This window comes from Azohydromonas australica DSM 1124 (assembly GCF_000430725.1).
Lineage (GTDB): Bacteria > Pseudomonadota > Gammaproteobacteria > Burkholderiales > Burkholderiaceae_C > Azohydromonas > Azohydromonas australica.
Genome location: NZ_KE387215.1, coordinates 1 through 55237 on the forward strand (window position 1 = coordinate 1; position 55237 = coordinate 55237).

54 protein-coding genes, 1 tRNA gene and 1 pseudogene (1 of these 56 cut by a window edge) are annotated in these 55237 nt (G+C 67.9%); 30 read left to right on the forward strand and 26 right to left on the reverse strand.

The window, feature by feature from the left end:
- Both H537_RS54775 and H537_RS53925 read left to right on the forward strand, forming a co-directional pair.
- Positions 1-335: pseudogene (locus H537_RS54775) on the forward strand (IS701 family transposase); the annotation flags it as partial.
- A 7-nt stretch (positions 336-342) separates the two neighbouring features.
- On the forward strand, positions 343-915 hold the full coding sequence (locus H537_RS53925) for a hypothetical protein (protein WP_156902166.1): 573 nt from the start codon (positions 343-345) through the stop codon (positions 913-915).
- An 88-nt stretch (positions 916-1003) separates the two neighbouring features.
- Here H537_RS53925 and H537_RS0136105 read toward each other — a convergent pair whose 3' ends face one another.
- Genes H537_RS0136105 through aptA form a run of 6 tightly spaced genes read right to left on the reverse strand, consistent with a single transcriptional unit; the run spans position 1004 to position 8774 of the window.
- Positions 1004-2350: a glutamine synthetase family protein gene (locus tag H537_RS0136105; RefSeq protein ID WP_029001750.1), complete on the reverse strand. Its 1347-nt coding sequence runs from the start codon at positions 2348-2350 to the stop codon at positions 1004-1006.
- On the reverse strand, positions 2347-3852 hold the full coding sequence (locus H537_RS0136110) for an aldehyde dehydrogenase (protein ID WP_029001751.1): 1506 nt from the start codon (positions 3850-3852) through the stop codon (positions 2347-2349). The genes H537_RS0136105 and H537_RS0136110 overlap by 4 nt, the downstream gene beginning before the upstream one ends.
- Before the next feature lie 23 nt (positions 3853-3875).
- The gene (locus H537_RS0136115; protein ID WP_029001752.1) at positions 3876-5273 is read right to left on the reverse strand and encodes an aspartate aminotransferase family protein; all 1398 of its coding nucleotides are present in this window, start codon (positions 5271-5273) and stop codon (positions 3876-3878) included.
- 25 nt (positions 5274-5298) lie between these two features.
- The gene (locus tag H537_RS0136120; protein WP_029001753.1) at positions 5299-6666 is read right to left on the reverse strand and encodes a glutamine synthetase family protein; all 1368 of its coding nucleotides are present in this window, start codon (positions 6664-6666) and stop codon (positions 5299-5301) included.
- 3 nt (positions 6667-6669) lie between these two features.
- Entirely contained in the window at positions 6670-7449 is a 780-nt protein-coding gene (locus tag H537_RS0136125) for a gamma-glutamyl-gamma-aminobutyrate hydrolase family protein (RefSeq protein WP_043461719.1), read from the reverse strand.
- Entirely contained in the window at positions 7446-8774 is a 1329-nt protein-coding gene (gene aptA / locus H537_RS0136130) for an omega-aminotransferase AptA (protein WP_029001755.1), read from the reverse strand. The genes H537_RS0136125 and aptA overlap by 4 nt, the downstream gene beginning before the upstream one ends.
- 327 nt (positions 8775-9101) lie before the next feature.
- Between aptA and H537_RS0136135 the strand changes: the two genes are divergently transcribed.
- From H537_RS0136135 to H537_RS47660, 9 genes are all read left to right on the forward strand, one after another.
- Positions 9102-10133 (forward strand): AAA family ATPase, encoded by a 1032-nt coding sequence (locus tag H537_RS0136135; RefSeq protein WP_051244451.1) that lies wholly within the window; start codon positions 9102-9104, stop codon positions 10131-10133.
- Positions 10134-10139: 6 nt separating this feature from the next.
- Entirely contained in the window at positions 10140-10991 is an 852-nt protein-coding gene (locus H537_RS0136140) for a DUF58 domain-containing protein (RefSeq protein WP_029001757.1), read from the forward strand.
- Between the two features lie 208 nt (positions 10992-11199).
- Entirely contained in the window at positions 11200-12096 is an 897-nt protein-coding gene (locus tag H537_RS53930) for a hypothetical protein (RefSeq protein WP_029001758.1), read from the forward strand.
- Positions 12093-13112, forward strand: a complete 1020-nt coding sequence (locus H537_RS53935) for a vWA domain-containing protein (RefSeq protein WP_043461722.1) — start codon at positions 12093-12095, stop codon at positions 13110-13112. Before H537_RS53930 ends, H537_RS53935 begins: the two co-directional genes overlap by 4 nt.
- Positions 13085-13672: a hypothetical protein gene (locus H537_RS47655; RefSeq protein ID WP_064736114.1), complete on the forward strand. Its 588-nt coding sequence runs from the start codon at positions 13085-13087 to the stop codon at positions 13670-13672. The genes H537_RS53935 and H537_RS47655 overlap by 28 nt, the downstream gene beginning before the upstream one ends.
- Positions 13669-14664 (forward strand): vWA domain-containing protein, encoded by a 996-nt coding sequence (locus tag H537_RS0136160; protein ID WP_051244456.1) that lies wholly within the window; start codon positions 13669-13671, stop codon positions 14662-14664. Before H537_RS47655 ends, H537_RS0136160 begins: the two co-directional genes overlap by 4 nt.
- 489 nt (positions 14665-15153) lie before the next feature.
- Positions 15154-16470, forward strand: coding sequence for an isocitrate lyase (gene aceA / locus H537_RS0136165; RefSeq protein ID WP_043461725.1), 1317 nt, complete (start codon positions 15154-15156; stop codon positions 16468-16470).
- A gap of 243 nt (positions 16471-16713) precedes the next feature.
- On the forward strand, positions 16714-17622 hold the full coding sequence (locus H537_RS0136170) for an alpha/beta hydrolase (RefSeq protein WP_043461728.1): 909 nt from the start codon (positions 16714-16716) through the stop codon (positions 17620-17622).
- 210 nt (positions 17623-17832) lie between these two features.
- Positions 17833-18309 carry a GNAT family N-acetyltransferase gene (locus tag H537_RS47660; RefSeq protein ID WP_441293988.1) on the forward strand — a complete coding sequence of 159 codons (477 nt, stop codon included), beginning with the start codon at positions 17833-17835 and terminating at the stop codon, positions 18307-18309.
- Between the two features lie 84 nt (positions 18310-18393).
- Here H537_RS47660 and H537_RS47665 read toward each other — a convergent pair whose 3' ends face one another.
- Genes H537_RS47665 through ygfZ form a run of 3 tightly spaced genes read right to left on the reverse strand, consistent with a single transcriptional unit; the run spans position 18394 to position 20445 of the window.
- Positions 18394-19203 carry an NRDE family protein gene (locus H537_RS47665; RefSeq protein ID WP_051244458.1) on the reverse strand — a complete coding sequence of 270 codons (810 nt, stop codon included), beginning with the start codon at positions 19201-19203 and terminating at the stop codon, positions 18394-18396.
- Entirely contained in the window at positions 19194-19520 is a 327-nt protein-coding gene (locus H537_RS0136185; RefSeq protein ID WP_064736115.1) for a DUF4936 family protein, read from the reverse strand. The genes H537_RS47665 and H537_RS0136185 overlap by 10 nt, the downstream gene beginning before the upstream one ends.
- Positions 19510-20445, reverse strand: a complete 936-nt coding sequence (ygfZ, locus tag H537_RS0136190; protein WP_043461733.1) for a CAF17-like 4Fe-4S cluster assembly/insertion protein YgfZ — start codon at positions 20443-20445, stop codon at positions 19510-19512. Before ygfZ ends, H537_RS0136185 begins: the two co-directional genes overlap by 11 nt.
- A 49-nt stretch (positions 20446-20494) precedes the next feature.
- Between ygfZ and mltG the strand changes: the two genes are divergently transcribed.
- From mltG to H537_RS0136225, 7 genes are all read left to right on the forward strand, one after another.
- Positions 20495-21508 carry an endolytic transglycosylase MltG gene (gene mltG / locus H537_RS0136195; protein WP_029001764.1) on the forward strand — a complete coding sequence of 338 codons (1014 nt, stop codon included), beginning with the start codon at positions 20495-20497 and terminating at the stop codon, positions 21506-21508.
- A gap of 21 nt (positions 21509-21529) precedes the next feature.
- The gene (tmk, locus tag H537_RS0136200) at positions 21530-22141 is read left to right on the forward strand and encodes a dTMP kinase (protein WP_029001765.1); all 612 of its coding nucleotides are present in this window, start codon (positions 21530-21532) and stop codon (positions 22139-22141) included.
- Positions 22138-23154, forward strand: a complete 1017-nt coding sequence (locus H537_RS47670) for a DNA polymerase III delta subunit-related protein (protein ID WP_238446937.1) — start codon at positions 22138-22140, stop codon at positions 23152-23154. Before tmk ends, H537_RS47670 begins: the two co-directional genes overlap by 4 nt.
- Positions 23154-23525, forward strand: coding sequence for a PilZ domain-containing protein (locus tag H537_RS0136210; protein WP_029001766.1), 372 nt, complete (start codon positions 23154-23156; stop codon positions 23523-23525). The genes H537_RS47670 and H537_RS0136210 overlap by 1 nt, the downstream gene beginning before the upstream one ends.
- A 45-nt stretch (positions 23526-23570) precedes the next feature.
- Positions 23571-24356, forward strand: a complete 786-nt coding sequence (locus tag H537_RS0136215) for a TatD family hydrolase (RefSeq protein ID WP_029001767.1) — start codon at positions 23571-23573, stop codon at positions 24354-24356.
- Positions 24353-25075 (forward strand): ankyrin repeat domain-containing protein, encoded by a 723-nt coding sequence (locus H537_RS0136220; protein WP_238446938.1) that lies wholly within the window; start codon positions 24353-24355, stop codon positions 25073-25075. The genes H537_RS0136215 and H537_RS0136220 overlap by 4 nt, the downstream gene beginning before the upstream one ends.
- Positions 25076-25309: 234 nt before the next feature.
- Positions 25310-26329: a DUF72 domain-containing protein gene (locus H537_RS0136225; protein ID WP_029001769.1), complete on the forward strand. Its 1020-nt coding sequence runs from the start codon at positions 25310-25312 to the stop codon at positions 26327-26329.
- Positions 26330-26491: 162 nt separating this feature from the next.
- Here the strand turns inward: H537_RS0136225 and H537_RS0136230 are convergent.
- The 6 genes from H537_RS0136230 to cysS form a co-directional block, all read right to left on the reverse strand.
- Positions 26492-26584, reverse strand: a tRNA-Ser gene (locus tag H537_RS0136230).
- A 62-nt stretch (positions 26585-26646) separates the two neighbouring features.
- The gene (locus H537_RS0136235) at positions 26647-27921 is read right to left on the reverse strand and encodes an aspartate kinase (protein WP_029001770.1); all 1275 of its coding nucleotides are present in this window, start codon (positions 27919-27921) and stop codon (positions 26647-26649) included.
- A 60-nt stretch (positions 27922-27981) separates the two neighbouring features.
- Complete coding sequence (gene tilS, locus H537_RS0136240; protein WP_029001771.1) at positions 27982-29316, reverse strand: tRNA lysidine(34) synthetase TilS; 1335 nt, start codon at positions 29314-29316, stop codon at positions 27982-27984.
- Complete coding sequence (locus tag H537_RS0136245; RefSeq protein ID WP_029001772.1) at positions 29285-30256, reverse strand: acetyl-CoA carboxylase carboxyltransferase subunit alpha; 972 nt, start codon at positions 30254-30256, stop codon at positions 29285-29287. The genes tilS and H537_RS0136245 overlap by 32 nt, the downstream gene beginning before the upstream one ends.
- Before the next feature lie 24 nt (positions 30257-30280).
- Positions 30281-30931 (reverse strand): DNA-3-methyladenine glycosylase family protein, encoded by a 651-nt coding sequence (locus tag H537_RS0136250; RefSeq protein ID WP_029001773.1) that lies wholly within the window; start codon positions 30929-30931, stop codon positions 30281-30283.
- On the reverse strand, positions 30932-32311 hold the full coding sequence (gene cysS, locus H537_RS0136255; RefSeq protein ID WP_029001774.1) for a cysteine--tRNA ligase: 1380 nt from the start codon (positions 32309-32311) through the stop codon (positions 30932-30934).
- A 127-nt stretch (positions 32312-32438) separates the two neighbouring features.
- On the opposite strand from cysS, the gene H537_RS0136260 reads away from it, so the two are divergent.
- From H537_RS0136260 to H537_RS51890, 4 genes are read left to right on the forward strand one after another with little or no spacing between them, the layout of a single operon-like run.
- Entirely contained in the window at positions 32439-33008 is a 570-nt protein-coding gene (locus H537_RS0136260) for a peptidylprolyl isomerase (protein WP_029001775.1), read from the forward strand.
- Between the two features lie 2 nt (positions 33009-33010).
- Complete coding sequence (locus tag H537_RS0136265) at positions 33011-33511, forward strand: peptidylprolyl isomerase (protein ID WP_029001776.1); 501 nt, start codon at positions 33011-33013, stop codon at positions 33509-33511.
- Between the two features lie 29 nt (positions 33512-33540).
- On the forward strand, positions 33541-34302 hold the full coding sequence (locus H537_RS51885) for a UDP-2,3-diacylglucosamine diphosphatase (RefSeq protein ID WP_238446939.1): 762 nt from the start codon (positions 33541-33543) through the stop codon (positions 34300-34302).
- On the forward strand, positions 34229-35098 hold the full coding sequence (locus H537_RS51890) for a M90 family metallopeptidase (RefSeq protein WP_310733041.1): 870 nt from the start codon (positions 34229-34231) through the stop codon (positions 35096-35098). Before H537_RS51885 ends, H537_RS51890 begins: the two co-directional genes overlap by 74 nt.
- Positions 35099-35102: 4 nt before the next feature.
- Here the strand turns inward: H537_RS51890 and clpA are convergent, their stop codons facing one another.
- Both clpA and clpS read right to left on the reverse strand, forming a co-directional pair.
- On the reverse strand, positions 35103-37409 hold the full coding sequence (gene clpA, locus H537_RS0136280; protein WP_029001778.1) for an ATP-dependent Clp protease ATP-binding subunit ClpA: 2307 nt from the start codon (positions 37407-37409) through the stop codon (positions 35103-35105).
- Positions 37406-37756 (reverse strand): ATP-dependent Clp protease adapter ClpS, encoded by a 351-nt coding sequence (gene clpS, locus H537_RS0136285; protein WP_029001779.1) that lies wholly within the window; start codon positions 37754-37756, stop codon positions 37406-37408. Before clpS ends, clpA begins: the two co-directional genes overlap by 4 nt.
- A 193-nt stretch (positions 37757-37949) precedes the next feature.
- Here clpS and H537_RS0136290 point away from each other — a divergent pair, with 193 nt between their 5' ends.
- From H537_RS0136290 to H537_RS0136300, 3 genes are all read left to right on the forward strand, one after another.
- Positions 37950-38192 (forward strand): cold-shock protein, encoded by a 243-nt coding sequence (locus H537_RS0136290; RefSeq protein ID WP_029001780.1) that lies wholly within the window; start codon positions 37950-37952, stop codon positions 38190-38192.
- A gap of 174 nt (positions 38193-38366) precedes the next feature.
- Positions 38367-39122 carry a leucyl/phenylalanyl-tRNA--protein transferase gene (gene aat, locus H537_RS0136295; RefSeq protein ID WP_029001781.1) on the forward strand — a complete coding sequence of 252 codons (756 nt, stop codon included), beginning with the start codon at positions 38367-38369 and terminating at the stop codon, positions 39120-39122.
- An 11-nt stretch (positions 39123-39133) separates the two neighbouring features.
- Positions 39134-39874 carry an arginyltransferase gene (locus H537_RS0136300; RefSeq protein ID WP_029001782.1) on the forward strand — a complete coding sequence of 247 codons (741 nt, stop codon included), beginning with the start codon at positions 39134-39136 and terminating at the stop codon, positions 39872-39874.
- Positions 39875-40419: 545 nt separating this feature from the next.
- Here H537_RS0136300 and H537_RS0136305 read toward each other — a convergent pair.
- From H537_RS0136305 to H537_RS0136345, 9 genes are all read right to left on the reverse strand, one after another.
- Positions 40420-41313 carry a DMT family transporter gene (locus tag H537_RS0136305; protein WP_029001783.1) on the reverse strand — a complete coding sequence of 298 codons (894 nt, stop codon included), beginning with the start codon at positions 41311-41313 and terminating at the stop codon, positions 40420-40422.
- Positions 41314-41503: 190 nt separating this feature from the next.
- Positions 41504-42118 (reverse strand): LysE family translocator, encoded by a 615-nt coding sequence (locus tag H537_RS0136310; RefSeq protein ID WP_029001784.1) that lies wholly within the window; start codon positions 42116-42118, stop codon positions 41504-41506.
- 76 nt (positions 42119-42194) lie between these two features.
- Positions 42195-42653, reverse strand: a complete 459-nt coding sequence (locus H537_RS0136315) for a MaoC family dehydratase (protein ID WP_029001785.1) — start codon at positions 42651-42653, stop codon at positions 42195-42197.
- Positions 42653-44200, reverse strand: a complete 1548-nt coding sequence (locus H537_RS0136320; protein WP_029001786.1) for a 3-hydroxyacyl-CoA dehydrogenase — start codon at positions 44198-44200, stop codon at positions 42653-42655. Before H537_RS0136320 ends, H537_RS0136315 begins: the two co-directional genes overlap by 1 nt.
- Positions 44197-44976 carry an enoyl-CoA hydratase-related protein gene (locus H537_RS0136325; RefSeq protein WP_029001787.1) on the reverse strand — a complete coding sequence of 260 codons (780 nt, stop codon included), beginning with the start codon at positions 44974-44976 and terminating at the stop codon, positions 44197-44199. The genes H537_RS0136320 and H537_RS0136325 overlap by 4 nt, the downstream gene beginning before the upstream one ends.
- Positions 44977-44992: 16 nt before the next feature.
- Complete coding sequence (gene boxA / locus H537_RS0136330; protein WP_029001788.1) at positions 44993-46231, reverse strand: benzoyl-CoA 2,3-epoxidase subunit BoxA; 1239 nt, start codon at positions 46229-46231, stop codon at positions 44993-44995.
- A gap of 280 nt (positions 46232-46511) precedes the next feature.
- A complete protein-coding gene (gene boxB, locus H537_RS0136335; protein WP_029001789.1) occupies positions 46512-47951 on the reverse strand; it encodes a benzoyl-CoA 2,3-epoxidase subunit BoxB in 1440 nt (479 codons plus the stop codon).
- A gap of 32 nt (positions 47952-47983) precedes the next feature.
- Complete coding sequence (gene boxC, locus H537_RS0136340) at positions 47984-49651, reverse strand: 2,3-epoxybenzoyl-CoA dihydrolase (RefSeq protein WP_029001790.1); 1668 nt, start codon at positions 49649-49651, stop codon at positions 47984-47986.
- A gap of 160 nt (positions 49652-49811) precedes the next feature.
- Positions 49812-50729 carry a helix-turn-helix transcriptional regulator gene (locus H537_RS0136345; protein WP_029001791.1) on the reverse strand — a complete coding sequence of 306 codons (918 nt, stop codon included), beginning with the start codon at positions 50727-50729 and terminating at the stop codon, positions 49812-49814.
- A 151-nt stretch (positions 50730-50880) separates the two neighbouring features.
- On the opposite strand from H537_RS0136345, the gene H537_RS0136350 reads away from it, so the two are divergent.
- The 5 genes from H537_RS0136350 to H537_RS0136370 all read left to right on the forward strand — a co-directional run.
- Positions 50881-51375 (forward strand): 4-hydroxylaminobenzoate lyase, encoded by a 495-nt coding sequence (locus H537_RS0136350; protein WP_029001792.1) that lies wholly within the window; start codon positions 50881-50883, stop codon positions 51373-51375.
- 80 nt (positions 51376-51455) lie between these two features.
- Positions 51456-53024, forward strand: a complete 1569-nt coding sequence (locus H537_RS0136355) for a benzoate-CoA ligase family protein (RefSeq protein ID WP_029001793.1) — start codon at positions 51456-51458, stop codon at positions 53022-53024.
- The gene (locus H537_RS0136360; protein WP_238446940.1) at positions 53021-53839 is read left to right on the forward strand and encodes an alpha/beta fold hydrolase; all 819 of its coding nucleotides are present in this window, start codon (positions 53021-53023) and stop codon (positions 53837-53839) included. The genes H537_RS0136355 and H537_RS0136360 overlap by 4 nt, the downstream gene beginning before the upstream one ends.
- A complete protein-coding gene (locus H537_RS0136365; protein WP_029001795.1) occupies positions 53836-55002 on the forward strand; it encodes an ABC transporter substrate-binding protein in 1167 nt (388 codons plus the stop codon). The genes H537_RS0136360 and H537_RS0136365 overlap by 4 nt, the downstream gene beginning before the upstream one ends.
- A gap of 79 nt (positions 55003-55081) precedes the next feature.
- On the forward strand, positions 55082-55237 hold the 5' portion of the coding sequence (locus tag H537_RS0136370) for a branched-chain amino acid ABC transporter permease (RefSeq protein ID WP_029001796.1). It continues 726 nt past the right edge of the window; the window shows 156 of its 882 coding nt (coding positions 1-156); the start codon lies at positions 55082-55084; its stop codon lies beyond the right edge, outside the window.

Below are 55237 nucleotides of genomic sequence, written 5' to 3' on the forward strand. Positions count from 1 at the left end.
GTGTGCCGGTGTCCACCCACCGCATCGATTGGATCGTGACCAACGATCTATCTCAGGATTCCACGGATGCAACACAAGAAGCGTGCGGCATGCGTTGGAAGATTGAGCAGTTTCATCGCGAATTCAAGCAGCTCACTGGAGCGGAAAAATGCCAGTGCCGGCGCGGCCGGATGCAGCGCAACCATATTGCTTGTGCCGTGCTGGTTTGGGATTGCTTGGCAGCTCAGGCGCGACAGGTCGGGAAAACACTCTATCAGCTCAAACGCGAGATGCTGTCCAACTATCTAAGAGCCGAGCTGCGCAGCCCGGCGGTGCGGATGGTGCTCGTTGCGTAAGTCCTAAGTGATTTTTAGAAAAAATTACCCGAAATTAGATTTTGGTGGTGTTAATGGATTCTTTGTTGAGTCAGTGGTGGCGACAATCGAAGTAAAGTCAGTGTTGGACTCGGTCGCAATGCATCAGGCGGTGTCTGCTGCAGCTAATCTAAAGAGGCTTGAACCAAGTCATGCAAGGTTCGCAACTTTCGGCTGGTTCCCGCCAAAGCCGCTTTCATATGTTATTGCATATTCTGGGCCCGCTAAAATGGCAACTGTCAGGGAATGGGAAAAGAAAGCAAGACGTGAATTGAATCTGGATCGCGACGAATGGATGCCGAATCATCGTTTGGAGACTGCTGGGCACTGCTTGGATGGCGTCGCCGTTCTTGGTATGGGGGCACATTTTCTTTGTAATAGTCCACTGTTCCCTTCGTCCATTGACGAGCGTGCTCGTTCCTTTTCTTGGGAAGGGGGGCGGGGTGCGCTGTTATTCCTCTTTCTCGCATTGCAAAATGCATGCATGAATATTGAAGGTGCTGATCTTAATTCTAAACCTTACTTGCCCGGTCATGGGTTCAATGGCACGTTTTTTGACTAAGTTAGAGAATTCGAAATTAAGAGAATGCCAAGGTGATCCACTGACGCTTTTGGTTCGGTCACTCAATCCATAGCTCATGGTTTCCTACTCAAAACGCATCCACATACCTTTCCAGTTCCCAAGCGCTGACGTGCCGCGTGTATTCGGCCCATTCCAGCCGCTTGAGCCGCACGAATTCCCGCACCAGTGCGGGAGAGAGGGCGTTGACCAGCACCTCGTCGGCTTCCAGCGCGTCCAGCGCCTGTGCCAGGCTGTGCGGCAGCGAGCGCAGGCCCAGCTCGGACAGTGCTTGCGGCGGGGCTTCCAGCAGGTCCACGTCCACGTCCGGACCCGGGTCGAGCTCGTGCTCGATGCCGTCCAGCCCCGCCGCCACCATCCCGGCTAGCATCAAGTAGGGGTTGGCACTGGCGTCCGGCAGCCGCCACTCGAAGCGGCCGTGCAGATCGCGGACCAGCGCCGTGCGGTTGTCCGGGCCGTGCGCGATGAACTTGGGCGCGTAGCCGGGGCCGGACAGGGTGGGGCGCAGCCGCTTGTAGGAGTTCACCGTCGGCGCGGCCAGCGCACACAGCGCCGCGCTGTGCGCCAGCACCCCCGCCACGAAATGCCGCCCCAGCGCCGACAGCGGCCGGCCGCGGTCCACCGCGCCATCGGGCAGGTGCGGCGTGAACAGGCTGCGCGCATCCACGCCTTCGCCTTCCCACAGCGACACGTGCACGTGCATGTCGCTGCCCGCCTGGTCCGCGAAGGGTTTGGGCATCAGCGAGAACAGCATCCCGTGCTGCTGCGCGATGGCGTGCGCCGCCTGCTTGAACAGCATGAACTGGTCCGCGCACGACACCGCGTCGGTGTGGCCGAAGTTCACCTCGTACTGGCCCGGCGCCTCGGCGTGCTCCAGCTGCATCACGTCCAGCCCGCAGCGCTCCAGCGCCTCGCGCAGCTCGTGAAGGTAGCCGGCCTGGCGCGGCAGGGTCTTCAGGTCGTAGGCGGGCTTGTCCAGCCGCTCGTGCGCGTCGGCCGGCACGATGCTCTCGCCCTCGCGGCGCAGCAGGAAAAACTCCGGCTCCAGCCCCACCCGCAGCGTCCAGCCCTGCGCCTCCAGCGGCGACAGCGCGCGGCGCAGCACCTGGCGCGGGTCGGCATCGAAGGGTTCGCCGGCCACGAAGCCGTCGGCCACGATGCGCGCCACGCCCGGCAGCCACGGCAACGGCACCAGCGAGGTGGCCTGCCCACGCGCGTGGTAGCGGGCCCGCTCGCCCGTGCGCGGCAGCGCGCTGCCCCAGATGGCCGGCCCGGCAAAGCCCGCGCCGTCGGTCAGCACGTCGTCCAGGTGCGCCAGCGGTACGAACTTGCCGCGCGCCGCCCCGTGCAGGTCAGTGAACTGCACCAGCAGCGTGTGGATGCCTTGCTTCTTCAGCCGCTCGCGCAAATCTTTCATGTGCTTGCTCCGTCAATGCGCAACCAGGTGGTCTTGAGCTCGGTGTACTTGTCGAAGGCGTGCAGGGATTTGTCCCGCCCGTTGCCGCTCTGCTTGAAGCCGCCGAAGGGCACGGTGATGTCGTCCTCGTCGTACTGGTTGACGTGCACCGTGCCCGCCCGCAGCGCCCGCGCCACGCGGTGCGCGCGGCTCAGGTGGTCGCTCCAGACGCTGGCCTGCAGCCCGTACGGCGTGGCGTTGGCCATGCGCACGGCCTCGGCTTCGTCGCTGAAGCGCAGCACGGCCTGTACCGGCCCGAAGATTTCCTCCTGGGCAATGCGCATGCGGGGGTCTACACCGTCGAAAAGCGTGGGCTCGACGTAGTACCCGCCGCTGTCCAGTCGCGCCTGCCGCCCGCCCGCCAGCAGCCGCGCGCCCTCGGACTGGCCGGCCTCGATGTAGCCCAGCACCGTGCGCAGCTGGATGTCGTCCACGATCGCGCCCATGGCCGTGCCCGGCAGCAGCGGATCACCCGGCGCGTGGCGCGGCAGCTGAGCTGCCAGCGCTTCGACGAAGCGGTCGGCGATGTCCGCGTGCACCAGCACGCGCGAGGGCGCATTGCAGCTCTCGCCCTGGTTGAAATACATGCTGCCCGCCGCGGTGGCGGCGGCGCGCTGCAGGTCGGCGCAGTCCGGAAACACGATGAAGGCCGACTTGCCGCCCAGCTCGTTGAACACCCGCTTGAGGTTGCTGCGCCCGGCGTACTCGAGCATGCGCCGCCCGGTGCGGGTGGATCCGGTGAAGCCGATGGCGTCCACGTCCATGTGCAGCGCCAGCGCCTCGCCGGCCTCGGCGCCGTGGCCCGGCACCACGTTGAACACGCCCGGCGGCAGCCCCGCCTCCAGCGCCAGCTCCGCCAGCCGCAGCGCGGTGAAGGGCGATTTCTCGCTGGGTTTGAGCACCAGCGAGTTGCCCATGGCCAGCGCCGGCGCGATCTTCCAGGCCGCCATGATCATCGGGTAGTTCCACGGCACGATCGCCCCGACCACGCCGACGGGCTCGCGCGTGATCAGCGCCAGCGCCGTCTCCGCCGTCGGCGCGATCTCGTCGTAGCGCTTGTCCAGCGCCTCGGCGTACCAGGCGATGCAGCGCGCCGTGGCCGGCACGTCCACCGTCAGCGCATGGCCGATGGGCTTGCCCATGTCCAGCGTCTCCAGCAGCGCCAGCTCCTCGCGCGCGCCGAGGACAGCCTCGGCGAAGCGCTGCAGCACCTTCTTGCGCGCCGCGGGCGGCTGCTTCGCCCAGCGCCGGTCCTCGAAGGCGGCGCGGGCGCTGCGCACGGCAGCGTCGACGTCGGCCTCGCGGCCACGTGCCACCGCGCCCAGCAGCCGGCCGTCCACGGGCGAGTATTTGTCATAAGACACGCTGTCGACTGCTTCGACGCGGCGGCCGTCGATGAAGCAGCGGCCGTCCGGGCGCACCTCGGCGGCGCGGGCATGCCAGTCGATGGCAGGGCGGTTCATGGGGGCTCCTTGGGGCAGGGCGTTCAGAGCCAGCCGTTGCGCTGGGCATCGGCCAGGGTCAGGTCGAGGCAGTGCCGGATTAGCGCCGCCATCTCGTCGAGCTGCGCGCGGGTGATGACCAGCGGCGGGGCGACGATCATGCGTTCGCCCACGGCGCGCATGATCAGCCCGTTGCCGAAGCAGTGGCCGCGGCAGACCATCGCGATGTCGAGCTCCGGCGCGAAGGGCTCGTTGGTGCCCTTGTCGCGCACCAGCGTCAACGCGCCCATCAGCCCGCAGGTCTGCACCTCGCCCACCAGCGGGTGCTCGGCGATCTGGCCGTAGAGCTCGGCCATGTAGGGGCCGGTCTCCTCGCGCACGCGCTCCACCAGCTTCAGCTCGCGGATCAGGTTCAGGTTGGCCACGCCCACGGCGCAGGCCACCGGGTGGCCGGAGTAGGTGTAGCCGTGGGTGAACTCGCCGCCTTTCTCGATCAGCGCCTCCGCCACCCGCTGGCCCACCATCACGCCGCCCAGCGGCACGTAGCCGCTGGTCACGCCCTTGGCGAAGGTGATGAGATCCGGCTTGGTGCCGAAGCGCTCGCAGCCGAACCACTGGCCGGTGCGCCCGAAACCGCAGATGACCTCGTCGCTGACCAGCAGGATTCCGTAGCGGTCGCAGATGCGCTGGATCTCCGGCCAATAGCTGTCCGGCGGCACGATCACGCCGCCCGCGCCCTGCACCGGCTCGCCGATGAACGCGGCCACGTTCTCGGCGCCGATCTCCAGGATCTTGTCTTCCAGCCACCGGGCCGCCTGCAGCCCGAAGTCCTCGCGCGAGAGGCCCAGGCGCCGTCCGTGCTCCCACCAGTGCGGCTGCTCGATGTGCACGATGCCCGGAATGGGCAGCCCGCCCTGTTCGTGCATGCCCCGCATGCCGCCCAGCGACGCGCCGGCCATGGTCGAGCCGTGGTAGCCGTTCCAGCGGCTGATGATCACCTGCCGCTGCGGCTGGCCCATCAGCGCCCAGTAGCGCCGCACCATGCGCACCACCGTGTCGTTGCTCTCCGAGCCCGAGCCGGCGAAGAAGAAGTGCTGGAACTGCGGCGGCGCGAGCTGCGCCAGCAGCTCCGCCAGCTCGATGGCCGGCGGCGTGCTGGTCTGGAAGAAGCTGTTGTAGAAGGGCAGCTCCTGCAGTTGGCGCGTGGCGGCGTCGATCAGCGGCTGCTGCCCGTAGCCCACGTTCACGCACCACAGGCCCGACATCGCGTCGAGGATGCGCTGGCCCTCGCTGTCCCAGAGGTAGATGCCCTCGCCGCGGGTGACGATGCGCGCGCCGCGCGCCGCCAGCGCCTTGAAGTCGGTGAAGGGGTGCAGGAAATGCGCCGCGTCGGCGGCCTGCCAGTCGCGGGTGCTGCGTCCGCGGTAGAGGTGGTCGGTCATGGCTCCTCCTTGTGCGTGTGTTGTCTCAGACGTGCAGCAGCAGGTGCTCGCGCTCCCAGGGCGAGATCACCTTCATGAACTCGGCGAACTCGGTTTCCTTGACCTCGGTGTAGACGGTGACGAACTCCTCGCCCAGCACCTCGGCCAGCGCCTCTTCCGCACGCAGCTTCTCCAGCGCCTCGCCCAGGCTGCGCGGCAGCGCGTAGTCGCCCAGGTACGCATCGCCCTTGCACTCGGGCGTGGGCTCGATGCGGTTCTTGATGCCCAGCCAGCCGCAGGCCAGCGTGGCCGCCAATGCCACATACGGGTTGGCGTCGGCGCCCACGACGCGGTTTTCCACCCGCCGCGCCGCCGGCGGCGCCACCGGCGAGCGGATGCCCACGGTGCGGTTGTCGGTTCCCCACTGGATGTTGATCGGCGCGGCCGTGAAGCGCGCCAGGCGCCGGTAGCTGTTGACGTAGGGCGCGAACAGCGCCATGGCCGCGGGCACGTACTTCTGCAGCCCGCCGATGTACCAGTAGAACTCGCGGCTGGGGCTGCCGTCGGCGTTGCTGAAGATGTTGAGCCCTGTGTCCTTGCGCAGCACGCTCTGGTGGATGTGCATGGCGCTGCCGGGCTCGCCGGCGATGGGTTTGGCCATGAAGGTGGCGAACATGTCGTGCCGCATGGCCGCCTCGCGCACCGTGCGCTTGAAGAAGAAGACTTCGTCCGCCAGCCCCAGCGGGTGGGCGTGGAAGAAGTTGATCTCCATCTGCCCGGCGCCGATCTCGTGGATCAGCGTGTCCACGTTCAGCTCCATCTTCTCGCAGTAGTCGTAGACGTCCTCGAACAGCGGGTCGAACTCGTTGACCGCATCGATGGAGTAGGCCTGGCGCGAGGTCTCGGCGCGTCCGCTGCGCCCGATGGGCGGCTTCAGCGGCATGTCGGGGTCGGTGTTGCGCGCCACCAGGTAGAACTCCAGCTCCGGCGCCACCACCGGCTCCAGCCCTGCGGCGGCGTACAGGTCGCACACCCGGCGCAGCACCGAGCGGGGGGCGAAGGGCACCAGCCGCCCGTCGCGGTCGAAGCAGTCGTGAATGACCTGGGCGGTGGGGTCGGTGGCCCAGGGAACGATGCGCACCGTGGCCGGGTCGGGGCGCAGGTGCATGTCTCGGTCGGTGGGGGTGATGACGTCGTAGTAGGGGCCTTCTTCCGGGAACTCGCCCGTCACCCCCATCGCCACCACGATTTCCGGGAGCCGCATCCCGCGGTCCTCGGTGAACTTCTGGCGCGGCAGGATCTTGCCTCTGGCCACGCCGGTGAGGTCAGGCACCAGGCACTCGATCTCCGTGACGCGGTGCTGGTCCAGCCAGTGTTCCAGGTCGCTGTACGTGAAGTCCTTGCGTTCCGCCATAGGCTATTCCTCCTGTCGGTTGTGGCGGCGAGCCGCCCGTTCGCTGCATGCCAGCCCGAAGGCCCGCAGCAGCCGCATCGATACCGGGTTGTCCTGGGCACGCCATTCCGGATGCCACTGCACGCCCAGCGCGAAATCCATGCCATGCACGGAAAAGGCCTCGACCAGCCCGTCCGGTGCGCGCGCCTCCACGCGCAGCCCCGGGGCGAGCCGGTTCACCGCCTGCCCGTGCACCGAGTTGACGCGGAAGGCCGCGTCCCGCACTACCGTCTCCAGCAGCCCGCCGGGTTCCACGCGCACCTCGTGCGCCGGCGCGTACTGCGACTCCGCCGTCTCACCCTGGCCGCGGTGGTCCGCGTAGCCGGGCAGGGCGTGCACCGCCTGGTGCAGGCTCCCGCCCAGCGCCACGTTGAGCTCCTGCGCGCCGCGGCAGATCGCCAGCAGCGGCAGCCGGCGCTCGACGAGGCGGGGAATGAAGGGCAGCGTCCACGCGTCGCGCGCCGGGTCCAGCGGCAGCGTGGCGTCGTGCACCGCCTCGCCGAAGTGGCTGGGATGCACGTTGGACGGCGAGCCCGTGAGCAGCACGCCGTCGGCCAGGTCCAGCAGCGGATCCAGCTCCTGCACCGAGGCGTCGGGCACCACCAGCGGCAGCGCGCCGGCCAGCCGCACGGCCGCCACGTACTTGGCGCCAGCGACGTGGAAGGGGTGCTGTCCCAGCACCCGGTTGCAGGCCGGCACCAGCACCACCGGCAGCGGCCGCGTCGTGGCTAACGCAGTGCTCATGCCGCGCGGCGCAGCGCGCCGGAGAGCACGTCCACGATGCGGTCGATGTGGCTCTTCTCGATGATCAGCGGCGGCGACAGCGCGATGGTGTCGCCCGTGGTGCGGATCAGGACGCCTTGCTCCCAGCAGTCCAGGAACACGTTGAAGGCGCGCTTGGCCGGCGCGTCGGGCAGGGGCGCCAGCTCCACGCCGCCCACCAGGCCGATGTTGCGCACGTCCACCACGTGCGGCAGGCCCTTGAGGGAGTGCAGCGCCTGGCCGAAGTAGTCGTGCAGCTCGCCGGCGCGCGTGAGCAGCTGTTCTTCCTCGTAGGTCTGCAGCGTGGCCAGCGCCGCCGCGCAGGCCAGCGGGTGCGCCGAATACGTGTAGCCGTGCGGGAACTCGATCAGCTGCTCCGGCCCGTGCATGAAGGCGTCGTGGATGGAGCGCCGGGCGAACACCGCGCCCATGGGTACGCAGCCGTTGGTCAGGCCCTTGGCCACGGTCATGAGGTCGGGCGTGACGCCGAAGGTCTGCGCCCCGAAAGGCTGCCCGGTGCGCCCGAAGCCGGTGATGACCTCGTCGAAGATCAGCAGGATGCCGTGGCGGTCGCAGATCTCGCGCAGCCGCTGCAGGTAGCCCACGGGCGGCAGCAGCACGCCGGTGGAGCCGGCCACGGGCTCGACGATCACCGCGGCGATGGTGCTGGGGTCGTGCAGCGCGCACAGCCGCTCCAGGTCGTCCGCCAGCTCCGCACCGTGCGCCGGCTGGCCGAAGCTGTAGGCGTTGCGCGCGGGGTCGTGGGTGTGGCGCAGGTGGTCCACGCCGGTGAGCAGGGTGCCGAACAGCTTGCGGTTGCCGACGATGCCGCCCACCGAGATGCCGCCGAAGTTCACGCCGTGGTAGCCGCGCTCGCGTCCGATCAGCCGGGTGCGGCTGCCCTCGCCGCGCACGCGGTGGTAGGCCAGCGCCATCTTCAGCGCCGTTTCCACCGACTCGGAGCCTGAGTTGGTGAAGAACACCCGGTCCAGCCCCGGCGGCGTCAGCTTCACCAGTTCCTCGGCCAGCTCGAAGGCCTGCGGATGGCCCATCTGGAACGGCGGCGCGTAGTCCAGCACCGAGGCCTGCTGCGCGATGGCCTGCACGATGCGCGGGCGCGCATGGCCGGCGTTGACGCACCACAGGCCCGCCACGCCATCGAGCACCTGCCGTCCTTCGGGCGTCCAGTAGTGCATGCCTTCGGCACGGGCCAGCAGCCGTGGCGCCTGCTTGAACTGCCGGTTGGCCGTGAACGGCATCCAGTGGGCGTCGAGGGAAGGGCTGTGGTCGGTGCGATCGGTGGTCATGTGGCTTTCAACACAAGCGCGGCCCTGCAGCCGCAGGCCGCTCCAGTCTAGTCCCGGGCAAGGGGGGCTGCCGGCGGGCGCCGTGCGGGCCTGGCGCGGGCGTGGGCAGCCCCCTGGCCGGGCTGGTGCACGGGTGCAGGCGCAGCGGTCTTGTCATCGGGACAAACCCATGGTGACCACCGGTCCTGGCGCCGTTCTTGTGCCTTCTCAACCAAGCGGTCGTTGCCGCCGACCCTTTGCCGGAGCGGGTCATGCATCGCCCGCGCGGCGGTTGCACGGGCATCCTCCAAGCCGCGAACACGTCCAGGGATGTGCAGGAGGAATCGCATGGCGGTGGACCCGGGCTGGCTGGCGGCGCAGCGAGAGCAGGCGCTGGCGATGGAGCGGGAGATTGCGCGCGTGGTGGTGGGGCAGGCGCGCGCGATCCGGCTGGTGAACATTGCCGTCTTCGCCCGCGGCCACGTGCTGCTTCAGGGCGACGTGGGCGTGGGCAAGACCACGCTGCTGCGCGCCTTCGCGCGCGTGGTGGGCGGCGCCTTCGCGCGGGTGGAAGGCACCATCGACCTGATGCCCGCGGACCTGCTGTACCACACGCACATCACGGCCGAGGGCCGGCCGGCGGTGGACGCGGGGCCGCTGATCGCCCACGGCCCGGAGCTGGCGGTGTTCTTCTTCAACGAGATCAACCGGGCTCGGCCGCAGGTGCACTCGCTGCTGCTGCGCGCCATGGCCGAGCGCAGCGTCTCGGCCTTCAACCGCGAGATCGCATTGCCGCACCTGCTGGTGTTCGCCGACCGCAACCGTGTGGAGCGGGAGGAGACCTTCGAGCTGGCGGTGGCGGCGCGCGACCGCTTCCTGATGGAAGTGACGCTCGACACCCCCGCCAGCGCGGCCGAGCGCGAGGCGCTGGTGTTCGAGCCGCGCTTTCACGACACCGACGCGCTGGTGGACACGCTGCCCGCAGGGCTGGTGTCGCACCGCGAGCTGGGTGCGTTGTCCGCCGCCCTTCAGAACTACATACAAGCGTCCCCCGCGCTGCGCCGCTACGCGCTGGCGTTGTGGCGCGCCACCGAGCGGCCGGCGGAAAGCGGGGTGCGGCTGGCGCAGGCGGACGCGCCGGACCTGTCGCAGCTGGTGCTGGCCGGTGCCAGTCCGCGCGGCATGAGCATGCTGCTGCGCGCCGCGCGCGTGGCGGCCTGGCTGGACGGGCGCGACCACCTGGTGCCCGAGGACCTGCAGGCCGTGTTCCACGAGGTGCTGGCGCACCGGCTGGTGCTGCAGCCGGTGTACGAGCTGCGCCGCGCGGCGCTGGTGCCGGCGCTGACCGCCGCCATCCTGCAGGCGGTGCCCGCGCCCTGAGCCGCCATGGACGCCACGCCGGCCGAGTTCTTCTACCGGCTGCCCGCGCCGGCGTCGGGCCTGCGTCCGGGCGCGCATCGCGGGCAGGGCGGCGATGGCGGGCTGGAGTTCCGCGGCCATGCCGACTGGCTGCGCGCGCCGGATGCGCGCCGGCTGGACCTGCGCGCCACGCTGCGCGATCCCTTCCAGCGCTGGCAGGTGCGCCTGCACAGCCCGCCGCGGGCGCAGACGGTGTGGCTGGTCGCCGACGTCTCGGGCTCCATGGCCTTCGGCGCGCCGCGGCCCAAGCTGGCGCTGCTGGCGGACTTCGCGTCGAGCCTGGCCTGGTCCGCCTGGCGCACGGGCGATCCCTTCGGCTGCGTGGCCTGCGACGACCGCGTGCGCGAGGACCTGCTGTGGCCGCCCGCGCACCAGGCCGGTCGGGCGCTGGAACTCGGAGCGCGGCTGCACGCGCTGCAGCCGGTGGGCCATGGCAGCCGGGCGCTGGCGCAGGCGGCGGCCGTGACGGGACGGGGGCGGGCGCTGCTGTTCCTGGCTTCGGATTTCCACGTGCCGCTGGAGGAGCTGCGGGGCTGGCTGTCGGCCTTCGCCGCGCACTGGGTGGTGCCGGTGGTGCTGTGGGACCAGCGGGAATTCGAGCCCGGCGGCCGGGCTGGCCTGTTGCCGCTGGTGGATGCGGAAAGCGGCGAACGCCGCCTGCTGTGGTGGCGGCCCGCCCTGCGCGCGCGCTGGGCCCAGGCGGCACACGAGCGGCGCGAGGCCTTGAAGGCCGTCTTCGCGCAGGCGCGGCTGCGGCCGCTGTTCATCGAGGAACGCTTCGATGCGGATGCGGTCACGCGGTACTTCGTGCAGGGGTAGGAAGCGCCTGGTAGGGCTTGCAGGCCGAAGCCCAGGTGCCTTCATTCATAAGCAGGAGCACGGCTGCGGGCCGCGCCGATGGAGTGCCTCGACCCTCACCCCAGCCCCTCTCCCGCAGAGCCGGCAAGGGGAGGCTGATGCCGCGGTAAGCGAGAGCCGGATGGTTCGCCGGCAGGAAAGCCACCCGCTTCGGGAACCGGTGGCGTTGATGGTTTCCGTGTTTCTCGTGTCCACGCTGGCGCTGATGGCCGGCCCCGCCAGCGCCCAAGCCGTACAGCTGCGCGAGCTGGAACCCCGCCGCTTCGGCTACCAGATCGGCGACCTCGTGGAGCGGCGCGCCGAGGTGGACCTGCCCACCGGCCTGCGTCTGGACAGGGAGTCGCTGCCCACCCCGCGCCCTGGCGCCTCGATGGAGCTGCGCGAGGCGCGCTGGGAGCCGTCCCCGTGGTGGCGGCCCGGCGGCAGCGCCACGCTCCTGCTGCGCTACCAGGTGCTGCGCTCGCCCGGCACGCCGCAGCTGCTGGACCTGCCGCCGGTGGCGCTGCGCTTCGTCGGCGGCGCCCGCCCGCAGGAGGTGCGGCTGGACGGATTGCCCATCTTGGTGAGCCCGCTGGTTCCCGAGCCGCCGCCGGAGCGCCGGGGCCTGGGCGCCCTGCAGCCCGACCTGCCGCCGCCGCTCATCGACACCCACGCGCTGCGCTCCCGGCTCGTGGTGGAGGCACTGATCGCCGTGCTGGCCGGCGCGGTGCTGCTGGGAAGCGTGCTGGGCTGGCCGTGGCGGCGGCGTCCGAAACCCTTCGACGTCGCCTGGCGGCAGATGCGCCGGCTGCCCGAGCCGGCCAGCGCGGTGCACTGGCGCCAGGCGATGACGGCGCTGCACCAGGCGCTGGACCTGAGCGCCGGCGAGGCGCTGTTCGCGCCGGGGCTGGATGCCTTCCTGGCACGCCGGCCGGCCTTTGCGCCGCTGCGTCCGGAGCTGGAGCGCTTCTTCGAGCTGTCGCGCCGCACCTTCTTCGCGCCGGGTGGCGAGGCCATCCCGGAGCTGGGCTGGCTCAAGGCGCTGTGCCGGTTGGCCCGGCAGCTGGAACGGGAGAGTGGGCGATGACGTTGGCCCAGCCGCTGTGGTTGCTGCTGCTGCCGCTGGCGCTGCTGCCCTGGCGCCGCGGCGCCGAAGTGCCGGTGCTGCACGGCGCGCTGGCGCTGTTGCCGCCCGATCCGGCCGGCCGGCTGCTGTCGCTGCTGCTGCGCGCGCTCGGCTCCCTGGCGATTGCCGCGCTGGTGCTGGCGCTGGCCGGGCCGCGGCTGGCCGAGCGCGTGGTGCAGCGCGTGGGCCGCGGTGCCGAGATCGTGCTGCTGCTGGACCGCAGCGGGAGCATGGACCAGAGCTTCGGCAGCGCGCGCAACGGCGGGGGCGAGGCGGCGCGGGGCGGTGGGCTGGCGGCCCAGGCGCGGGGCCGCGCCAAGAGCGGCGTCGCGCGCGAGGTGCTGTCGGGCTTCGTGGCCCAGCGACCGAACGACCGCTTCGCGCTGGTGGCCTTCAGCTCCGCGCCCATGCCGGTGCTGGACTTCACGCAGCGCACGGAGGCGGTGCTGGCCGCCATCGCCGCCGGTGCGGTCGGGCGCGGGCTGGGAGAAACGGACATCGGGCGCGGCGTGCTGGCGGCGCTGGACCACTTCGATCAGCGGCCCTTTGCCGGCGCGCGCATCGTGATGCTGGTGTCCGACGGCGGCGACCACCTGGAGCCGGCCATGCGCGAGCGCATCACGCAGCGCATGCGGCGCGACCGCGTATCGCTCTACTGGCTGTACCTGCGCTCGGCCGGCAGCCCGGGCCTGTTGCCGCCGCCGGGCAGCGACCCCGAGGCGGCGTCCAACGTGCCGGAGGTGTTCCTGCACCGTTATTTCGGCACGCTGGGCCCGCAGTACCACGCTTACGAGATCGAGGACCCGGCGGCGTTGCAGCGCGCGGTGGCGGACGTGGGCCGCCTGGCCGACTTGCCCAGCGCCTTCGAGGAGCGGCTGCCGCCGCGACCGCTGGACGGTGCCTGCCTGGCCGTGGCGCTGGGGAGCTGCCTGTTGCTGTGGGGGGCGCAATGCGTACAGCGCACACGTTGGGCCTGAGCCGCCGCGCGGGGCGGCATGTCCTGGGGGTGCTGCTCGTGGCGGCACTGGGGGCGCTGGCGTGGGACGGGCTGGCGCTCAGGCGTTCACAAGGCTGGAACACGGTGATCGCGCAGCGGCAGGCCCTGGCCGTGGCCGGCGCGCAGGCGGCCAGCGCCCCGCAGGCGCTGCCGGCCGAGCTGCGCTTCGCCGTCGCGAGCGAACAGGCGACCGCCGGCAACGACGCGGCGGCACTGGATGCCTGGCGCGCGCTGCAGTCCGGCACGCCGCTCGGCCGCGCCGCGCGTTTCAATGCCGCCAACGCGCTGCTGCGCGAGGCCGGGCGGCTGCGCGCGGGGGAACAGCCCGGGCAAGCCATCGCGCTGGTCGAGCTGGCCAAGGAGAACTACCGCGAGCTGCTGCGCCAGGACCCGGGCCACTGGGCCGCCCGCTACAACCTGGAGCGCGCCCAGCGCCTGCAGCCCGACGGCGACGAGGCCGAAACCGCGCCCGCCGCAGCACCGCGGGACGCGGAGCGCGCTCCGACCACGGCGCGCGGCGTGGCGCAGGGGCTGCCGTGAGCGGGGGCCGGTTTGCCGTCCTGGCGGCGCTGCGCCGAGTCCTGGCCGGGTCGCGGGGGCGCCGGGCGCTGCTGCCAGCCGCCATCGGGCTGCTGGCGCTGGCGCTGGCCGATCCGCAGCTGCCGCTGGTGCGCGCGCAGGTGGAATCGGTGGTGGTGCTGGACATCACGCAGAGCATGGACGTGGCGGACGTGCAGTTGCAGGGCCGCAGCGTCTCGCGGCTGGCGTTGGCACGAGACGCGCTGCACGAGACGCTGGAGCGGCTGCCCTGTGGCTCGCGCATCGGGCTGGGCGTGTTCACCGAGCACCGCAGCGTGCTGCTGCTGGCGCCGCTGGAGGTGTGCGCGAACCTGCAGGAGCTGCGCGGCGCGCTGGCGCGCATCGACGGCCGCATGGCGTGGAGCGGCAACAGCGAGGTGGCCAAGGGACTCAACAGCGCGCTGCGCCTGGTGCGCGCGCTGCCCGACGTGCCTTCCCTAGTCTTCGTCACCGACGGCCACGAGGCGCCGCCGCTGAACCCGCGCTACCGCCCGCCCATGGACGGTACCGACCGCGCCTCGGGCTGGTTAGTGGGCGTGGGCGGGCTGGCGCCAGTGCCCATCCCGCGCAGCGATCCCGAGGGCCGGCCGCTGGGCTTCTGGGGCGCGCGCGAGGTGCTGCAGGTCGAGCTCTACAGCCAGGGCCGCGGGGGGAGCGTGCAAGGCGAGCGCATGGTGGAGGACCCCGCCGGCCCCGCGCCGCCCGACCTGGGCGCCACGCCGGGGCGCGAGCACCTGTCCGCCCTGCGCGAGCCCTACCTACAGCGTCTGGCCCAGGAGACCGGCCTGCGCTATGCCCGGCTGCAGCCGGGCACGCCACTGTTGGGGCTGCTGCGGGACCCCGCGCTGGCGCAGCCGCGGCGCCAGCCGGTGCCGTTGCGCCCGCTACTGGTCGTGTTCGCGCTGGCGCTATTGGCGCTGCGGCATGCGGGCCGGCAGCGGCTGGGGAGCTGATTCCGCTTCATCTGCAGCACTGAGAAGTGCCCGCTCGGGTTGAGCCTGTCGAAGCCCCTGGCACGGCGGGTCGGCAGGTCCTTCAGCCAGCTCAGGACGAACGGTGCGCTTTCATGGGCGACTTGAAGGTCAATGAGCCGGATCGGACGCCCGGTCTGCGTTCAGTTCGGTCAGTCCCTGCGCAACCACCTGGTTGAGTGCGCTCCGGGTTGCTGGGGATGCGGGCCGCAGCGGTCTGTGCTTGAGGTCTTCTTCGCACGGTGAAAAATGGCGTTTCGCATCGTGAGATCCTGATTTTTCGCGGCGCAGCAATTTTTCTCATTACGGAAAACAACATTCCGCATTGCGAGAGTGTTTTTGCAAGTGCTTGATTCCTATGAAGAAAAAAATCTGTCTTATATAAGACATAAGTCTTCTGTCCGGGGCCTTGCGCCTTTAGGCTTTAGCCATCGATTCCCCACTTGCATCTCACCCCTGAAGGAGTACCTGATGAGCCAACTGACCCGCGAACAGCAGATCGCCGCCCTGGAGAAGGACTGGGCTGAGAACCCCCGTTGGAAGCTCGTGAAGCGTGGCTACAGCGCCGCCGACGTGGTGCGTCTGCGCGGCAGCCTGCAGCCCGAGTACACGCTGGCCCAGCGCGGTGCCGAGAAGCTGTGGGAGAAGGTCAACGGCGGCGCCAAGAAGGGCTACGTGAACGCTTTCGGCGCGATCACCGCCGGCCAGGCGATGCAGCAGGCCAAGGCTGGCCTGGAAGCCGTGTACCTGTCGGGCTGGCAAGTCGCCGCCGACGGCAACACCTCCGAGACGATGTACCCGGACCAGTCGCTGTACGCCTACGACTCGGTGCCGACGATGGTTCGCCGCATCAACAACACCTTCAAGCGTGCCGACGAGATCCAGTGGTCGCGTGGCATCAACCCCGGCGACGAAGGTTTCGTGGACTACTTCCTGCCCATCGTGGCGGACGCTGAAGCCGGCTTCGGCGGCGTGCTCAACGCCTTCGAGCTGATGAAGAACATGATTGCCGCTGGCGCCGCCGGCGTGCACTTCGAAGACCAGCTGGCCGCCGTGAAGAAGTGCGGCCACATGGGCGGCAAGGTGCTGGTGCCGACCCGCGAAGCCGTCGAGAAGCTGATCGCCGCTCGCTTCGCCGCCGACGTGATGGGCGTGCCCACCATCGTGCTGGCCCGTACCGACGCCGAAGCCGCCAACCTGCTGACCAGCGATTGCGACGACAACGACAAGCCCTTCGTCACCGGCGAGCGCACGCAGGAAGGCTTCTACCGCGTCAAGAACGGCCTGGAGCAGGCCATCAGCCGCGGCGTGGCCTACGCGCCCTACGCCGACCTGGTGTGGTGCGAGACCGGCGTGCCCGACATCGGCTTCGCCCGCGAGTTCGCGCAGGCCGTGCACGCCGCCTGCCCGGGCAAGCTGCTGAGCTACAACTGCTCGCCTTCCTTCAACTGGAGGAAGAACCTGGACGACAAGCAGATCGCCGCGTTCCAGGAAGAGCTGTCCGCGCTGGGCTACAAGTACCAGTTCATCACGCTGGCTGGTATCCACATCAACTGGTACAACACCTTCCAGTTCGCCCATGCCTATGCCCGCGGCGAAGGCATGAAGCACTACGTCAACATGGTGCAGGAGCCCGAGTTCCAGGCGCGCGAGCAGGGCTACACCTTCGTGTCGCACCAGCAGGAAGTCGGCGCCGGCTACTTCGACGACGTGACGACCGTGATCCAGGGCGGCTCCTCCAGCGTCAAGGCGCTGACCGGTTCCACCGAGGAAGAGCAGTTCCACTGATCAACCAGATCCACTGAGCCTGTGCGTGGGGTGCGGGCCGCCGGCGAATCCAAGCCGGCTCTTCAGTGAGACATGCGGCGGCAACCCTGCCGCATGCAGCCCGACGGCTCAAACGGCCGTCGGGCTTTTTGCTTTTGGGGCTGCCGGAGCTGCTGATCGGGCAGGGCAGGGCGCGCGGGCATACTCGCCGCCCGTTGCCACCCGGACCGTCGTCGCTTGAGCACCCAATTCCTGACCCCGCAGATGGCCGGCCTGCTCTCGCGCATGTCGCGCGCGAAGACCCCGCCGCTGCACACCATGACCCCGGCCGACGCGCGCGCGGCCTACACGCTGCGCGCCGAGGTGCTGGACCTGCCGCGCGCCCCGATGGCGCGGGTGGAGGATTTCACCATTCCCGCCGCCGACGGCACGGCGCTGCCCGCGCGCCTGTACGCGCCCTCGCACGAGCGGCTGCCGCTGCTGCTCTACCTGCACGGGGGCGGCTTCGTCATCGGCAACCTGGAGACGCACGACAGCCTGTGCCGCCAGCTCGCCCTGCGCAGTGGCGGCGCAGTGGTGGCGCTGGACTACCGGCTCGCGCCCGAGCACCGCTTCCCGGCCGCGGTGGACGACGCCTGGGCCGCGCTGCACTGGCTGGCCGGGCAGGCACACACGCTGGGCCTGGATGCCTCGCGGCTCGCCGTGGGCGGCGACAGCGCGGGCGGCACGCTCGCGGCGGCCACGGCGCTGCATGCGCGCGACGTGGGGCAGCCGCTGGCGCTGCAGCTGCTGATCACGCCCGGCACCACGGCGCATGCCGATACGGCCAGCCACAAGCTCTTCGCCAACGGCTTCGTGCTCGACGCGGCAGCCATCGCCTGGTTCTTCGACCACTACATCGACGTGCACCACCGCCGCGACTGGCGCTTCGCACCGCTGGAGGCGGAGGTGGACGGCGTGGCGCCGGCCTGCCTGATCCTGGCGGAGTGCGACCCGCTGGTGGACGAGGGCGTGACCTACGCCGACAAGCTGCGCCTGGCCGGCGTGCCCGTGGAGCTGGAACTCTACCGGGGCCTTACCCACGACTTCATCAAGATGGGCCGGGCCATCCCCCAGGCGGCCCAGGCGCAGCAGGTGGCTGCCGAGGCGCTGCGGCAGGCTTGGGGAGGGTGATGCAAGAGCGCGGCCGTCGCCAATAACAACGTACATGGCTTTTTGGGATCACCTCAAGCAACGTACAGGCTGTTTGGTATGGACCATGGCGTCCGTTTTGGCTCTATGGCTGCGTGGCGGTTGGAGCAACGCTGTCCGTGAATATCCGTGGCAGGGCATCGACGGGATGCCATGCTCGGAGAATGCTTTTAGATGCTTGGTGCAACGTACATGATTATGAACTACACCAAATTTTCCCCCTGCGACACCCGTATCGAAATCAATAGCTGGCAGGTCCTGGAGGAGCCTGCCCAGATCGTCCGCCATGCCGTGTTCGTGGAGGAGCAGCGCATCCCGGCCGAGCTGGAGCGTGATTCGGCGGATGCAGATTGCATTCATGCAGTCGCTTTCGACGCCGACGGCCAGGCCGTGGGCACCGGGCGCCTGCTGCCGCTGCCCGACAGCGTGATGAAGCTCGGCCGCCTGGCGGTGCTGCGCTCCTGGCGCGGCCGGCGCGTGGGTCAGGCGCTGCTGCAGGCCTTGCTCGATGCGGCGCGCGGGCAGGGCGCACGCGAGGTGATGCTGCATGCACAGCAGTCCGCGGCGAGCTTCTATCGAGAGGCCGGTTTCGAGCCCCGCGGCGAGGAGTTCATGGAGGCGGGCATTCCGCACCTGGAGATGGTGCTGGCGTTGAAAAGCGGGGATTGAGATCGGCTGCTGTCCGGAGAAGCAGCGGTCTGTGGCGTTGACATCTCATCCCGGCGCCTTCGCCGGGCAGCGGACGCAAGCTTCCTACAGCAGTGCCTGTACCGTTCCCGCCACCCGTACTGCCGGCTCGGCCGGCCAGCGCGGCAACTCGACCCGGGTACGGAAAGGCGCCGGCCCGTGCGTCAGCTCCACCGCCACAAGGCGCCGGCTCTCGCGCTCGCGCACCAGCACCGTCGAGCAGCGCGTGGCGTAGTGCGGCATGGCGATGAAGACGGAGGAGAGATAACGCTCCACCTCCAGCGGCACGCCCGTGCTGGGCAGCGCCGCATCGGGCGCCGGCGTGCGGTCGGACAGCGCCAGCAGCAGGGCGTCGATCAACGGGTCCACGTCGTCGTGGCGCTGCAGCGCCTGCGCCAGGTCGTGCTTGAGTTGCACGGTCTTGGGCCAGGGCGTGTCCAGCGCAGCATTGGACAGGCCGTGCACACCGGGCCGCAGTGCGTGCGGGGCGGGGTGGTCAGTGCCGGTCCAGAAGAACTCGCCGCGCACGAGATCGGCCGCGAGCAGGTTGAAGGGGTTGTGCCGGGCGGCGCCCAGTGCGTCGCAGAAGCCCGCGGCGTCGGCGTCGCCCAGCAGCCACTGCGGGACGATCTCGCCGCGCGAAGGCGCGTCCGGCAGCACGGCGCCGGGCCGGCGCACGTTGGTGAGCATCGCCAGACGGCCGGCGTCGGTGAAACCGCACCAGGTGCCACCAGCGCGCAGGTCCCGGCCGGCCACGATGCCTTCCGGCCACCGGTGCAGCGCGGCCGCGGGGCGGTCCAGGAACTCGTCGCGGTTGGCGGCCAGCACGAGGTCGAAGCGGGGATGCACGTCCCACGCCAGGGCAATCAGGCACATGGCTCGAACACTTCCACGTGGCGTGGCCCCGCCACCAGCAGCGCCAGCGCCGTCGCAGCGGCATGGGCGATGTGGGCCTCCAGCGCCGCATCGATGCCGCCGGGGCGGGCGTAGGTTTCCATCAGCGTGCGCTGCCCGTCCACGTCCTGACTTTGCGGCCGCTGCAGCAGCGCGCAAAGCAGGTCCGGGTGCGTGCGCTGCAACTCGGCCTGGAAGGCCCGCACCGCCAGCGCGCACGCGCCCAGGTCGGGCAGGGCCACGCGGTAGTACACGAAGAGCTGGCGCCCGTCAAGAGCGCCGGGCTGGTCAGGCGACATCCAGGGGCACGTCGTAGGGCAGCGGCGTGTGCCGCAGCACCGGACCGTCCGGGCTGCGCAGGTGCAGCGAGGGCGCCTGCAGCGCCGCGATCTTCAGCTCCACCAGCGTTGCGGTGCGGCCCTGCAGCGTGGCAGCATCGACCACCATGCCCGACGGCTGCGTCGGGTCGTCGCCGGCGGCGAACACTTCCTGGCCCGGCGCCGCGTCGGCGGCATCGCTGTCGAACAGGAAGGCTCGGCGCTTGGTCGTACCGCGGTACTGGCTGCGCGCCACCACCTCCTGGCCCGGGTAGCAGCCCTTCTTGAAGTTGACGCCGCCCACGAGCTCCAGGTTGATCATCTGCGGCACGAACTGCTCGGTGGTGGCGGCGGCCACGCGCGGCAGCGCGCTGCGCACTTCCAGCCAACGCCAGGCCTCTTCGGACAGCGCGGGCAGCGCCGGCGGCTGGGCGGACGCCACCAGCCAGCGCGGCACGCCGTCCACGTCGGGCAGGCGCACCACGTCGGCGTCCTGCACCCGGGCGCGCTGCCAGGGCTGCTGGGGCGCGGCCTCGCCGAGCCAAGCTGCGGCGCTGGGGCCGGCCAAGCCGTAGAGGCGCAGGTCGGTGGCCTCGGTGAGCTTGCACTTGGCGCGCAGCACGAACATCGAGAGCCGCTTGACACTGGCCGGGAGCACGTCGGCGCTGCAGGCCAGCAGCACCTCGTCCGGCGCCGGGCGCCACACGATGAAGCTCGCCAGGAGGCGGCCCTTGGCGGTGCAGTAGCCGGCCAGGCGGGCGGTGGTGGCGTTGAGGGAACTCACGTCCTGCGTGAGCTGGCCGTGCAGGAAGGACGCGGCATCCTCGCCGCTCGCGCGCACCAGGCCCCAGTGCGTCAAAGGCGCGGCACCGTCGAAGGTACCTGCCTGAATGAGGGTGTCGGTCATGCGGCCATTATGATCAGCGGCTTTGCCCCGAGCGGTTGTTGGTGTGGTGATGAAGCGGATCTTGCTGGCGCTCGTGCTGCTGGTGGCCACGGCAACGCTGGCCGCGGGCGGCATCGTGTGGTGGTGGCTGCAGCGGCCGCTGCCGCTGGCGGCGCCATCGGTGGAGCTGTCCATCGAGCCCGGCACCGCGCCGCGCGCGGTGGCGCAGGCCTGGGTGCAGGCGGGGGTGCAGACCTCGCCGGAGTTCCTCTACCAGTGGTTCCGCTGGTCGGGCCAGGCGCGGCAGATCCGCGCCGGCAGCTACGAGATCGAGCGCGGCGCCACGCCGCGGCAGTTGCTGGACAAGATGGTGCGCGGCGACGAGGTGCTGGAGAGCGTGCGCTTCATCGAGGGCTGGACTTTCAGGCAGCTGCGCGCCGAGCTGGCTCGGGCCACGGCGCTCAAGCCCGCCACGGCCACGCTCAGCGACGAAGCGCTCATGGCCGCGCTGGGCGCGCCGGGCGTGGCGCCGGAAGGGCGCTTCTTTCCCGACACCTACGCCTACAGCCGCGGCGTAAGCGACCTCACGGTGCTCAAGCGCGCACATGCCGCCATGCAGCGCCGTCTGGCGCAGACCTGGGCCGAACGCCCGGCCGACACGCCGCTGCGCAGCATGGACGATCTACTGGTGCTGGCCTCCATCGTCGAGAAGGAAACAGGCCAAGCCGCAGACCGTCCCAAAGTGGCTGCGGTGTTCCTCAACCGGCTGCGCGTGGGCATGCCGCTGCAGACCGATCCGACCGTGATCTACGGCCTGGGCGAGCGCTTCGACGGCAACCTGCGCAAGCGCGACCTGCAGACCGACACGCCCTTCAACACCTACACCCGCGCCGGGCTGCCGCCCACGCCGATCGCCATGCCGGGGCTGGAATCCCTGCGCGCATCCGTGAAGCCGGCACCCACCAAGGCGCTGTACTTCGTCTCGCGCGGCGACGGCAGCAGCGTCTTTAGCGACAACCTCGCGGACCACAACCGGGCCGTCAACCAGTACCAGCGCGCGCCCCGATCGTCGGGTACGCCCTGATCCACCGTTTCCCCATCACACGTGAACCACGGCTTCATCACCTTCGAAGGCATAGACGGCGCGGGCAAGAGCTCGCACATCGAGGCGCTGGCCCAGTGGCTGCGCGCGCGCGGGCGCGAGGTGCTGCTCACGCGCGAGCCCGGCGGTACGGCGCTGGCAGAGCGGCTGCGCGAGCTGCTGCTGCACGAGGCCATGGACGCGCTCACGGAAAGCCTGCTGGTGTTCGCCGCGAGGCGCGACCACCTGCGCCAGTGCATCGAGCCGGCCCTGGCGCGCGGCGCCACGGTGCTGTGCGACCGGTTCACGGACGCCACCTTTGCCTACCAGGGCGGCGGGCGCGGCTTCGACCTCGACGTGCTGGGCCGGCTGGAAGGCTGGGTGCAGGAGGGCCGGCAGCCGGACCTGACGCTGTGGTTCGACCTGCCGCCGCAGATCGCGGCGCAGCGCCGGGCCGCGGCGCGCGCGGCGGACCGCTTCGAGCGCGAGGACGAGGTCTTCTTCACCCGCGTGCGCGAGGGCTACGCAGCGCGCGCCGCGGCAGCGCCGGGGCGTTTCATCCGCATCGATGCCGAGCAGCCGCGCGAGGCGGTGTGGGCGCAGATCGAGCGCTCGCTGTTGGAGCGCAGCTGGTGAGCGCGCCGCTGCCCTGGCTGGAGGCACCGCTGCAGCAGGCGCTGCACCAGCGCGCGCATGCGCTGCTGATCCACGGCCCGGCGGGCGTGGGCCAGTACGAGTTCGGCTTTGGGCTCTCGCGCGCGCTGCTGTGCGAGGCAACGGGCGAGGGCGCGATTCGGCCCTGCGGGCGCTGCACGGCCTGCCACCTGATGGACACGCACGGGCATCCGGATTTCCGGCTGCTGCTGCCCGAGGCGTTGCGGGAGCCGCTGGGCTGGGCGGAGGAGGAATCGCGCAAGAAGGATGCGAAGCCCAGCAAGTGGATCCGCATCGAGGAGGTGCGCCAGGCCATCGACTGGACGCACCAGAGCGTCTCGCGCGGCGTGGCAAAGGTGCTGCTGATCCACCCGGCCACGGCGATGCAGGAAGCCAGCGCCAACGCGCTGCTCAAGACGCTGGAGGAGCCCTCGGCGCAGGTGCGGCTGCTGCTGACCGCCACCGACCCCGAGCTGCTGCTGCCCACCATCCGCAGCCGCTGCCAGCGCCTGGGCCTGGCACTGCCGCCGCGCGAGCAGGCGCTGGAATGGCTGAAGGAGCGCGGCCTGGCCCAGCCGCAGGTGCTGCTGGACGCCGCGGGCGGCCGGCCGCTGGAGGCGGTGGCCTTGGCGGGCGAGGGCGTCGACGCCGCCGCCTGGGCCGCGCTGCCGCAGCGGTTACGCCAGGGCGACGCGACCGCCGTGGCGTCGTGGGGCCTGCCGCGGTTGCTGGAGACGCTGCTGAAGCTGTGCCACGACCTGATGGCCCAGGCCGCGGGCGGCGCGCCGCGCTATTTCCCGGCCGAAACCTTGCCGCCAGGTGCAGCGCTGGCCGAGCTGGCGAGCTGGTCGCGCGAGCTGACGCAGCTCTCGCGCCACGACGAGCATCCGTGGAACGCGTCGCTGCTGGCGGAGTCGCTGGTGGCCCAGGCCGCGGCGCTGTGGCCGGCGCGCGCCGGTTCCAGCCGCGCCCGCGTCACTACACTGGGCCGTTGATGAACGCCACTTCTTCCTCCGACCTGGATGCGGCCCCGGCGACGCGGGTGCAGCTCGTGTTCAACGACAAGGCCGCCCTCTACGCGGCCTATATCCCGCTGTTCACCGAGGGCGGCCTCTTCATTGCCACGTCGCGGGAGCATGGCCTGGGCGATGTCTTCGAGCTGGAGCTGACGCTGCCCGGCGAAGCCGAGTGCCGTGTGGTGGCAGGCAAAGTGGCGTGGATCACGCCGGCCCATGCCGCCGGCGGGCGGGCGCAGGGCGTGGGCGTTGCCCTGGCGGGCGACGCCGAGTCACGCACGCTGCGTGCCCGGATCGAGGAGATCCTGGGCAGCGCGCTGGCCTCGGCCCGGCCGACGCAGGTTTTCTGATTTTTCCTTTCCGCGCCCGGCCGCGGACTTCAACTGCCGACTGCGATGTACGTCGATTCCCATTGCCATCTGAGCTTTCCTGAGCTGCACGCGCGGCTGGACGAGATCCGCGCCGCCATGGCCGCCGCGGACGTGGACCGCGCCCTGTGCATCTGCACCACGCTGGAGGAGTTCGAGTCCGTCCATGCGCTGGCCATGGCCCATGACAACTTCTGGGCCAGCGTGGGCGTGCACCCGGACAACGAGGACGTGATGGAGCCCACGGTGGGCACGCTGTGCGAGTGGGCGTCGCGCCCGCGCGTGGTGGGCATCGGCGAGACCGGGCTCGATTACTACCGGCTCAACGGCCGCAGCGTGGCCGACATGGAGTGGCAGCGTGAGCGCTTCCGGGTGCACATCCGCGCCGCACGAGGCACGGCCAAACCGCTGATCATCCACACCCGCAGCTCCAGCGAGGACACGCTGGCGATCCTGCGCGAGGAGGGCGGCGAGCAAGCAGGCGGCGTCTTCCATTGCTTCACCGAAACCGAGGCCGTGGCCCGGGCGGCCCTGGACCTGGGCTTTCACATTTCCTTCTCCGGCATCCTCACGTTCAAGAACGCGGCGGACCTGCGCGACGTCGCGAAGTTCGTGCCCATGGACCGGCTGCTGATCGAGACCGACAGCCCGTACCTGGCGCCGGTGCCGTACCGCGGCAAGGTCAACCAGCCGGCCTACGTGCCGCACGTCGCGGCGCAGCTGGCCGAGCTCAAGGGCTGCAGCGCGGAGGACATCGGCCGCGCCACGAGCGCCAATTTCGAGCGGCTGTTCAAGGTAGCGGAGGCGGCATGAGCGGGATGCTTGACGGCTTGAAAGCGCAATCCGCAGGCGTGCAGGCGGGCCGGCGGCGGCTGGTCGGCGGCCTGGGCCTGGCGGCCGCCGCCTGGATGCTGGCGAGCCCGGCCTGGGCCGGCAGCTACGAGGATTTCTTCAAGGCGGTCGAGCGCGACGACGGGCGCAGCGTCCTGTCGTTGCTGCAGCGCGGCTTCGACCCGAACGCCCGCGACGAGCGCGGCCAGCCGGCCTTGACACGGGCTTTCAAGGAGGACGCGCTGAAAGCTGCGGAGGCGCTGTGGACGCACCCGCAGCTGGACCTGGAAGCCGTCAACGCCGCCAACGAGACGCCGCTGATGATGGCGGCGCTGCGCGGCCACGTGGTCTGGATGCAGCGGCTGATCGAGCGCGGCGCGCGCGTGCACCGGGAGGGTTGGGCGCCGGTGCATTACGCGGCGTCGAGCGCGGAGCTGGAGCCGATGGAGCTGATGCTGCGCGCCGGCGCGCCCGTGGATGCCGTCAGTCCCAATGGGAGCACGCCGTTGATGATGGCCGCCGGCTACGGCGCCATCGACGGTGCGCGGCTGCTGCTGCGCCGCGGTGCCGATGCCACGCTGCGCAACCAGCGCGGGATGACGGCCGCGGATTTCGCGCGCTCGATGGGGCGCGACGGCTTGGCGGCAGAAATCGAAGCCGCGGCGGCGCGACGCCGGACGGCGGTGGCGCCGGCGCAGTGAGATGCCAGTGGCGGTATCGGAATTGAAATGGGATCTCGGCGCTGAGGGCTGGTGCCAGCCATTCAGTGCCGCCGTAGCCTGCGAGCAGGGTGCTCGCCAGGCACGCATGAAATCGCCTCAATGCGTATTATGTTAAATGAGATTGATGTCGAGATTGCGGGAACGCGGCGTTGGTTGTCAGCGGGCTTCTTTCCTGCCCTGGGTTTGTGTTCCTTTCGCATTCCGAGCTGAGCCATGAACGACGCGGCCTCCTCGCTCCAGTCCCTGCTCTTCGACGAACCGCTGCCACCCGCTGTGGCCTCGGTGCAACCAGCGCCGCCCGATCCAGAATGGCTGGAGCTTGCGCAGCAGTTGCGCGAGCGCTGGGATGGCCGGCTGCACCTGGGCACCTCCTCTTGGAACTTCAGCGGCTGGTCGGGACTGGTGTGGGCACAGGCCTATCCGGAAGCCCGGCTGTCGCGCGAAGGTCTGCTCGCCTATGCGGCGCATCCGCTGCTGCGCACGGTGAGCCTGGACCGGGCCTTCTACCGCCCGCTGGATGCGGCCGGCTACGCCGGTCTGGCGGCACAGGTGCCGGAGGAGTTCCGCTTCGTGGTCAAGGCAGCGTCGCTGGTGAGCGATGCCGTGCAGCGCGACACCGGCGGACGTGCCGAGCGCAGCAACCCGCTGTTCCTGGACCCCGGCATGGCGCTGGAGCAGTGCCTGCGGCCGGCCGTCGAAGGTCTCAAGGACAAGCTGGGCGTGCTGGTGTTCCAGCTTTCTCCATTGCCCCCCGCGTGGCTGCACGACCCGGTCCGGCTGGAGTCGCAACTGGAACGCTTGTGGCAGGCGCTGTTGCCCGAGCTGCCCGCTGGCAGCCGCTTGGCGCTGGAGCTGCGCGATCCGGAGTTGCTGCAGCCGTGGATGGCGGCGCATCTCAAGGCCTTTGGAGTGCGCTATTGCCTGGGTCTGCACGACCGCATGCCACCCATCGAGCGGCAGTTGCCGATGCTGCGCGCCACCTGGCCCGGCGACGTGGTCTGCCGCTGGAATCTGCAGGCTGGCCAGAGCTACGCCGGTGCCAAGGACGCCTGGGCGCCCTTCGACAAGCTGGTGGCGCCGGACCTGCCCACGCGCCAGGGTCTGGTGCGTGTGGTTGCTGGCACACTGGCGGCGGGGCACCAGGCCTTCGTGACGATCAACAACAAGGCCGAGGGCAGTGCACCCTGCTCCGTTCTGGCGCTGGCGCGGGAGCTGGCGGCGGCTCCAGGCTGATCAGGTCTCGGCGCCCTGCTCCACGTTTCACATCCGCGGCTCCAAGCCCAAAGCTCCTGCGGCTCTCTCAGCGGCCATCAATTCGGCCTTCGCTGGTGATCGGTCAGACCCAAAAGCAAAAAGACCGAAGGTCCTTGCGGAACCTTCGGTCTTTTGCGTGTTTGGCGGAGTCGGAGGGATTCGAACCCTCGATGCAGGTTTTGCCCGCATACTCCCTTAGCAGGGGAGCACCTTCGGCCTCTCGGTCACGACTCCAGTGCAGAAGCTGCTATTCTAGCCAGGTTTTTTCGAACTTCCAAGCACTTTGCGAAGTTTTTTTAAACGCCGGCTTTTTCCTGGTCCAGCTCGAAGGCGCGATGCAGCGCGCGCACGGCGAGCTCCATGTATTTCTCGTCGATCACCACGCTGGTCTTGATCTCGCTGGTGGTGATCATCTGGATGTTGATGCCCTCGTCGCTCAGCGAGCGGAACATCTTGCTGGCCACGCCGGCGTGGCTGCGCATGCCGATGCCGACGATGCTGACCTTGCAGATCTTGGTGTCGCCGAGGATCTCCTTGGCGCCCAGCGCGGGCAGCACCTGGCTTTGCAGCAGGTCCACCGTGCGCTGGTAGTCGTTGCGGTGCACGGTGAAGGAGAAGTCGGTCTTCCCGTCGTGCGACACGTTCTGGATGATCACGTCGACGTCGATGTTGGCCTCGGCCACGGCGCCCAGGATCTGGTAGGCGATGCCGGGCTTGTCGGGCACGCCCATGACGGTGATCTTGGCCTCGTCGCGGTTGAACGCGATGCCGGAGACAACGGCTTGTTCCATCTTTTCGTCTTCCTCGAAGGTGATCAGGGTGCCGGAGCGGGCTTCCTCTTCGATATCAATATCCCAGGGCGTGAAGCTGGAGAGCACGCGCAGCGGCACGCGGTACTTGCCCGCGAACTCCACCGAGCGGATCTGCAGCACCTTGGAGCCCAGGCTCGCCATTTCCAGCATCTCTTCGAAGCTGACAGTGCTCAGGCGCCGCGCTTCGGCCACGACGCGGGGGTCGGTGGTGTAGACGCCATCGACGTCGGTGTAGATCAGGCACTCGTCGGCCTTCATCGCCGCCGCCACCGCCACCGCGGAGGTGTCAGAGCCGCCGCGGCCCAGCGTGGTGATGTGGCCTTCGGCGTCGATGCCCTGGAAGCCGGTGATGATCACCACCTTGCCCGCGGCCAGGTCGGCGCGCACACGGGCGTCGTCGATGCTCTCGATGCGGGCCTTGGTGTAGGCCGAATCGGTCTGCACCGGAACCTGCCAGCCGGTGTAGCTGATGGCTTCCATGCCTTCGGCCTGCAGCGCGATGGCCAGCAGGCCCACCGACACCTGCTCGCCGGTGGCAGCAATCATGTCGAGCTCACGCAGCAGCGCGGAACTCGTCTGCTTGGGCGACAGTTCCTTGGCCAGCCCCAGCAGCCGATTGGTTTCACCGCTCATCGCGGAGGGAACGACCACCATCTGGTGGCCCGCGCGTGCCCACTTGGCCACGCGCTTGGCGACGTTGCGGATGCGCTCCGTGGAGCCCATCGACGTACCGCCGTACTTGTGAACGATCAATGCCATGGTGTTTGAAACAGGCCCGGTGTTTGCCGCGAGGCACCAGCGGCCCGCGAACCCGCGATTCTAGCCGGCTGCATCAGGCACCCATTCGAGGCCCAGCTGCGGCTCGCCAGGAGCTGCCCACAGCCGCGCATCGACTCCCAGGCCGGGCACAAACAGGAGTGACTCGTCCAGCCACAGCAGCGGACCGCCGCGGTGCCACGCTGGCACGCCCAGGGTCTGGTACTGCTTCTTGAGACTGCGCGGAACGCCTCCCGGCTTGAGCTGGAACTGCTCGCCGCCGCTGCGCGCGCGCGCGATGCATGCCCGCAGCCGCGCCGGCGCTACGCCGCCCTCTTCCACGCTGCGCACTTCCAGCCAGCCACCCCAGGCATCCAGGCGCTGCCGACCTGGGCCGTCGATGAAAATCATCTGCTCCTCGTGCACTGCCATCGCCGTCACGCCCTTCCCGGCCGGCTCGCAGCGCAGCCGGCCCCGGTAGCGGTGCAGCACCTGCTCACCGGCTGGCCAGCAGGCGGGCGCATCGCTTACGTACAGCTCACTCAGCAGGCGCTGCAGCAACGTTTCGCCGGGACCGCGGCCACAGTGCTGCAGCAGCCAGTGGCGCAGCAGGTTCGCTTGGCGGGCCTGGGGCAGCACGGCCAGTGCCGGCAGGCGCAGCTCATGTCCTTCGGCCACGGCGCGCAGGTCGATCTCCGCCAGCGCCTGCAGGCATTCGCGCGCCTGTTGTGCTTGCCGGGTAGCCGCTCCCAGTGCCTGCTCAGCCTGTGGAAACGCAGCCGTCAACGCCGGCATCACCCGATGCCGAAGGCGATTGCGGGCATAACCGTGGTCTTCGTTGCTGGGGTCCTGGATGTGCGTCAGCCTGTGCGCCTGCACGTAGGCATCGATGGCTTCCGAGGGCTGCTCCAGCCAAGGGCGCGCCCACGAAAGGCCGTCACGCACTGCTTGCCGTGGCATCGAAGCCAGCCCGGCCGCGCCGCCACCACGCAGGGCCTGCAGCAAGAACGTTTCGGCTTGGTCACGCCGGTGGTGGGCCAACAGGACGAGCGCTGCACCGCCCTCTCGCGCCATGCGGCTCAGTGCGGCATAGCGCTCTCTCCGGGCCCAGGCCTCGACGCTTTCACCACGCCCGGGGCAACCTTCGAGCCGGCACCATCGCAGCGCCACGGGGAGGCCTTGCCGCGCCCAGTCGGCGCACTGGCGCTCCAGGTGTTCCACCCAGGCGTCGGCTTCGGGAAGCAGCCCGTGGTGCACATGCAGCGCGAGCACGTGCAGGCCCAGTGCCTGGGCGGCACGGGCCGTGGCATGGAGCAGCGCGGTGGAATCTCGGCCGCCGCTGGTGGCAACGGCGACGCAGGGAACGTCAGCGCTCGGTGGTGTCGCTGAAGCGGCCATAGGACTGCAGCCGCTCGTAGCGGCGTTGCAGCAGCTCGCGCGGCTTGAGGTCCACCACTTGGCGCAGCGCGTCGTTGAGCGCGCGCTTGAGCGTGGCGGCCATGTGCCGCATGTCGCGATGCGCGCCACCCACGGGCTCGCTCACGATCTTGTCGATCAAGCCCAGCGCCTTGAGGCGGTGCGCCGTGATGCCCAGCGCTTCCGCCGCATCGGAAGCGCGCTCGGCGGTCTTCCACAGGATGGACGCACAGCCCTCGGGCGAGATCACGGAGTAGACGGAGAACTGCAGCATCAGCACCTGGTCTGCCACGCTGATGGCCAGCGCGCCGCCGGACCCACCCTCGCCGATGATGGTGGTGATGATGGGCACCTCCAGTTGTGCCATCTCGAAGATGTTGCGGCCAATGGCCTCGGACTGTCCTCGCTCCTCGGCACCGATGCCCGGATACGCGCCCGGCGTGTCCACGAAGGTGAAGACCGGCAGCCCGAACTTCTCGGCCAGCTTCATCAGCCGCAGCGCCTTGCGGTAGCCCTCGGGCCGGCTCATGCCGAAGTTGCGCGCTGCGCGTTCCTTGGTATCACGCCCCTTCTGGTGGCCCAGCACCATGCAGGCCTGGCCGTTGAAACGGGCCAGACCGCCCACGATGGACTGGTCGTCCGCGTAATGGCGGTCGCCGTGCAGCTCCTGGAAGTCGCTGAAGATCTCGTTGGTGTAGTCCAGCGTGTAGGGGCGCTGCGGGTGGCGGGCAATCTGCGTCACCTGCCACGGCGTGAGGTTGGCGTAGATGTCCTTGGTCAGCTGCAGGCTCTTCTTCTGCAGCCGCTCGATTTCTTCGGAGATGTCCACCGCGGACTCGGTCTGCACGTAGCGCAGCTCTTCGATCTTGCCTTCCAACTCGGCGACGGACTGTTCGAAGTCGAGGAAGTGTTTCTTGCTCATGAAAGGATTCCTTGCCGGGACGGCTCAGTATTCGACAGGCACCGGATCGAGGCTGCGCCAGAGATACCAGGTGGCCACCGAGCGGTACGGCGCCCAGGCGTCACCGACCTCACGCGCCTCTGCGCGTGATACCGGCTCGCCGCTGAAATAGTTGAGGCTGATGCCCCGCAACAGGCCCACGTCGTCCAACGGCAGCACGTTGGGACGCATCAAATGAAAGATGAGGAACATCTCGGCCGTCCAGCGACCGATGCCGCGCACGGCAACGAGCTCCTCGATGATGGCCTCATCGTCCATCTGCTGCCATTGACGTACATGAACCGTACCGTCAGTGAAGTGCGTCGCCAGGTCACGCAGGTATTCCACCTTGCGCGCGGACAGCCCCGCCTCTCGCATGGCCGTGACTTCGAGGCCCAGCACGGCCGCAGGCTGCAACCGGGTGGAGCGCCCACCGGAAAGCGCGATGAAGCGCTCCCACACCGACTGCGCCGCGCGAACCGAGATCTGCTGCCCCACGATGGAGCGCGCCAGCGTGGTGAAGGCGTCACCGCGGCATTGCAGCCGCGCCTCGCCGAACTGCGGGATGAGCTTGCGCATCACCCGGTCGCGCTTGGCCAGGTGTTTGCATGCCTCGTCCCAATAGGCGGGCGTCACGGCAGCGGCCGGGCGCGCCATTCAGGCCTTCACCCAGGTCGTACCTTGCGCCGAATCCTGCAGCACGATGCCACGCTCGGCCAGGTCGCGGCGGATGGCGTCGGCCGCCGCGAAATCGCGCGATTTCTTGGCCGCGGCACGCTGCTCGATCAGCCGTTCGATGTCGACCTCGTCGAGGGTGCCCCCCCCCTGCAGGAATGCGCGCGGCGATTGCTGCAGCAGGCCCAGAACCGCACCCAATGCCTTGAGCAGCGCAGCCGCATCCACCGAGCGGCTGCGGTTGACCTCGGCAGCCAGTTCGAACAGCACAGCCACGGCACCGGGGGTGTTGAAATCCTCGTCCATCGCCGCGCGGAAGGCTGCAGCCTGCGGCTGCGTCCAATCGATCGACTCCAGTGCCGGAACGGCTTCCAGGCTAGCCAGGGCCGTGTAGAGACGGCGCAGCGCGTGGCGGGCGTCCTCAAGGTTGGCGTCGCTGAAATTGAACGGACTGCGGTAGTGGGTGCGCAACATGAAGAAGCGCACCGTCTCGCCGTCGAAGCTCTTCAGGACATCGCGGATGGTGAAGAAGTTGCCGAGCGACTTCGACATCTTCTCGTTGTCCACGTTGAGGAAGCCGTTGTGCATCCACACGTTGACGAAGGTCTGGCCCGTAGCGCCCTCGCTCTGCGCGATCTCGTTCTCGTGGTGCGGGAACTGCAGGTCCATGCCGCCGCCGTGAATGTCGAAGTGCTCGCCCAGCAGCGCGCAGCTCATGGCCGAGCACTCGATATGCCAGCCTGGACGGCCCGGCCCGAACGGACTGGCGTACTTGGCATCGGCCGGCTCCTCCGGCTTGGCGGATTTCCACAGCACGAAGTCGAGCGGGTCTTCCTTGCCTTCCAGTACCGCCACGCGTTCGCCGGCGCGCAGTTCGTCGAGTGACTTGCCGGAAAGCTTGCCGTAGCCGGGGAACTTTCGAACCGCGAAGTTGACGTCTCCTCCGGCTGCTCGGTAAGCCAAGCCCTTGTCCTCCAGGCGCTGGATCATTTCCAGCATCTGCGGCACGTACTCGGTGGCGCGCGGCTCGTGCGTCGGCGGCTCGATGCCGATGGACGCGATGTCCTGGTGCATGGCAGCAATCATCTCGTCGGTAAGCTGCCTTATCGGGATGTTGCGTTCCAGAGCGCGGCGGATGATCTTGTCGTCGATGTCGGTGATGTTGCGTACGTAAGTCACCTTGTAGCCACTGGCCCGCAGCCAGCGACTCACGACGTCGAAGGCCATCATCATGCGCGCGTGCCCGACGTGGCATAGGTCGTAGATGGTCATGCCGCATACATACATGCGCACATGCGAAGGCTCTATAGGCGTGAAAGGCTCAACCTGACGGCTGAGCGTGTTGTAGATGCGAAGGGTCATCGACGGGAAGGCGACAGCTGGCGCCGGGAACGTCCCCAAACGCGACCCGCCCGGCAGGCGCCGGCCGGGAAACGGGCGCCGGGGGCTTCAGTAGAATCGGATCAGTATAGCCAAGGACGCCCAACCCATGATCCGACTGACTGCCCTCGCCTCCTTTGGCGCTGCGTTTGCTCTGTGCATGACCGCACCTGCCGCACTGGCACAAAAGGTCAAGCTGCAGACTTCAATGGGCGATGTGGTCATTGAGTTGGCGACCGACAAGGCGCCCAAGACCGCGGCCAACTTCCTACAGTACGTGCGTGCAGGACAGTACGACGGTACGGTGTTTCATCGTGTCATTGAGGATTTCATGATTCAGGGCGGTGGCATGCTGCCCGATCTGACCGAGAAGCCGACCCGTGCAGCCATCCCCTTGGAAAGTCGCAATGGCCTGTCCAATGTGCGCGGCAGCGTCGCCATGGCGCGCACCATGGTGCCTGACTCGGCCACAGCCCAGTTCTTCATCAATGTCAAGGACAACACCTTCCTGGACCAGCCCAACGCTCGCGACGGCAACGGTTACGCCGTCTTCGGCAAAGTAGTTTCAGGCATGGAAGTTGTTGACAAGATCCGGCAAGTGCCCACCGGCAACAAGGGCCCTCACCAGAACGTGCCGCTGCAGCCAGTGGTGATCAACAAAGCAACCGTAGAGAAGTAAACATGACCAAGACCGTTGAAATGACCACCAGTGCTGGCGCTGTCCGCATCGAGCTGGATGACGCCAAGGCGCCCGCCACGGTGGAGAACTTTCTGAATTACGTGCGTGCCGGGCACTATGACGGCACGGTGTTTCACCGAGTCATTCAGGGTTTCATGATCCAAGGGGGCGGTTTCGAGCCCGGCATGAAGCAGAAATCCACGGGGGCACCGATCAACAACGAAAGTGCCAACGGCCTGCGCAACGAGAAGTACACCATTGCCATGGCCCGTACCATGGCGCCGCATTCGGCCACAGCCCAGTTCTTCATCAACACCAAAAATAACGGCTTCCTAGACAAGGACCGTTCTCAGGACGGCTGGGGTTACGCTGTTTTTGGCAAGGTCGTTGCCGGTACCGACGTGGTTGATGCCATTGAACGTGTGGCTACCGGTAACCGTGGCGGGCACGGCGACGTGCCCGTGCAGGACGTTGTCATTGAACGCGTGGTCGAGGTCGCCTGAGTACTCCAAAGATCACGGCGGCAGTGCCAGTGCTGCCGCCACTTCAAGCCATTTCAGCACCTTCGAGCTGGAAGTGCATTGATTTCATCAGCGATTTGCATCTGGATGCCTCGCATCCGCGTACCTTTGACGCATGGAAGCATTTCCTAGCGGAAACGGCCGGACAAGCAGTATTCATCCTTGGCGATTTGTTCGAAGCCTGGATTGGCGACGACGCATGTCGGCAAGAGGCTTTCGAAGCTGACGTCATCAATGCACTACATCAGGCAGCGCAATACCGCTGGATTGGCTTCATGCCGGGCAATCGGGATTTCCTTGTTGGCTCCAACCTGCTGCAAAACATGGGCGTCCACCCAGTTGCTGATCCGGCCGTACTTGAGGCACACGGGCAGCGCATTCTGTTGACGCATGGTGACCTGCTGTGTCTTGAGGATGTCAGCTACCAACGTTTTCGCCTTCAGGTACGCGATCCAAACTGGCAGCGTTTATTCTTGGCCAGACCATTGGCAGAGCGTCGCGAACTGGCCCGCAACATGCGAGACGCCAGCCGTCAGCATCAAAACGACATGGCTGCCTGGGCAGACGTTGATCCGGAAGCCGCGCTGGATTGGCTTACCCAAGCGAAGTGCAATACCCTGGTACACGGGCATACCCATCGTCCTGGCAGTCAAGCGATTGCCTCTGGCTATGAACGACATGTCCTGACGGATTGGGAACTTGACGGCTCAGGCCCCGCCCGAGCAGAAGCATTGCGTCTCACGCAAGAAGGATTCGCGAGAATCAAGCTTTGATATGTTTAACCGGCTGCGGCAAGCCTTTGAGCAGCGACGCGAAGCCCGTGCATTGCAGCGAAGGGCTATTCCTGACGCCATATGGCAGTTAACGTTACGGCGTTTTCCATTCCTGCGTTTCCGCCCCGACGCTGACCTGATAGCGTTGCGGCGGATGTGCAGCCTGTTTCTCGACAGCAAGGAGTTTCATGGTGTCGACGGATTTGAGTTGCGCAATGATATTGTCGTTGCGGTCGCTGCCCAAGCTTGTTTGCCGGTCTTAAAGCTAGGCCTGTCGCCAAGCTACGACTCATTTGTGGGCATCGTTATGCACGCAAACACGGTTGTTGCCCCACGTGAAATCGTGGATGCATTTGGCGTCGTGCATACCTACGAAGAAACCTTGGCTGGCGAAGCCGTGGGTGGAGGGCCTGTCATGCTAAGTTGGAGCGACATCTACGACGTCGAAGGCGTGGGAGGACCTGCATATAACGTAGTGATCCATGAGTTTGCTCATGTTTTGGACATGCGAGACGGTGAGGCCGACGGCGTGCCTATGCTGCCTGGTCTCCAAGCACAGCAGCACTGGCTTGCAATACTGGAACCGGAATTCGAGCGTTTTTGCCGTCTGGTAGACAAAGGTATGGAAACAGCTATCGATCCTTATGGATGCGTAGGGCCGGAGGAGTTCTTTGCTGTGGCCAGCGAGGCGTTCTTCGTCACGCCATGGGCTCTCAAAGAACAACAGCCGGCGATGTACCGGCTGTTGGCGTCTTATTACCTTCAAGACCCAGGGGAACAAGTCCACCGGGCCTAAGCTATCAAGATGTCGTCGCAGGCTCCGCGCGTGGACGATCACTCTTGCGCGGCTCGATCTGCAGCTGCACCTCATCCTTGTCGTCAAGGTCTACCGTCAGCCGCCCACCGTCCACCAAGCGACCAAATAACAGCTCATCAGCCAAGGCGCGGCGAATGGTGTCCTGGATCAACCGCTGCATTGGGCGTGCACCCATAAGCGGATCGAAGCCCTTCTTGGCCAGGTGCTTACGCAACGCATCCGTGAATGTCACTTCCACCTTCTTCTCGGAAAGCTGACTTTCAAGTTGCAGGAGGAACTTATCCACTACGCGCAGGATGATCTCTTCATCCAGCGCCCTGAAGCTGACTGTGGCATCAAGCCGATTGCGGAATTCGGGTGTGAACAGCCGCTTGATGTCGGCCATCTCGTCACCGCTTTCGCGTCGGGTCGTGAAACCGATCGTGGCCTTGTTCATCGTTTCCGCGCCCGCGTTAGTTGTCATGATGATGATGACATTGCGGAAGTCAGCTTTGCGCCCGTTGTTGTCGGTCAGCGTGCCATGGTCCATGACCTGTAACAGCACATTAAAGACATCAGGATGGGCTTTCTCGATCTCGTCCAATAGGAGGACCGCGTGAGGCTTCTTGGTGACCGCCTCAGTCAACAAACCTCCCTGGTCAAAGCCAACATATCCGGGAGGCGCACCAATGAGACGGCTCACCGCATGGCGTTCCATGTACTCGGACATGTCGAAGCGGATAAGTTCAATGCCCAGGATAAACGCCAGTTGCTTGGCTACTTCGGTCTTGCCAACGCCAGTCGGACCACTGAACAAGAACGAGCCGATGGGTTTGTCCGGCTTGCCTAGGCCGGAACGTGCCATTTTGATTGCAGCAGCTAGGGCGTCGATAGCCGGGTCTTGGCCGAACACCACGCTCTTGAGGTCCCGGTCCAGCGTCTTGAGTTTGCTGCGGTCATCGCTCGACACCGAGGCCGGCGGTATGCGCGCGATCTTTGAGACGATCTCTTCGACCTCAGTACGAGTTATCGTCTTCTTCTGCTTGCTCTTGGGCAGGATCCGTTGGGCTGCACCTGCTTCGTCAATGACATCGATCGCCTTGTCAGGAAGGTGACGATCATTGATGTACTTGGCCGACAACTCTGCAGCGGCTTGCAGGGCGCCCAGTGCGTATTTGACACTATGGTGTTCTTCAAAGCGGGACTTTAACCCCTTAAGAATTTCTACCGTCTGTTCCACCGACGGTTCTACCACGTCCACTTTTTGGAAACGACGCGATAAGGCTGCATCCTTCTCGAAGATCCCCCGGTACTCACTGAAGGTTGTCGCCCCAATGCACTTCATCGCTCCCGAGCTCAATGCCGGTTTGAGTAGATTACTGGCATCAAGCGTCCCACCAGAGGCAGCACCGGCGCCGATGAGGGTGTGAATCTCGTCGATGAAGAGAATCGCGTGCGGCTGATCCTTGAGTTGCTTCAGCACACCCTTGAGACGCTGCTCGAAATCACCACGGTACTTGGTGCCCGCTAGCAAGGCGCCCATGTCCAGTGCATAGACAGTGGATCCAGCCAGTACTTCAGGCACTTCGCCCTGCGTGATACGCCAAGCAAGGCCCTCTGCAATTGCAGTCTTGCCTACGCCAGCTTCTCCTACCAGCAGCGGGTTGTTCTTGCGTCGACGGCACAATACCTGGATGACGCGCTCCACTTCCCCTTCGCGGCCAATGAGCGGGTCAATCTTGCCGGCAGTGGCCAGAGAATTAAGATTTTGAGTGAACTGATCCAGCGGCGATCCCTTGCCCTCGCCCGCTTCTTCCTTCTCACCCTCGTTACTGGGGCTGTTGTCGTTGGACTTGGCCGGTTCCGGTGGATCGGACTTCTTGATGCCGTGAGCAATGAAATTGACGACGTCTAAGCGCGTTACACCTTGCTGATGCAAGTAGTACACGGCGTGCGAGTCCTTCTCTCCAAAAATCGCCACCAGCACATTGGCACCAGTGACCTCCTTCTTGCCACTGCCCGTGCTTTGCACATGCATGATTGCGCGCTGGATCACGCGCTGGAAGCCTAGAGTCGGTTGCGTATCGACCTCGTCAGTGCCACCCACCGTTGGCGTGTTTTCCTTGATGAAGGCTGACAAGCTCTTGCGCAGGTCATCAATGTTGGCTGCGCATGCACGTAGCACTTCTGCAGCCGATGGGTTGTCAAGCAGTGCCATCAGCAAATGCTCAACCGTAATGAATTCGTGCCGCTGCTGGCGCGCTTCGACGAACGCCATGTGCAGGCTGACTTCAAGTTCTTGCGCGATCATGCGGCCTCCATAATGCACTGCAGCGGATGACCGGAGCGGCGAGCCGCTGCCAGTACCAGTTCAACCTTGGTAGCCGCAACGTCTTTGGTGTAGACACCGCAGACGCCCCGACCTTCGTGATGGATCTTCAACATGATGTGCGTGGCTGTCTCCAAGTCGCGCTTGAAGTACTCCTGCAACACCATCACGACGAACTCCATCGGTGTGTAGTCGTCATTAAGCAGGACGACTTGATACATGCGTGGTGGTTTGGTGCGCGCCGTCTTGCGCTCCACCACGACTGCACCGTCGTCGCGTCCGGGCGCAACAGGCGCTCGCGAAGGGGGCTTGGGGGGTTCCGAGGGCATGGATTCATTCTATCGACTTGCTTTGCGCTGGCATCTGCTGCGGATATTGCGCCAGGGGGCGTCGCTGCAAGACTACCGAGGCCACTGCGTGTATCAATTTGTGTAAAGATGGTGTCGCTGCTCATTGACACGAGGTCAAAGCGCCCAAGAAAATCTGTTGCACCGCAGCAAAAACACCTGGAGGGACGCAGAGATGGCTATCGGTACTGTCAAATGGTTCAACGACGCTAAGGGTTTTGGCTTCATTCAGCCTGCCGATGGGGGAGCAGACGTGTTTGCTCACTTTTCGGCCATCCAGATGGAAGGCTTCCGCACCTTGAAGCAAGGTAGCCGGGTGAGCTTTGAGATCGTTAAGGGTCCAAAGGGTGAACTGGCGCAGAACATCCGGGCCATTGACACGCCGACCTCGGCCGTCAGCGGAACGGACCATCGTTAAGGCGCTTGGGGCCTCTGCCGCTGCTTTCTGATCAGCGGCAGCAGCTTCAGGCTCGCTGTATTACGGTACAGCTCTGACTGGAGCAGCGCAGCGGGGTCGAGCTTCGACATCTGGCGTTGTTCGTCAGGCTGTCAAACGATCCATCCTTTTTAAGGAACGCGGATTTCTTGTTGTATGGGTCTGCCGTTGCCATGGCTGGATGATGATCACACGCCTTTGCCGCCTCCCTCGTCAGCGCTAGGACGTGCTTCACAGGCGCCTGGACTGCTGGCAGCGGGAGGCCACCTCACACTGGCCCGTCTCCACGAGGCCTACCGCAAAGGCATCTTTCCCTGGTATTCACAAGGTCAACCTGTGCTGTGGTGGTCACCAGACCCCCGCATGGTGCTGCCTGTGAATGAATTTCGTCTTCACCGATCGCTGCGCAAGACACTGCAGCGGTTCATTGGCACCCCGGGCTGCGAGATCCGGGTGGACAGCGCTTTTTCGGATGTGATCCAAGCCTGTGCCTACAGTCCGCGTGACGGCCAGGATGGCACCTGGATTCTCCCCGCCATGCAGCAGGCCTACTTCGTATGGCACGAAGCGGGCACTGTTCACAGCTTCGAGACCTGGGTCGATGGCGAACTTGTTGGCGGGCTGTATGGCGTGGGGCTCGGCCGCATGTTCTTCGGTGAGTCGATGTTCTCCCGCCGCACCGATGCCTCCAAGATAGCCTTGGCCGCACTGGTCTGCTTCTGTCGCTCCCAGTGCATTGGGCTTGTGGATTGCCAACAGAACACGTCGCACTTGGCTTCCCTGGGTGCACGCGAGGTGCCGCGCTCAGAGTTCCTGTGCCATCTCGCGGCCACGGTCGATGCCGAACCCGTGCGGAGCTGGACCTATCATGAGTCGATGTGGACGCAGCTCGGCCTGCGCCCGACGCCCTGAGGATCTCCCGCGTGACTGCTCCCAAGGAACTTCCCCTCGCGTCGTTGCAGTTCTATGCCACGGCTCCTTACCCCTGCAGCTACTTGCCGGGCCGCTTGGCGCGGTCTCAGGTCGCGACACCAAGCCACCTGATCCACGCTGACGCCTACTCCGAACTCGTGGCACGCGGATTTCGCCGCAGCGGTCTGTTCACGTACCGGCCTTACTGCGACGGCTGCAGGGCTTGTGTCCCGCTGCGGCTGCCGGTGCAGCAGTTCAAGCCTTCCCGAAGCCAGCGCAGGGCCTGGAAGGCCCATCGCGGTCTGGTAGCCCGCGTGTTGCGCTTGTGCTTCCTGCCTGAGCACTACCAGCTTTATCTGCGCTACCAGTCCGGCAGGCACAGCGGCGGCGGCATGGACCACGACAGCGTGGACCAGTACACCCAGTTCCTGCTCCAGAGCCGTGTCAACTCACGGCTGGTGGAATTCCGCGAGCCCAGCGAATCCGGCTTGGGTCCACTCAAGATGGTTTCCATTCTGGACGTACTCAGCGACGGGCTCTCGGCCGTCTACACCTTCTACGAACCGGACGATGACGCCAGCTATGGCACCTACAACATCCTCTGGCAAGTCGAGCAGACGCGGCTGCTGAAGTTGCCGTTCCTGTACCTGGGCTACTGGATCAGCAACAGTCACAAGATGGCCTACAAGGCCCAGTTCCGTCCGCACGAACTGCTTGTCGACGGCCAGTGGCAACCAGGCGAAGCGGCCTGAGCCGCCTGCCGCCCTGCTCTGCTTCGGCCGTGCTACCGCCGGCGGGCTCTATTCCGAGCGTGAAGCGAGCCGCGCCGCTCCGCTCCGCTTGGCTTGGCTTGGGCATCGATTTCAGTCCTTGCTTCCGCTTCGTGTAATCCTCAAAAACCTTAGCGTGGGAGAAAACCGCTCCAAGGCTCCCTATGAGTCTTAAGCAGGTCCTGCCTTGGCGGTCGGCAATTCATCAGGCTCGAGGCAGCCCCTTCTTTGGTTGCATGTATTCCTTCTCAAGGTCGCTGAAATTGATCGAGTTTTGTAGATTTATTCCTGTACGTTGTGCATTGATCGATCGACATCCATCACCGGTCAATGTGCGAGAAGCGACCATTCATCTCTGACCAAGCCAAGCTCTCCCCACCATGGCGCAGCGCGCTGGCCGCTCGCGCCTTGCCGGCCTGTCCGGCTACTCGCCCAGTGCCATGGCGGCCAAAGCCATCCCGCCAGCACATGCAGTTGCGCGTCAGCACCCGAGCCAGTCCGGACACCCTCCCGCACAGCCCCTCCTTTCACGACGCAATCGGCATACGCCGCCCGACCAGCACCGTCGCCATCACGGCCAGTGAGAAACCCACCGTCGCCGCCTCCAGCGGCTCGCCCAGCACCGGCACGGCGAACAACAGGGCCAAGAAGGGCTGCAGCAGCTGCACTTGGCTTACCCGCACAGCCCCACCCCACGTCAGCCCCCGGTACCAGGCGAAGAAGCCCAGCCACATCGAGAACAGCGTGACATAGCCGAAGCCCAGCCAAGCGGATGCCCGTGCCGGCTCGGCCGGCCAGGACAGCAAGCTCGCCGGCAACGTCAAGGGCAGGCTCAGCACCAACACCCAGCAGATCACGCGCTCGGCGCCCATTTGCGCCGCCAGGTGCGCGCCCGCCACGTAGCCCACCGCGGCGGACAGCACCGCGCCCAGCAGCAGCAGATCGGCCACCGTGATACCCCCGCCCTCGCGCAATGCGAAGGCCACGACCAGCCCGCAGCCCATCGACGCACACAGCCAGAAGCCAAAGGACGGCCGCTGGCGCAGCCACAACGCCGCCATCACCGCCGTGGCCAGCGGCAACACGCCCGTCACCACGGCCGCATGCATGGCCGGCGCTTGGCGCAGTGCGAGGGCCAGGAACAACGGGAAGCCCAGCACCGTGCCTACCGCGCTAATCCCCAGCGCCGCGAGCTGCTCGCGCTTCGGCCAAGCGGCCCGTTGCGCCAGCAGCCACAACAGGCTGAGCACGCCGGCGCCGGCCGCCCGCCCCGCCGTCACGAAGAACGGGGGCAACTGGGGATCCTGTATGTCTCCCACGGCCAACCGCGTCATTGGCAGCGTCATCGCGAAGATCACCACGCCCAGCAGCCCCAGCCACAAGCCCCGCCGCTCACGTTCCGCCGTCTCCAGAACACCCATGTATGTCTCTCAAATCGCGCCGATGAGGCTCCCACTACGGTGATGCCACGGCTCGTGCCGCACTTGGTGCCATTGCACTGCTGCGTTAGCCAGAGGAAAGCGTGCCGCTCCTTCGATTCGGCCACTCTGCAGGGCGTGGATCCCGCCGAGGCTGTTCATGAACGAGGCCTGCCCCCGTTGCCGTTCCCGCTCACGCCCGCGTCATCCACGCCGCCGTCAGCACCAGCACCAGCGCCATGGCGCGGTTGAACCACAGCAGCCGCCGCCCCTGCGCCAGCCAGCCGCGCAGCGCCGAGCCTACGAGCGCATAGCTGAAGTTGCTGCTCCAGGCGAACACCACCATCACCGCGCACACGATCAGCAGCCGCTGCCCCGGATTCGTCGACGGTTGGCCGCCTGCGCTGCTCACCCAGCCGCCCGCCAGGGCCAGCGCCAGCATCCACGCCTTGATGTTGAGGAACTGCAACCCCACGCCCTGCCAGAAGCCGACGTCCAGGCGCCGCGCATCCGCCTGTCCGAGCTGTCCCGCCTGAGCCAGCTTCCAGGCCAGCCAGAGCAGGTAGGCGATGCCGGCCCCCTTCACCGCCCAACGCGCTGCCGGCAGCGCCAACAGCAGCGCCCCCACGCCCAGGCCGCAGCCCAGCATCAGCAGCGTCCAGCCCACCGGCACCGCGCTCACGAACACCAGCGCCCGGCGCAGGCCGAAATTCACGGCCAGCGCCGTGGACAAGGTGGTGTTGGGACCAGGCGTGAAACTCATCGCCGTGGCCAGCGTAAGCAGGGCCACGAATTCATCTGCACTCATCCGGTGCAGTCTATCCAGCGGCTGCGGGGCGATCCGCGGACGGGGCCACAACCCGTCTCAGGCTCCGGGACGCCGCTCAAGCCGCCGGACCGCCCTCGCTGCGCGAGAGGTCGAACAGGCTGGTCGCTTCCAGTTCCAGCGCCTGGCGCCCGTCGACGTGCAGCAGCTCCCAGCGCCAGCGCAGCACGCCCAGGTTCGGCTTGCTCTGCGAGCGACGCACCTCCAGCACCGTGGCCTCCAGCCGCATCGGGTCGCCGGGGCGCACCGGGCTGGGCCACTTGATGTAGGCGATGCCCGGCGAGGCAAAGCTCTCGGAGCCGTCCAACGCCGCCTGGCAGGCCAGCCGCATCGCCAGCCCGCAGGTCTGCCAGCCGCTGGCGATCAACCCCTTGAACGGCCCGCCCTCCGCGGCAGCCGGATCGGTATGGAACCACTGCGGATCCCAGGCCGACGCGAACGCGACGATCTCTGCCTCGCTCAGGCTCGCCGGCCCGGCCGTGATGCGCTGCCCCTCGTGAAACTCGGCGAATTTCATCAGGCATTGCCTCCGACGCACACCGCCTCGTGACCGCCCTGCCCCCACGCGCGCAGCCGCAGGCCCGGGCTGACACGGTAGCGCTCGCCGCGGTAATGGGCGTCCAACGCATCGAGCAGCGCGATCACGGCCGCGGCATCCCAGCCGCGCAGCCACTCGAAGGGACCCTGCGGATAGTTCACGCCCAGCTTCATCGCCGCGTCCGCCCCGCCCTCGTCGCACACGCCCTGGTGCACGGCGTCGGCGGCCTCGTTGATCAGCATGGCGATGGTGCGCGCCACCACCAGCCCCGGCGCGTCGGCCAGGCGCTGCGCATTGAAGCCCAGCGCCCGCAGCCAGCGCGGCGCCAGCTCGCACCAGGCCGGCGAGGCCTGCAGCGCCGGCGCCCAGGCCAGCACCGAGCCGGGCTGAGCCGACAGCGGCAGGTCGAACACCGCCACCTCGGCCACCCCGCCCGCACCCACCTGCGAGGCCGGGCGCCCGTCGGTCAGGCGCAGCTGGGCGCCGTCGATCTCCAAACCGATCCAGTCGCTGTCCGGCACCGGCTCGAAGCCCCGCCCCGCCGCCGCCAGCGCGTCGCCCAGGCACCGCGCCACCGGGCCCTGGCCGTGCAGGCTCAGCAGCGTGGCCGCCGGCAGCTCCGCCGGCACGTGCTCCGGCAGCGCCGGCTTCGCCGCGCCCTCGGCGTAGTCGTAGAAGCCGCGCCCCGACTTGCGCCCGAGCAGCCCGCCATCGACCAGCTCGCGCTGCACCAGCGAGGGCACGAAGCGCTTGTCGAAGAAATTGGCCTCGAACACCGACTGCGTGACCGAGAAGTTCGTGTCGTGCCCGATCAGGTCCATCAGCTCGCACGGCCCCATGCGGAATCCTGCGGCGCGCAGGCAGGCGTCCAGCAGCGCCGGCGTGCCGGCCTGCTCCTGCAGCAGTGCCAGCGTCTCCGCGTAGTACGGGCGCGCGATGCGGTTGACGATGAAACCCGGCGTGGAGCGCGCGAACACCGGCACCTTGCCCCAGCGTCGGGACAGCGCGTGGATCGCCTGCGCCACCGCCGGCTCGGTCTGCAGCCCCGACACCACTTCTACTAACTTCATCAGCGGCACGGGGTTGAAGAAGTGCATGCCCACCAGCCGCCCGGGGCACTGCAGCCCGTTGGCGATGGCGGTGACGGAGATGGAGGAGGTGTTGGTCGCCAGCACGCAATCCGCGCCCACGATGCCTTCAAGCTGGCGGAACAGCGCGCGCTTGGCGTCGAGCTTCTCGACCACGGCTTCCACCACCAGCCGCGCCGAGGCCGCGGCCTCCAGCGAGGGCACCGCCTCGATGCGCGCGAGCGTCTGCGCCGCCTCCTGCGCCGTGAGTTTTCCTTTGGCCGCCAGCGCTTCCAGGCCCTTGCCCAGCTTGGCCCTGGCCTCGGCCGCGGCGCCCTCGCGCAGGTCGAACAGCATCACCGCGTGCCCGGCCTGCGCCGCCACCTGCGCGATGCCCGCGCCCATGATCCCCGCGCCCACCACCAGCAGCGGCGCGCCCTCCAGCGTCTCGATGTTCATGCCTTGGGAATCCAGTTCGCGGGCCGCTTGGCCAGGAAAGCATCGAAGCCCTCGCGCGCCTCGTCCGTGCTGCGCACACGGGAGATGGTCTGCGCCGTGAGCTCGCGCACCTCGTTCGTGATGGGCCCGACTTCCAACTGCGCGAACAGCTGCTTGATCTCGCGCTGCGCGTTCGGACCGCCCACCAGCAGCTCCGCCGCCATGGCGTCCACCGCGCTGTCCAGGCCGTCCAGCGGCACGACCTTCTGCACCAGCCCGATGTCCAGCGCCTCCTGCGCGCCGATGCGGCTGGTGGTCAGCGCCAGCCGCAGCGCCTGGCGCTTGCCCACGGCGTTGGTCACGTAGGGCCCGATCACGGCGGGCAGGATGCCGAACTTCGCCTCGCTCACAGCGAACTTGGCGTCCTCCCCGGCAATGGCGATGTCGCAGGCGCAGGTGAGCCCCACGCCGCCGCCCAGCGCCACGCCCTGCACGCGCGCGATGGTCGGCTTGGGGCACTGCTGGATGGCCGCGAGCATGCCGGCGAAGCGGCGCGCATCCTGCAGGTTCCACTCCTGGCTGGCGCTGCTGGCGCGCTGCATCCACTGCAGGTCCGCCCCCGCGCTGAAGGCCTTGCCCGCGCCCTCCAGCACGATCACGCGCACGGCCGGGTCCTCGGCCAGCGCGGTGAAGGCGTCGTGCAGGGCGGCGATCATGGCCTCGTCGAAGGCGTTGAACACCTCGGGGCGGTTCATGCGCACGCGCGCCACGGCGCCGCGCTCCACGACAACGGTCATTGGCGGATCTCCTGCATCAATAGGTCTCCAGGTGCAGCCGGCCGTCGCGCTTGAGCTGCTGGTGCAGCGCGGGCCAGTCCAGGTCGTGCTGCGTCGCCACGTCGCGCAGCACCTCCAGCACGCCGGCCTCCATGCCCTTGAGGCCGCAGACGTAGAAGCAGGTGTTCGGATCGCGCAGCAGCAACGCCAAGTCTGCCGCACGTTCGCGCATCACATCCTGTACGTAGCGCCGCGGCTGGCCCGGGATGCGCGAGAAGGCGAAGTTGATGTCGATGAAGTCCTTGGGCAGGTTCATCAGCGGGCCGAAGTACGGCAGCTCCTGCTGCGTGCGGGCGCCGAAGAAGAGCATGAGCTTGCCGCCCTCGCCCTGGCCGCGGCGGCGCCGACGGCGCTCGGTCATGGCGCGCATGGGGGCGCTGCCCGTGCCGGTGCAGATCATCACCAGGTGGCTGCCCGGGTGGTTGGGCATCAGGAAGGTGCTGCCGAAGGGGCCGATCACCTGCACCGGGTCGCCCTTCTTCAGGTCGCACAGGTAGTTCGACGCCACGCCGCGCACCGGCCGGCCCTGGTAGTCCGCCGTCACGCGTTTCACCGTGAGCGAGACGTTGTTGTAGCCGGGGCGCTCGCCGTCGCGCGGGCTGGCGATGGAGTACTGGCGCGCGTGGTGCGGGCGGCCGTTGGCGTCCACGCCCGGCGGCAGGATGCCCAGCGACTGCCCTTCCAGCACCGGGAACGGCACGTTGCCGAAGTCCAGGACGATGTGGTGCGTGTCGCTGTCGGTGCCCAGCTCCGTCACCCGGTAGTTGCCGGCCACCGTGGCCGTCACGGGGTTCTTGTGCGTGTAGAGGTTGACGTAGGGGTGCGACGCGGACCAAGGCGGCACCTGCGCGCCGGCCACCGCCTCGGACAGCGGCAGTTCCTGGACCTGCGCCTGCACCTGCGGCCCGGCGGCCTCGGCCGGCGTCTCCACGTTCACGCCCAGCGCCTTCTCCGCCGGCAGCTCGTCCCAGGTGAACTGCTCCTCGACCGAGTAGGCCTCCAGCCGCAGCACGGTGCGCCAGTTGTCGATGGCGCCCGTGGGGCACGGTGGCACGCAGGCCATGCAGAAGTTGCACTTGCCCGAGTCCACCACGTAGTTGTTCGAGTCGTGCGTGATGGCATCGACCGGACAGCTCTCCTCGCAGGTGTTGCAGCGGATGCAGATCTCCGGATCGATCAGGTGCTGCTTGAGCACTTCGGGCAGGGGGGCGTTCATGGCTGGAGCTTGCTTGTGTATGGGAAGACGTTTGTCGCGAGCCGAAGCGTTTCACCAACCAACTCGTCATTCCCGCGAAGGCGGGAATCCAGGCGGCCCCCAAGCGGCTCGTGAGCTGCCTGGGCGGCACACCAAGGGTTGCTGGTTCAGCGATCCCGCGTCGGCTTTGACGGGCTGACGTGGGGCCGCCTGGATCCCCGCCTTCGCGGGGATGACGAAGTAAGTTCGCGGGGATGCGAAGTAGGGGTCGGAGCGAAGCAGCTCACGGCCACCAAGCGCCTCAGCCGAACCGCACGTACTCGAAGTCCACCGGCTGGCGGTTGATGCCCATGACCGGCGGCGCGATCCAGTTGGCGAACTTGCCGGGCTCCACCACGCGGCCCATCAGCGAGGCGACGAAGGCGCGGTCCGTGTCCGAGGGCAGCCATTCGTCGTGGCGCGCGGCGCACTCGGCGCTGCTGACCACGCGCCCGTCGGGCGTGACGTTGGCACCGGCCAGCGAGCCGATCTTGCGGTTGAACGCCTTGTGCGGCGCCACCAGCCGGAACGGGATGCCCGCCTTCTCGATGACCTTGTTCCAGCGGTTCACGCCCGCGATGGAGTCCTTGATGTAGTCGTCGCGCAGCACCTCGTTGAGCGCGTTGAGCATCGGCACCTCGCGCTCCACCAGCCGGCCGCCGTCGCCGCTCTTCTCCACGCCCAGCACCTTGTAGGTCTGGCCGTGCAGCTGGTGGTCGTCGCCGCGCTTGGTCTCCTCGAAGCGGCCCTTCAGGCCCGAGTTGTAGAAGATGGCCGCGTTGCTCGACTCGTCGGCACCGAAGAGGTCGATGGTCACGCTGAAGTGGAAGTTCAGGTAGCGCTGGATCGTCGGCAGGTCGATCACGCCGGCGGCGCGGATCTTGGCCGGGTCGTCGGTCTTGAGCTGGTTCATCACCTCGCAGGTGCGCGCGATCACGCGCGAGACGCCCGACTCGCCCACGAACATGTGGTGCGCCTCTTCCGTCAGCATGAACTTGGTCGTGCGCGCCAGCGGGTCAAAGCCGCTTTCAGCCAGCGCGCACAGCTGGAACTTGCCGTCGCGGTCGGTGAAGTACGTGAACATGTAGAAGGACAGCCAGTCCGGCGTCTTCTCGTTGAAGGCGCCCAGGATGCGCGGGTTGTCCGCGTCGCCCGAGTGGCGCTCCAGCATCGCGTCGGCCTCCTCGCGCCCGTCGCGGCCGAAGTACTTGTGCAGCAGGTACACCATCGCCCACAGGTGGCGGCCCTCCTCCACGTTGACCTGGAACAGGTTACGCAGGTCGTACTGGGACGGTGCCGTCAGGCCCAGGTGGCGCTGCTGCTCCACCGACGCGGGCTCGGTATCACCCTGCGTGACGATGATGCGGCGCAGGTTGGCGCGGTGCTCGCCGGGCACGTCCTGCCACGCACCTTCGCCCTTGTGCTCGCCGAAGTTGACCTGCCGGCCCTCCTCCTTCGGGTTCAGGAAGATGCCCCAGCGGTAGTCGGGCATCTTCACGTGCCCGAACTGGGCCCAGCCCTGCGGGTCCACGCTGATGGCCGTGCGCAGGTACACGTCGAAGTTCTGCGAGCCCTCGGGGCCCAGGTCGTTCCACCAGTTGAGGTAGTTGGGCTGCCAGTGCTCCAGCGCGCGCTGCAGCGTCTTGTCCTCGGACAGGTTGACGTTGTTGGGAATCTTCTCGCTGTAGTCGATGGTGGACATGGCGTTGTCTCCTGTGTTCGTCGAATGTCGGGTCAGACGCGGTTGAAGTCGAACTGGGCCTTCTCGCCCTTGCCGTAGACCTTGAGCGCCCCTTTGTCGCCCACGGCGTTGGGGCGCTGGAAGATCCAGTTCTGCCAGGCCGTGAGGCGGCCGAAGACGCGGGTGAACAGGGTCTCGGGGCCGTTGAAGCGCAGGTTGGCCTCCATGCCGGTGAGCGCGTCGGGCGACATGGCGGCGCGCTCCTCGACGGCCAGGCGTACCTCGTCGGCCCAGTCGATGTCGTCGGGGTTGGAGGTCACCAGCCCCAACGCGAAGGCGGCATCGGCGTCCAGCGCCTCGCCCAGCCGGGCGCGCACCGCGTCCAGCGCCGGCGCCTCGTCGTAGAAGCGGCGGCCCAGGCGCGACTGGTTCGTCGCCATCGGGAACAGGCCGAAATTCGACTCGGTGGCGACGATCTTCGGCGCCGTGGCTTCGTCGTCCGGCAGCGCCAGCATGTAGCTGCGGTCGCAGGCCAGCGCCAACTCCAGCAGCGGCCCGGCGAAGCAGGAGCCCGGCTCGATCAGCGCGAACAGCGTGCGCGAGGACACGTCCAGGCGCGAGAAGGTGCGGCGCAGCAGCCCGATGGTCTCGCGCACCAGCCAATGACTCCGGTTCGCCTGCAGCACCGCGTCCACCGCCAGCACCGCCTGCGCGTCGCCCGCGGTCTTGAGCAGCCAGGTGCCGATCTCGGTCTCGTTGGTGCGCATGGACAGGATGGCGTCGTCCAGCTCGCGCGCCACCTGCAGCGGCCACCAGGCGGTGCCGGCGGCCTCGATGCCGGCCACGTCCGCCGGCTGCGCCGCGCTCGGGGCGCTGACGGTGAAGGTCGCGGCGCGCCGGGCGCGGTCGATCTCCACCGTGACGAAGCCGTAGCGCAGCGCATCGGCCTCGATGCTGCGCTGCAGCGGCCGCAGCGCCACGCCCTGGCCTTCCGCCGGACGGTCACTCTGCGCAGCCAGCGCCTGCGCGCGCTCCTGCACCTTCTGCGCGAACTGCGCGGGCTTCACCACCTCGTCCACCAGGCGCCAGTCCTTGGCCTTCTTGCCACGCACCCCCTCGGTGGTGGTGCAGAAGATGTCGGCCAGGTCATGGCGCACCTTGCGCTTGTCGGTGACGCGGGTCAGCCCGCCCGTGCCCGGCAGCACGCCCAGCAGCGGCACCTCCGGCAGGCTCACCGCCGAGGAGCGGTCATCGACCAGGATGATCTCGTCGCAGGCCAGCGCCAGCTCGTAGCCGCCGCCGGCGCAGGCGCCGTTGACGGCCGCGATGAACTTCAGGCCGGAATGGGCGCTGGAGTCCTCCATGCCGTTGCGGGTCTCGTTGGTGAACTTGCAGAAGTTCACCTTCCAGGCGTGGCTGGAGACGCCCAGCATGAAGATGTTGGCGCCGGAGCAGAAGATGCGCTCCTTGGCGCTGGTGACGATGACGCTGCGCACCTCCGGGTGCTCGAAGCGGATGCGGTTGAGCGCATCGTTGAGCTCGATGTCCACGCCCAGGTCGTAGCTGTTGAGCTTGAGCTTGTAGCCCGGGCGCAGGCCGCCGTTCTCGTCGATGTTCAGCGTCAGCGTCGCGATGGACCCTTCGGTCCGCAGCGACCAGTGCTTGTACTGCGAGGGCTCGATCTGGTAGTCGACTCGGGCGGTGTCAGCGGCAGCGTTCATCGGGTCTCCTGTGCAGCATCCCGGCGGGACCGGACATGCAAAATCATGCAGTGCTTGTGTGATGCATGATAGTGCGACCCTGATGCACGTCAACTCTTTGCAAGCACTTTAGTGCATATCACCGGGAAAACACCGAGCACTGAACCCGTTCGGGAATCCTTCAGATCCCCGCCTGCTGCCGCAGCGCCTCGCGCAGCCCGCTGAAGGCCTCGGACAAGGTCTTGCCGCTGGTGTCGAAGCTCAGGTCCGCCTTGCCGTAGAAGGCGGCGCGGCCTTCCAGGATGCGGCGCAGGTCGTCCATCGCCTCCTGGTTGCCGGCCATGGGCCGCAGGTCGCCCTGCTCGACGACGCGACTCATGTGCTCCTGCGGCGATGCGCGCAGCCACACCGTGTAGCAGTGCGCCAGCAGCAGGTTCAGCGTCGCGGGGTCGGACACCAGCCCGCCCGGGGTAGCGATCACGGCGTCGGGATAGAGCTGGATCGTCTCCTCCAGCGCGCGGCGCTCGTAGCGGCGGTAGGCGGTGGGGCCCAGCAGGTTGTGGATCTCGCCCAGCCCGCAGCCGGCCACGCGCTCGATTTCCCTGTTCAGCTCGACGAAGGGCACGTCCAGCTCGTCGGCCAGCAGCTGGCCCAGGCTGGACTTGCCCGCGCCGCGCAGGCCCACCAGCGCGATGCGCGAGCTGCGCGCATCGGCCGGCCCGGCCTGACCGTACAGCTCGCTCAGCGCCAACCGGGCGCGGCGCAGTTCCTCGTCGGAGCGGCCGCGCAGCAGCTCGCGGATCAGCAGCCACTCCGGCCCGTTGGCACCCTCGTCGTTGAGCAGGTCCACCAGCTCGCAGTCCAACGCGCGCGCCACCTGGCGCAGCACCAGCACCGAGGCGTTGCCCACACCCAACTCCAGGTTGGCAAGGTGGCGCTCCGACACGTCGCTGGCCAGCGCCAGCGCGCGCCGCGTCAGCCCCTTGCGCGCCCGCAGCGAGCGCACGCGCTCGCCCAGCGTCGCCAGGAAAGGGTCGCGCTGGGCCTCGGCCGGGCGGTCCGAAAGTTGTTCTGCTGAGGGGTTGGCGTTGGCATCCATGGGGGTCGGTGTTTACCCGGCTTATGCACTATATTGCTTGACCGGGAACAAGGGTGCATTTAAGTTTCAGTCATGCACTTTAGTTCAACCACCAGGGTTCGTCCCTAGGCGCAACCAGACCCGGTGAAGGACCAGCCCCCCCGTGACGACCATGACGCCCGAACGCTTCCAGGACCTGATCGCCTCGCTCACCGCCTCGCTGGAAGGCCAGCCGCTTGACGCCGCGCTGGCCGAGCGGCTGAACCGCGAGCACCCAGCCGGCAGCCCGGTGTTCGAGGCGATCTTCGAGGCCTGCCGCCAGGCGGTGGCCGCGGGCTGGATGTGCAGCCGCGAGAACGACGGCATCCGCTGGGGCCGCGTCATTAAGCAGGGTGCGGCCACGCACGGCTTCTCGGTGGACGTGGTGGACATGAAGGATCTGGCCGGCCCGCACCACGGGCACCCCCACGGCGAGATCGACATGGTCATGCCCCTCCAGGCCGACGGCACGCCCGGCGGCGAGGCCCGCTTCGACGGCCAGGGCGCGGGCTGGAAGGTGTACGGCCCGGGCAGCGCGCACCGCCCCACCGTCAGCGGCGGCCGGGCACTGGTGCTGTACCTGCTGCCGCAGGGCGCCATCGAATTCAGCCGCGCCGCCTCCGCCTGAGGCCGGCGCCGCGCCCCTGCCGGGCAGGCTTCCGACAGAGAAGCCGCCCGCCCTGATCCGAGGACCCGAGGAGACAAGCCATGGCCTACACCGCGCCGCCGCCCGCGCGCTTCAACTTCGCCCAGCACCTGTTCGAGCGCAACGCCGGCCGCGCCGCCAAGGCGGCCTACGTCGACGACCTGGGCCGCCTGACTTATGGCGAGCTGGCCGAACAGGCGCAGCGCGTGGCCGCGGGTCTGGCGATGCTGGGCCTGCGGCGCGAGGAGCGCGTGCTGCTGCTGATGCACGACTGCGTGCACTGGCCGGTGGCCTTCCTGGGCTGCCTGTACGCCGGCGTGGTGCCGGTGGCCGTCAACACCCTGCTCACCGCCGACGACTACGCCTACATGCTCGGCCACAGCCGCGCGCAGGCCGCCCTGGTCTCCGCCGCGCTGCTGCCCACGCTGCAGGCCGCCATGGAGCGCGCGCCGCACGAGGTGAAGCAGCTGGTGGTGTCGCGCGGCAGCGCGCTGCCCGCGGGCGCGCAGGACTTCGACGCCTGGCTGCAGACGCTCGTCCCGGCCGAGAAGCCCGCCGACACCGGTCCGGACGACATCGGCTTCTGGCTCTACTCCTCCGGCTCCACCGGTCGGCCCAAGGGCACCGTCCACACCCACGGCAACCTGTACTGGACGGCCGAGCTCTACGCCGCCCCGGTGCTGGGCCTGGGCGAGCGCGACGTGTGCTTCTCCGCCGCCAAGCTGTTCTTCGCCTACGGCCTGGGCAACGCGCTGAGCTTTCCGCTGTCGGTGGGCGCCACCACGGTGCTGATGGCCGAGCGGCCCACGCCGGACGCGGTGTTCAAGCGCTGGACAGAACAGAAACCCACCGTCTTCTTCGGCGCGCCCACGGGCTACGCCGGCATGCTGGCCTCGCCCCAGTGCCCCACGCGCGAGCAGGTGGCGCTGCGGCTGTGCTCTTCGGCCGGCGAGGCGCTGCCGCGCGAGATCGGCGAGAAGTTCAAGGCCCGCTTCGGCGCCGACATCATCGACGGCATCGGCTCCACCGAGATGCTGCACATCTTCCTGTCCAACCGGCCCGGCGACGTGCGCTACGGCACCAGCGGCAAGCCGGTGGACGGCTACGAGGTGGAGCTGCGCGACGAGAACGGCCGCGTCATCGAGGGCGCCGACCAGGTGGGCGACCTGTTCATCCAGGGTCCGAGCGCCGCGCTGATGTACTGGTGCAACCGGGACAAGAGCCGCGACACCTTCCGCGGCGCCTGGACCAAGAGCGGCGACAAGTATTTCCGCGACGCCGAGGGCTACTACGTCTACGCCGGGCGCAGCGACGACATGCTGAAGGTGAGCGGCCAGTACGTGTCGCCCTTCGAGGTCGAGTCCACCCTCATGCAGCACCCGGCCGTGCTGGAGGCCGCCGTCATCGGCGTGAGCGACACCGACGGCCTCACCCGCGCCAAGGCCTACGTGGTGCTCAAGGACGGGCGCGACGGCGGCGAGGCCCTGGCCGAGGCGCTCAAGAGCTTCGTCAAGGAGCAGCTCGCGCCGCACAAGTACCCGCGGCACATCGAGTTCGTGGCCGAGCTGCCCAAGACCGCCACCGGCAAGATCCAGCGTTTCAAGCTGCGCGAGCGCGAGGCCCACCAGTGACCGGGGCCGCGGTGTCCGGCGGCTTCGCCAGCATCCGCGTGGGCGGGCGCGAGTTGCGCATCGAATTCGGCTGGGTAGGCAGCGACGCGCCTGACGCGCCGCTGATCGTGTTCCTGCACGAGGGCCTGGGCTCGCTGTCCATGTGGAAGGATTTCCCGGCGCGCCTGTGCGAGGCCGCCGGCGCGCGCGGGCTGGTCTATTCGCGCCCGGGCTACGGCCGCTCCACGCCGCGCCCGCACGAGGAGCGCTGGGGGCTGGACTTCATGCACGTCCAGGCGCAGCAGGTGCTGCCCGCGCTGCTGGACGCGCTGGGCGTGCAGTCGAGCTACGGGCTCTTCGGCCACAGCGACGGTGGGTCCATCGCGCTGATCCACGCCGCGAGCTTCCCGCACCGGGTGGCTGGCGCCGTGGTGATGGCGCCACACATCCTGGTCGAGGAGTTCGGGCTGGCGAGCATCCGCGAGGCGCGCCGGGCCTACCTCGACGGCCCGCTGCGTGCGGGGCTGGCCAAGTACCACGACGACGTGGACTCGGCCTTCTGGGGCTGGAACGACATCTGGCTGGATGGGGAGTTCCCCCGCTGGACGATCCAGCCCCTGCTCTCCAGCATCAAGTGCCCGCTGCTGGCAATCCAGGGTTTCAGTGATCCCTACGGGACCATGGCCCAGATCGACGGCATTGCGGAAGCGGCACCGCAGACGGCGTTGTTGAAGCTGCCCGACTGCGGCCACTCGCCGCACCGCGACCAGCCTGAGGCGGTGATCCGAGCCGCCCGGGATTTCATCCAACAACACCCCAAGGAGACGACGTCATGAAGTTCATCCCCACGCTGGGCGCGCTGGCCGCCGCCGCGCTGCTGGCGGCCCCGTCGGCCTGGGCGCAGGCCGGCGCAAAGCTCAAGGTCGGGTTCATGCTGCCCTACACCGGCACCTACGCCGCGCTGGGCAATGCCATCGAGAACGGTTTCCGGCTCTACGTGCAGGAACAGGGCGGCAAGCTCGCCGGGCGCGAGCTGGAGTTCGTCAAGGTGGACGACGAGTCCGACCCGTCCAAGGCCACCGACAACGTCAACAAGCTCATCAAGCGCGACCAGGTGGACGTGATCATCGGCACGGTGCACTCCGGCGTCGCCATGGCCATGGCCAAGGCCGCCAAGGAGAGCAACACGCTGCTGATCGTGCCCAACGCCGGCGCCGATGCCGTCACCGGCCCGATGTGCGCGCCCAACATCTTCCGCAGCAGTTTCTCCAACTGGCAGCCCGCCTACGCCATGGGCGACGTGGCGGCCAAGCGCGGGCACAAGAAGGCCGTCACCATCACCTGGAAGTACGCCGCGGGCGACGAGTCGGTGGCCGGCTTCAAGGAGGCCTTCGAGAAGGGCGGCGGGCAGGTGGTCAAGCAGCTCACGCTGCCCTTCCCCAACGTCGAGTTCCAGGCGCTGCTCACCGAGATCGCCGCGGCCAAGCCCGATGCGGTCTACACCTTCTTCGCCGGCGGCGGCGCGGTGAAGTTCGTCAAGGACTACGCCGCGGCGGGCCTGAACAAGACCATCCCGCTCTACGGCGCCGGCTTCCTCACCGACGGCACGCTGGAGGCCCAGGGCGACGCCGCCCAGGGGCTGCTGACCACGCTGCACTACGCCGACGGCCTCAACACCCCGCGCGACAACGCCTTCCGCCTGGCCTACGCCAAGGCCTTCAAGCTGCAGCCCGACGTGTACGCGGTGCAGGGCTACGACGCGGCGCAGATGCTGGGCGTGGGCCTGAACGCCGTGAAGGGCGACGTGGGCAAGAAGGCCGAGTTCGCCGCCGCGCTCAAGGCGGCCAAGATCGACAGCCCGCGCGGCACCTTCACCATCGCCAAGAACCACAACCCGGTGCAGGACTTCTACCTGCGCAAGGTGGAAGGCAAGGAGAACAAGAGCACGGGCATCGCGGTGAAGGCGCTGGCCGACCCGGGACGCGGCTGCCGCATGTGAGCGTTGAGCGGGCCGGCCCTCCGGCCCGTTTTTCCGTAGTACCGCCCGCGGCGCGCGCCGCGGGCCACCAGGGGCCGCCATGGACGTCGCGACCTTCCTTATTCAGTGCCTGAACGCGGTCCAGTACGGGCTGCTGCTGTTCCTCGTGGCCTCGGGGCTCACGCTGATCTTCGGGATCATGGGCGTGATCAACCTCGCCCACGGCAGCTTCTACATGATCGGCGCCTACATGGCC

What these genes read in the sequence shown, in the direction of transcription:
- H537_RS0136105 (WP_029001750.1), bottom strand. Translation starts at nt 2,350, where the DNA reads ATGAAAGATTTGCGCGAGCGGCTGAAGAAGCAAGGCATCCACACGCTG.
- H537_RS0136110 (WP_029001751.1), bottom strand. Translation starts at nt 3,852, where the DNA reads ATGAACCGCCCTGCCATCGACTGGCATGCCCGCGCCGCCGAGGTGCGC.
- H537_RS0136115 (WP_029001752.1), bottom strand. Translation starts at nt 5,273, where the DNA reads ATGACCGACCACCTCTACCGCGGACGCAGCACCCGCGACTGGCAGGCC.
- H537_RS0136120 (WP_029001753.1), bottom strand. Translation starts at nt 6,666, where the DNA reads ATGGCGGAACGCAAGGACTTCACGTACAGCGACCTGGAACACTGGCTG.
- H537_RS0136125 (WP_043461719.1), bottom strand. Translation starts at nt 7,449, where the DNA reads ATGAGCACTGCGTTAGCCACGACGCGGCCGCTGCCGGTGGTGCTGGTG.
- aptA (WP_029001755.1), bottom strand. Translation starts at nt 8,774, where the DNA reads ATGACCACCGATCGCACCGACCACAGCCCTTCCCTCGACGCCCACTGG.
- H537_RS0136135 (WP_051244451.1), top strand. Translation starts at nt 9,102, where the DNA reads ATGGCGGTGGACCCGGGCTGGCTGGCGGCGCAGCGAGAGCAGGCGCTG.
- H537_RS0136140 (WP_029001757.1), top strand. Translation starts at nt 10,140, where the DNA reads ATGGACGCCACGCCGGCCGAGTTCTTCTACCGGCTGCCCGCGCCGGCG.
- H537_RS53930 (WP_029001758.1), top strand. Translation starts at nt 11,200, where the DNA reads ATGGTTTCCGTGTTTCTCGTGTCCACGCTGGCGCTGATGGCCGGCCCC.
- H537_RS53935 (WP_043461722.1), top strand. Translation starts at nt 12,093, where the DNA reads ATGACGTTGGCCCAGCCGCTGTGGTTGCTGCTGCTGCCGCTGGCGCTG.
- H537_RS47655 (WP_064736114.1), top strand. Translation starts at nt 13,085, where the DNA reads ATGCGTACAGCGCACACGTTGGGCCTGAGCCGCCGCGCGGGGCGGCAT.
- aceA (WP_043461725.1), top strand. Translation starts at nt 15,154, where the DNA reads ATGAGCCAACTGACCCGCGAACAGCAGATCGCCGCCCTGGAGAAGGAC.
- H537_RS0136170 (WP_043461728.1), top strand. Translation starts at nt 16,714, where the DNA reads ATGGCCGGCCTGCTCTCGCGCATGTCGCGCGCGAAGACCCCGCCGCTG.
- H537_RS47660 (WP_441293988.1), top strand. Translation starts at nt 17,833, where the DNA reads ATGATTATGAACTACACCAAATTTTCCCCCTGCGACACCCGTATCGAA.
- H537_RS47665 (WP_051244458.1), bottom strand. Translation starts at nt 19,203, where the DNA reads ATGTGCCTGATTGCCCTGGCGTGGGACGTGCATCCCCGCTTCGACCTC.
- H537_RS0136185 (WP_064736115.1), bottom strand. Translation starts at nt 19,520, where the DNA reads ATGTCGCCTGACCAGCCCGGCGCTCTTGACGGGCGCCAGCTCTTCGTG.
- ygfZ (WP_043461733.1), bottom strand. Translation starts at nt 20,445, where the DNA reads ATGACCGACACCCTCATTCAGGCAGGTACCTTCGACGGTGCCGCGCCT.
- mltG (WP_029001764.1), top strand. Translation starts at nt 20,495, where the DNA reads ATGAAGCGGATCTTGCTGGCGCTCGTGCTGCTGGTGGCCACGGCAACG.
- H537_RS0136210 (WP_029001766.1), top strand. Translation starts at nt 23,154, where the DNA reads ATGAACGCCACTTCTTCCTCCGACCTGGATGCGGCCCCGGCGACGCGG.
- H537_RS0136215 (WP_029001767.1), top strand. Translation starts at nt 23,571, where the DNA reads ATGTACGTCGATTCCCATTGCCATCTGAGCTTTCCTGAGCTGCACGCG.
- H537_RS0136220 (WP_238446938.1), top strand. Translation starts at nt 24,353, where the DNA reads ATGAGCGGGATGCTTGACGGCTTGAAAGCGCAATCCGCAGGCGTGCAG.
- H537_RS0136225 (WP_029001769.1), top strand. Translation starts at nt 25,310, where the DNA reads ATGAACGACGCGGCCTCCTCGCTCCAGTCCCTGCTCTTCGACGAACCG.
- H537_RS0136235 (WP_029001770.1), bottom strand. Translation starts at nt 27,921, where the DNA reads ATGGCATTGATCGTTCACAAGTACGGCGGTACGTCGATGGGCTCCACG.
- tilS (WP_029001771.1), bottom strand. Translation starts at nt 29,316, where the DNA reads ATGGCCGCTTCAGCGACACCACCGAGCGCTGACGTTCCCTGCGTCGCC.
- H537_RS0136245 (WP_029001772.1), bottom strand. Translation starts at nt 30,256, where the DNA reads ATGAGCAAGAAACACTTCCTCGACTTCGAACAGTCCGTCGCCGAGTTG.
- H537_RS0136250 (WP_029001773.1), bottom strand. Translation starts at nt 30,931, where the DNA reads ATGGCGCGCCCGGCCGCTGCCGTGACGCCCGCCTATTGGGACGAGGCA.
- cysS (WP_029001774.1), bottom strand. Translation starts at nt 32,311, where the DNA reads ATGACCCTTCGCATCTACAACACGCTCAGCCGTCAGGTTGAGCCTTTC.
- H537_RS0136260 (WP_029001775.1), top strand. Translation starts at nt 32,439, where the DNA reads ATGATCCGACTGACTGCCCTCGCCTCCTTTGGCGCTGCGTTTGCTCTG.
- H537_RS0136265 (WP_029001776.1), top strand. Translation starts at nt 33,011, where the DNA reads ATGACCAAGACCGTTGAAATGACCACCAGTGCTGGCGCTGTCCGCATC.
- clpA (WP_029001778.1), bottom strand. Translation starts at nt 37,409, where the DNA reads ATGATCGCGCAAGAACTTGAAGTCAGCCTGCACATGGCGTTCGTCGAA.
- clpS (WP_029001779.1), bottom strand. Translation starts at nt 37,756, where the DNA reads ATGCCCTCGGAACCCCCCAAGCCCCCTTCGCGAGCGCCTGTTGCGCCC.
- H537_RS0136290 (WP_029001780.1), top strand. Translation starts at nt 37,950, where the DNA reads ATGGCTATCGGTACTGTCAAATGGTTCAACGACGCTAAGGGTTTTGGC.
- aat (WP_029001781.1), top strand. Translation starts at nt 38,367, where the DNA reads ATGGGTCTGCCGTTGCCATGGCTGGATGATGATCACACGCCTTTGCCG.
- H537_RS0136305 (WP_029001783.1), bottom strand. Translation starts at nt 41,313, where the DNA reads ATGGGTGTTCTGGAGACGGCGGAACGTGAGCGGCGGGGCTTGTGGCTG.
- H537_RS0136310 (WP_029001784.1), bottom strand. Translation starts at nt 42,118, where the DNA reads ATGAGTGCAGATGAATTCGTGGCCCTGCTTACGCTGGCCACGGCGATG.
- H537_RS0136315 (WP_029001785.1), bottom strand. Translation starts at nt 42,653, where the DNA reads ATGAAATTCGCCGAGTTTCACGAGGGGCAGCGCATCACGGCCGGGCCG.
- H537_RS0136320 (WP_029001786.1), bottom strand. Translation starts at nt 44,200, where the DNA reads ATGAACATCGAGACGCTGGAGGGCGCGCCGCTGCTGGTGGTGGGCGCG.
- H537_RS0136325 (WP_029001787.1), bottom strand. Translation starts at nt 44,976, where the DNA reads ATGACCGTTGTCGTGGAGCGCGGCGCCGTGGCGCGCGTGCGCATGAAC.
- boxA (WP_029001788.1), bottom strand. Translation starts at nt 46,231, where the DNA reads ATGAACGCCCCCCTGCCCGAAGTGCTCAAGCAGCACCTGATCGATCCG.
- boxB (WP_029001789.1), bottom strand. Translation starts at nt 47,951, where the DNA reads ATGTCCACCATCGACTACAGCGAGAAGATTCCCAACAACGTCAACCTG.
- boxC (WP_029001790.1), bottom strand. Translation starts at nt 49,651, where the DNA reads ATGAACGCTGCCGCTGACACCGCCCGAGTCGACTACCAGATCGAGCCC.
- H537_RS0136345 (WP_029001791.1), bottom strand. Translation starts at nt 50,729, where the DNA reads ATGGATGCCAACGCCAACCCCTCAGCAGAACAACTTTCGGACCGCCCG.
- H537_RS0136350 (WP_029001792.1), top strand. Translation starts at nt 50,881, where the DNA reads ATGACGCCCGAACGCTTCCAGGACCTGATCGCCTCGCTCACCGCCTCG.
- H537_RS0136355 (WP_029001793.1), top strand. Translation starts at nt 51,456, where the DNA reads ATGGCCTACACCGCGCCGCCGCCCGCGCGCTTCAACTTCGCCCAGCAC.
- H537_RS0136365 (WP_029001795.1), top strand. Translation starts at nt 53,836, where the DNA reads ATGAAGTTCATCCCCACGCTGGGCGCGCTGGCCGCCGCCGCGCTGCTG.